The sequence below is a fragment of the Pseudomonas sp. CFBP 13719 genome (assembly GCF_014842095.1).
Lineage (GTDB): Bacteria > Pseudomonadota > Gammaproteobacteria > Pseudomonadales > Pseudomonadaceae > Aquipseudomonas.
The window spans coordinates 1-55,319 of sequence record NZ_JACYVB010000005.1; the positions used below are offsets into that span (position 1 = coordinate 1).

Here is a 55,319-nt window from a genome sequence, read left to right on the forward strand (position 1 = left end):
AGTTGCTCCGCGCAAACCCGTGGGAGCGGTCCGTGGCCGCGAAACAGGCGACGCGGTGTCTGCAAAGACTCACGCCGGGGTAAGACACTCCGGGGCGTTGAGCTTGGGGTCATTGACCAGATTGGCCAGCGGACGCTCGCGCAGGGCGGCCTGCGGTGCGGCGAGCAACGACTGCAGGGCAGCCAAGGGCGTTTCCGGGTCCAGCCAAGCCGCCTGCCCGGCGGCATCGAGGATCAACGGCCGGCGCTGGCTCATGGCCGGCTGGGTCACCACTGCCGTGCTCAACCAGACCTGCTCCTGCACCGGATAGGCTTCCCAGATACCCGCGAAAAACAGCGAAGAACCCTCGCCTGGCGTCAGCCAGAAAGGCCGCTTGCGCACATTGCCCCGCCACTCGTAGAAGCCGTTGGCCGGAATCAGGCAACGCCGCAGGCGCAAGGCTTCGCGAAACATCGGCTGCTCGGCCACCGTCTCTGCCCGCGCATGGGCAGGGGTTCGCGACAGGTCGGTCAACCACGGCGGGGTCAGCCCCCAGCGCGCCTTGGCCAGGGTCGAGCGCTCCCCCTCGCGGCGCTGGATCAGCACCGAGTCACCCGGCGATATGTTCCACTGCGCCTGTTGGCCTTGGGGAAAGCCCTCCTGCGCGGCGAAAGCGGGTGACCAGCGAAACAAGGCAAAACGTCCACACATCAGAAAAAACTCTTGAGGGGTCTAGCACAGCAGAACCCCGGGAAAACTGTCGGGCTCGTCGCCCGACATGGGCAGCGCGGCATTGTACTCACCGATCAACTGCCGTGCGTAATCGGCCTGCTCGTCGGCCACCAGCAAACCCAGCAGGCCCATGGCAGGCAGGTCGCCCATCCCGCCGACCAGATCTCGACCCGCCAGATGCACACCCACCCCTTCGTTTTCCAGCATACCCAGAAGCATCTGCGCCTCCAGCAGACTGGCGGGCTCGTAGATGCGCTGCATCACTCGTTCTCGCTGCGCATGCGCAGCGACCAGTCCTCGCCATCGGTCTGCAGGGCGAACACGATGGGTCGGCAGCACACCGGGCAGTCTTCTATATAGTCCTGATCGCCAGCGGACAGATCGAGCACCGCTTCGGCAGGCTCGCCGCAATAGGGGCAATCGTAATCTTGGGTTTCCAGCATCGCGGCCTCCACGGCTCACTTGTGCGTATAATCGCCACTCTGTTTGCAGGCCGTTGGCTACATGGGCCCCTACCCTTTGCCCACAACCTTGCGCCTGTACCTTTACCTTAGCCGTTTCCAACAAGAGAGCATGATGGGCGAATTCGATGCCATCCGACCGTACGACGACGCCGAAGTACCTGCCGTTCTGGCACGGTTGCTCAGCGACCCGGCATTCCTGGATATCCTCACCCACTTCCGCTTCCCGCGTCAGGCCAAGACCTTTGGCTGGCTGCTCAAGCCGTTGATCGCACGGCGTCTGCGCCGCGAGTTCAAGGATGTCACCAACGTCGCCACCCTGCAGGACAAGGTCGAGTTCTACGTCGACCACACCATCGACCGCGCCACCGACGGTGTGACCTACACCGGTGTCGAGCAGTTCAAGTCCGGCAGTGCGTACCTGTTCCTGGCCAACCACCGCGATATCGTCATGGACCCGGCGTTCGTCAACTACGCCGTGTACCACGCAGGCCTGCCGACGCCGCGCATTGCCATTGGCGACAATCTGCTGCAGAAGCCTTTCGTCAGCGACCTGATGCGCCTGAACAAGAGCTTCATCGTCCATCGCTCGCTGGTCGGGCGTCGTGAAAAGCTGGCGTCCTACCAGCTGCTGTCGGCCTACATCAATCACTCGATCCGCCACGACTGCGCCTCGATCTGGATCGCCCAGGCCGAAGGCCGCGCCAAGGACGGTGACGACCGCACCGACTCGGCGATCCTCAAGATGTTTCACATGAGCCGCAAGGACGAGCCTTTCGGCGAAACCATCAAGGCGCTGAACCTGACGCCGGTGTCGATCAGCTACGAGTACGACCCCTGCGATCAGGCCAAGGCACGCGAGCTGTACATCCGTGCCACCAAGGGCGCCTACAATAAGGCACCCGGCGAAGACGACGTCAGCATTGCCCAGGGCATCACCGGCTACAAGGGCCGCGTGCACATCAACTTTGCCGCGCCCATCACCGAGTCGTTCGAAGACACCAAGCAGTTGGCCATGGAGATCGACCGGCAGATTCTGGGCGGTTATCGCCTGTTTCCCGTGCACTACCTGGCCTACGCGCAGTGGGCGGATGCCGATCCCGAGCTGCAGGTACCTGCAGCAGCCGATGTGTTTCCAGCCGCCGAGCTGGAAAAGGCCCGTGCCGAATGGCTGCGACGGTTGCGCGAGTGTCCGGTGGAACAGCGACCGTTCCTGGTGGTGCAATACGCCACGCCAGTGCGCAACCAGTATCGCGTCAAGGCAGGGCTGCCGCTCTAGGGTCAGCCAGCGTACAGGGTGTCATGCGGCCGTCATGGCACCGTCATACGCCCTTCATGCACCCTTCATGCACCCTTCATACAAAACAGGCATCGTGTTGCACCCTCACCCAACACGCTTCGGATGCCCGCCATGCTGCACGCCCTTAACCAGGATCGTCTCTACCACATTACCGCCAGCGACGAGCAGGAAGCTCTGATCGACGCCCTGGCGTTCAATGTCCAGGACCGACAGTGGCTGGTGTATTGCGCCTTGGGCGGTCATCAGCACGGTGACTGGCCCGATCTGGACCTGGGCACCGGTATCAGCGTGCTCGACTTTCACATGCGCGCGGCCTGAAGCCTGCACGCAGTGAAATCCGGCCCATGAAAAAGCCCGCGAACATCGCGGGCTTTTTCGTAACGGGCAGACGCTGTCAGAAGTTGTTCTGGGACAGGGTCTGGCCAATGGTGGCGTCCTTGAACACGCGCGTCAGCGCATCGCTCAGCACATCGCTGACCAGCTTGGTGTTGGTTTCCTGGTTCGGCGCCATGCCGAAACGCTGGTTCAAGGACGCGCCGTAGCGGCCGCTGTAGTGACGGCCACCGTTGGTGACGTCGGCCTTGAACGTGGCGCCGATGTTGGCCTCGGTGACGTACATCTTGTCCTTGGGCGACTGGTACTTGAGCTCGGCCAGGGTGATGGTCAACGTAGGCGCGCTGCCATTGTTGCCCGTGGGCGTGAAGCCGAGCAGTCTTACGGCCGCTTCGGCCTGGGCCTGCAGCTTGGGCAGTACATCGTTGGCGGCAACGCTCACTGCGCTGGTTTCCGGATAAAGGCCGCCACGGGTGCCCAGGGTCGGCGAAGGTCGACCGTCGACGACGCGCACGGCCACTGCCTGGCCCTGGCCGACAGCGGCGAACTGCGAAGTCAGGCGCGGCTGCGGGCTGAGTTGTTGCGGGCTGTTGGCACAACCGACCAACGTCAGACTGGTCACAGCGATCATAGCGAACAACAGGCGGTGCAACATGCGCATCTCTCCGGCAACGGGCAGTGGATAAGCCGCGAGTATAGCGGGGCCTGCGGGCAATGGACCAGCCATGAAACACGTGCAGGCGACCCAGCGTGATGCATGTCATCAGCCTGTCACCGTCTGCGGGCAGTATCGCGGCTACAGTCCACCGCACGCCATCGCACGGAGAATCGCTCATGGGTTTTCTCAAGTCTCTGTTCAGGGCCAGCCAGCCCTATCGTTGCTACGTCGCTCTCGACCAGCAGGGCCTGTGCCGCGCCTTCAAGCAATGCCAGCAGGCGCCCCTCGGCGAGGGTTGGGTCGAGGTTGGCGATATTCGCCCACAATGGCTGGGCCAGCCATTGCCTGCCCATGCCCGCGTCAGCTCCCGTGCCACGGGGGCTGGCGGGATTCGAGCGGTGCACGCCTGACTGGCCGGTCACCAAAAGCCTGTAAATAACGATCAACTCGCCGCGTTTCATCGCTATAATCTTCCCCCGATTATAAGGACGTCTCCTGATCGGGCCTCGCAGCACTGCCAACACACTCGTCTTGGCCTCCGCACCGCCCACAGAGAGCCGCCCACGCAGGTCACGCGCTGGCGTTTCCATTCGCTCGTGCCACCCTGCCGCTGCCGATCCTCCAAGCAGCCTTCTTGAGGTTCACGACTCCAAAAGAGCGTGAAATAAACGGGTTTCACAACTTCACAAGAGTGTGGCGAGCAAATGAAAAGTCTTGGATCTGTACCAGCACTATCTGCGTCCCGAACAGCCCAACGAGGAAGGATCGAACGCTTCGCATGAAGGCTCTTGCTCGCTGAACGCACGTATCAACCATGGTCCTATGGCGTTGGCGGGCCGAACGTGAGTTCATGGGCAATGCCCGGCAGACTTGTCGGCACAGGCCATTTCAGCGATGCAGTTGCGAAGATTCGGACATGGCGACCCAGGCCTGCACAGACGTACCGGGGTCCCATGCTGTCAATGGGTGCTGAAGATTTTGGAGACGCGTTAAATGGCGCAAAACGAAGCAGTCGACGTGGTATTGGTAGGGGCCGGCATCATGAGTGCCACCTTGGCCGTACTGCTCAAGGAACTCGACCCGGCATTGAAGCTGGAAGTCGTCGAGCTCATGGACTCCGGTGCCGCGGAGAGCTCCAATCCGTGGAACAACGCCGGTACCGGCCATGCCGGCCTGTGTGAGCTCAACTACACGCCGCAGGCCGCCGATGGCTCCATCGACATCAAGAAAGCCGTGCAGATCAACACTCAGTTCGAGGTCTCGAAGCAGTTCTGGGCTTACCTGACCAGGAAGAGCAGCTTCGGTTCGGCACGTTCGTTCATAAGCCCGGTGCCGCACCTGAGCTATGTCGAGGGTGACAAGGGCGTGGCCTTCCTCAGGAAGCGCTATGAAATGCTCAAGGCCCACCATGCCTTCGCCGACATGGAATACACCGAAGACAAGGCAAAGATGGCCGAGTGGATGCCGCTGATGATGCCAGGGCGGCCGGCCGATCAGCACATCAGTGCCACCCGTGTGATGGGCGGTACCGACGTCAACTTCGGCGCCTTGACCAACAAGCTTTTGGCCCATCTGGCCAGCGCACCCGGCGCGCAGGTCAAGTACTGCAAGAAGGTCACTGGCCTTGTGCGCAAGGGCAGTGGCTGGACGGTCAGCATCAAGGACGTCAACACCGGCAATACCCGCGAAATCGACGCCAAATTCGTATTCCTGGGCGCAGGCGGTGCTGCTTTGCCATTGCTGCAGATGTCCGGGATCGAAGAAGGCAAGGGCTTTGGTGGCTTCCCGGTCAGCGGCCAGTGGCTGCGCTGCGACAACCCCGAGGTGGTCAAGCAGCACCAGGCCAAGGTCTACAGCCAGGCTGCGGTGGGCTCACCGCCCATGTCCGTGCCGCACCTGGACACTCGCGTGGTCGATGGCAACAAGTCGCTGCTGTTCGGCCCTTACGCCGGCTTCACCACCAAGTTCCTCAAGCATGGCTCGTTCCTCGACCTGCCGCTGTCGGTGCGCGCGGCGAACATCGGACCGATGCTGGCCGTGGCCCGCGACAACATGGACCTGACCAAGTACCTGATGAGCGAAGTGCGCCAGTCCATGGAGCAGCGTCTGGATTCGTTGCGGCGCTTCTACCCGCAGGCCCGCGCTGAGGATTGGCGTCTGGAGGTGGCTGGCCAGCGCGTGCAGATCATCAAGAAGGACCCGAAAAAAGGTGGCGTGCTGCAATTCGGCACCGAGCTGGTGTCTGCCGCCGACGGCTCGCTGGCGGCCTTGCTCGGTGCGTCACCGGGTGCCTCGGTGACCGTGTCGATCATGCTCGACCTGCTGGAACGCTGCTTTCCCGAGCAGACCCGATCACAGGCGTGGGCGACCAAGCTGGCGGAGATCTTCCCTGCCCGCGAACAGGTACTGGCGAACGATGCCGAAACCTACCGTCGCGTCAGCCATGACAGCGACGTGGCGCTCGAGCTCGCGGAAAAAGCGGACGGCGTGCAGCATTACGCCTGACACACCGCACGTACCGCCGACGCGGCTCGCGCCGCTGCTACAGGGAATTGCATCGCTCCTGTAGCAGCGGCGCCAGCCGCGTCCGGGCCACCGCCCTTGTAGCAGCGGTGCCAGCCGCGTCCAGGCCACCGCCCTTGTAGCAACGGTGCAAGCCGCGTCCAGGCCACCGCCCTTGTAGCAGCGGTGCAAGCCGCGTCCAGGCCACCGCCCTTGTAGCAGCGGTGCCAGCCGCGTCCGGGTCACCGCCCTTGTAGCAGCGGTGCAAGCCGCGTCCAGGCCACCGCCCTTGTAGCAGCGGTGCAAGCCGCGTCCAGGCCACCGCCCTTGTAGCAGCGGTGCAAGCCGCGTCCGGGTCACCGCCCTTGTAGCAGCGGTGCCAGCCGCGTCCGGGCTCACCGCGTTTCCACAGACACACCGCATGTGCCGCCGACGCGGCTTGCGCCGCTGCTACGGGGATCGTGTCAGGCTCGCTGGATCAGGTCGATGTATTCCTGGGCGTTGCGCTGGTCGCGAATCAAGGTGATGAAATCGTTGCCGTGTTCGTCCTTGCCGTCGAGCTCGTAGCCCGCTTCCTTGAAGAACACCAGAAAGCGTGCGAAGTCATCGACGCGCAGGCCACGGTACGCCTTGATCAGCTTGTGCAGCGACGGCGAGGTGGCATCGACCGGCTCGAAATTCAGGAACAGCTTGATCTGCTCATCGCCGATCTCGTCGCCAATCAATTGCTTCTTGTCTTTACGCATTACCGACTCCAACTCGCTATCACGGTCATTCACGGGGCAGGCAGTTTACCCTCGGCTTGGCGATGGGCTCAACGCGCGCGTAGGTTGCCGGTGTGCAGATCGGCCCAGACATGCCCATTGGGGTAGCTGAGGAACTGCACGTAGACGGTGTCGTTGCGCAGCAGGTCGAGCAGGATCCGGTACTGGCTCAGCGGATAGGTCAGGGCCAAGGTGCCAGTGGCCGCGTCGAAAGCTGGCCGCTTCAGGCTTTTGCTTTCGCCATCGAAGGTGATCAGCACTTCGGCCAGTTTCGCGTCCTTGCTCAACGCCTTGCCCTTCAAGCGCAACAGCATGGGCGCGGTCACCGGTATGGGCTGCTGGTTGGAAAGGCGCTGGTTGCCCATGACCACCGAGTAGCTGGTCACCTGCAACAGTTGCTGCTGCGGATCACCTTCGCGCAGGGTCTGCTCATCGGGCGGCAGGAACTGTTCATGAACAACGCCATGCCCAGGCGCTGCAGCCAGCGGCAGACAGGTCAGCAAGGCAATGGCGGCAACGGTCAGGCGCATGGGCGGCTCCTTGTGGAAGAGCCGCGGACTTTAGCATGTTGCAAGGGGGGCGAGTCTGTGGCGAGCCCCGACGCGGCTCGCGCCGCTGCTACAAGAACAACGCAATCAGGTCTGGCACTGAACAGGCCCTGTCACAAAAGCGCAAGCCGCATCGGCGGCACACGCAATCCCTGTAGCAGCGGCGCAAGCCGCGTCGGCGGCGCACGCCATGGATCTGGGGGAATGCGATAAACCCAGGCTCGGTATCCGGAGAGAGGCCTTACATGCCCTTGACGGCGAAGATGCCCGCAGCGTTGCGCCAGTAGCCCTTGTAATCCATGCCGTAGCCGAAGATATAACGGTCGATGCACGGCAGACCCACGAAGTCGGCCTTGAGGTCGGGGCTGGCCTTGCGGTCGTGGTCCTTGTCGATCAGCACGGCGGTGTGCACGGCGCGGGCGCCGGCATGCTTGCAGAAATCGATGATGGCGCTGAGCGTGTGGCCTTCGTCCAGGATGTCGTCGATGATCAGCACGTCGCGGTCGATGAAGGAGATTTCCGGCTTGGCCTTCCAGAACAGATCGCCGCCGCGGGTTTCGTTGCGATAGCGGGTAGCGTGCAGGTACGAAGCCTCCAGCGGGAAATCCAGATGAGTCAGCAGCTTGCCGGAGAAGATCAGCCCGCCGTTCATCACGCAGAACACCACGGGGTTGCGATCGGCCAGTTCAGCGTTGATCTGCGCGCCGACCTTGGCAATGGCGGCCTCGACCTGGGCTTCTGTGTACAGGCAGTCGGCCTCTCGCATGACTTGACGGATGTGCTCGAGATCAGCGGACATGACGCTCTCCAAGGGGGGCGGTGGAAGAAAAGCGGGCAAAGGTACGCACACACCTGACGTGAATCAAGCACAATCCAGGCTTTCATGCACTAACGTGCAGTATGTCTATAGGACAGCCCGATACAATAGATTAATCTACCGCCGTTTTTTTGCCCGTTCGGAGCCTTTCCCCATGCCTATCCGTGAGATCCGCCACCCGCTGATCCGCCACAAGCTCGGCCTCATGCGCCGTGCCGACATCAGCACCAAGAACTTTCGCGAGCTCGCCCAGGAAGTCGGAGCCCTGCTCACCTACGAGGCTACCAAGGATCTGCCCCTGGAAAACTACGAAATTGCAGGCTGGGCTGGCCCGGTGCTGGTCGAAAAGATCGCGGGCAAGAAAATCACCGTGGTGCCCATCCTGCGCGCCGGCATCGGCATGCTCGACGGCGTGCTCAGCCTGATTCCAGGTGCCAAGGTCAGCGCCGTGGGCGTTGCGCGCAACGAGGACACGTTGCAGGCCCACACCTACCTGGAAAAGCTGGTCGATGAAATCGACGAGCGCCTGGCGATGATCATCGACCCGATGCTGGCCACCGGCAGCTCCATGGTTGCCACCATCGACCTGCTGAAGAAGGCCGGCTGCAAGGAAATCCGCGCCATGGTGCTGGTGGCTGCTCCCGAGGGCATTGCCGCCGTGGAAAAGGCGCACCCTGATGTGCAGATCTACACCGCTTCGATCGACGAACGCCTGAACGAGCATGGCTACATCATCCCCGGGCTGGGCGATGCCGGCGACAAGATTTTCGGCACCAAGCAGAAGGACGCCTGACCCATGCAGGACGAGTTCAACGATCCGCTTTGGCGGCAGGTGCTGTCAGGCGCGCAGATGCTCTTCGTGGCGTTCGGCGCGCTGGTACTCATGCCGCTGATCACCGGCCTGGACCCGAACGTGGCGCTGTTCACCGCGGGCCTGGGCACGCTGCTGTTCCAACTGGTGACGGGTCGTCAGGTGCCGGTATTCCTGGCATCGAGCTTTGCTTTCATCACGCCTATCATCCTTGCCAAGGGCCAGTTCGGCCTGGCCGAGACGATGGGCGGGATCATGGCGGCCGGATTCGTCTACACCTTCCTTGGGCTTGCGGTGAAGATCAAGGGCACCGGCTTCATCGACCGCCTGCTGCCGCCCGTGGTAATCGGCCCGGTCGTGATCTCCATCGGCCTGGCGATGGCGCCGATCGCTGCCAACATGGCGATGGGCAAGGCCGGCGACGGCACCGAGCTGATCCCCTACGCCACGGCCATGTGGATCTCCATGCCGGCGCTACTCACCACCATCGTCGTCGCAGTGTTCGGCAAGGGCATCTTTCGCCTGGTGCCGATCATCGCCGGGGTGCTGGTAGGCTTCGCCATGGCATTCGCCTTCGGTGTGGTGGACACGGCCAAGATCGCCGCAGCCTCCTGGCTGGCACTGCCACACTTCACGGCGCCGGCGTTCAACTGGCAGGCCATCCTGTTCATTGTGCCCGTGGCGCTGGCACCGGCCATCGAGCACATCGGTGGCGTGATCGCCGTGGGTAGCGTGACCGGCCGTGACTACCTGAAGAAACCCGGACTGCACCGCACCCTGCTGGGCGACGGCATTGCCACGACTGCCGCCGGCCTGTTCGGCGGACCGCCCAACACCACCTATGCGGAAGTGACCGGCGCGGTCATGCTGACCAAGAACTACAACCCCAAGATCATGACCTGGGCGTCGATCTTCGCGATCAGCCTGGCATTCGTGGGCAAGTTCGGCGCGCTGCTGCAAAGCATTCCAGTGCCAGTGATGGGCGGCATCCTGTGCCTGCTGTTCGGCTCCATCGCAGCGGTGGGCCTGAACACCATGATTCGCCACAAGGTCGACATGGCCGAGGCGCGTAACCTGGTGATCGTCTCGGTAACCCTGGTGTTCGGCATCGGCGGCGTGTTGGTCGGCACCGGAACCGGGCCCGATGACTTCGGCCTAAAGGGCATTGCCCTGTGCGCCGTGGTGGCGATTGCCCTGAACCTACTGCTGCCGGGGCACGGCGACTGGAAAAAGGACTCGCAGGCCTGAAGCCGCCAGGGAGCGCCATGGTGGCGCTCCCTGCTGGCAGATTCAGCGTCACAGCATCAAGGGTGCCCGCTCGCACAGGGTATTCAACGCTTCACCCCATTGCGGGTGATCGTTCAGGCACGGCACCAGCACCAACTCCTCGCCCCCCGCCTCGCAGAACTGCTCGCGCCCGCGGTCGCCGATCTCCTCCAGAGTCTCGATGCAATCGGCGACGAACGCCGGGCACATCACCAGCAACTTCTTCACCCCTTGTTTGGCAAGTTCATCCAGACGCGCCTCGGTGTAGGGCTCGATCCACTTGGCCCGGCCCAGTCGCGACTGGAAGGACACCGACCAGCTGCCCTCGGCAAGGCCCATGCGCTCGGCGAAGGCACTGGCCGTACGCAGACACTGAGCGCGATAGCAGACGGCGAGCACTTCAGGCGGTGCATTCTGGCAGCAGTCGGTCGTACGCAGGCAGTGGCCGCCGGTGGGGTCGATCTTGGTCAGGTGCCGTTCGGGCAGTCCGTGGAAACTCATCAACAGGTGGTCGTGGGGTTGCGCCAGGTAGGGCTTGGCACTGGCCACCAAGGCATCCACGTATTCCGGCTGGTCGTAGAACGGCTGCAGCACGCTGAATTGCATGGCCAGCTTGCGTTCGCGCACCACCTTGCGTGCCTGCTCGATCACCGTGGTTACGGTGCTCTGGGCGAACTGTGGATAAAGTGGCGCCAGGGTGACTTTGTGCACCCCCTGCTCGGCCAGGCGAGAGAGTGCCGTATCGAGCGACGGCTCGCCATAACGCATGGCGACTTCCACCGGACCATGGCGCCACTGCTCGGCCATGACCGCCTGCAGGCGCCGGGTCAGCACCACCAGCGGCGAGCCGTCCTCCCACCAGATCGAGGCATAGGCGTGTGCCGATTGCTCGGGGCGCTTGACCAGAATCAGCGACACGATCAGACGCCGCAGCGGCCACGGCACGTCGATGACATAAGGGTCCATCAGGAACTGGTTGAGATAGCTACGTACATCGGCCACCTGGGTCGATGCGGGCGACCCCAGGTTGACCAGCAGCAGGGCGTGATCGGTCATGCAGCGTCCTATTTCAGGTTCGTCGTTTAGAGCTCAGAGGCGCCGCGACAATTCGGTCAGGGCGGCGGATAGTTCGCTGTAGCGGAAATTGAAACCTGCGGCCTGCAGCGCCACCGGGCGTGCGCGCTGGCCACCGAGCAACAGCCCTGACAGCTCGCCGAGCCCCGCCTTGAGCAACAGCGAGGGCAGCGGCAGGAAAGCCGGGCGATGCAGGGCACGTCCCAGTTGTCGTGCGAATTCACGGTTGCGCACCGGCTCCGGCGCGCAGGCATTATAGGGACCACGGCACTGGGTCTGGCGCAAGAGAAAATCAATCAAGGCGATTTGATCGTCGATGTGAACCCACGGCATCCACTGCCGGCCACTGCCGATCGGGCCTCCCAGCCCCAGCTTGAACGGCAGCGCAAGGCGCTTGAGAAAGCCGCCCTGGCTCGCCAGCACCAGCCCGGTGCGCACCAGCACCACCCGCACGCCCAACGCTTCGGCGCGCAGGGCCGTCTCTTCCCAGGCAATGCACAAGTGACTGGCGAAGTCCTCCTTGACCGGTTGCGAGGTCTCGTTCAATTCACGCTCGCCACCATCGCCATACCAGCCGACCGCCGAGCCGGAAATCAACACTTCAGGCCGCTGCGCACGGCTTTCCAGCCATGCCAGAAGGCGCTCGGTCAGCGTGATTCGGCTGCTCCACAGCAACGCCCGGCGTCGCGCCGTCCACGGGCGATCGGCAATCGGCGCGCCGGCCAGATTGACCACCGCGTCCACTGTTTCGTCGCCAATTTCCTCGAGCTGCGCCACGCCGCGCACGCTGGCCCCGCACAGCTGCTTCACCTGGCCCGGCTGGCGACTGAGCACCGTCAGTCGATGCCCCTGCCCGACCCAGTGCTGGCAAAGCTTGCGGCCGATGAGCCCGGTGCCGCCGGTCAGCAATATGTGCATAAGGTTTCTCCAATGTGGCGTTGCGTCTGCAGCGCTAGTCTATTTTCATGAGACAGGCACTTTCCATCCGCGTGCCTCTCTCATGAACCATAGGACACCTGAGCAAAAAGGATCCCGTTAACTTATACTTATTAAGTCTTTTGTACAGGTTTGTTTTTTCGAACACACGTGTGCATAGCGCTTACGAAGCTGTTACGAGGGCACTATGACTTTACCTACGGCGACTTTACCTACGGCGACTTTACCTACGGCACCTGCGACGACCTCAACTGCGGCGACTGGACCTTCAGCGACCGTACCTATTGCAATCATCGGTACCGGCATGGCGGGGCTTTCCGCCGCCCAGGCGTTGCACAAGGCTGGCCACGCGGTGCAGCTTTTCGACAAGGCACGCGGTGTGGGTGGCCGCATGTCGAGCAAGCGCAGCGAGGTCGGCTCGATCGACGTCGGCGCGCAGTATTTCACTGCCCGCGACCGGCGCTTCGTGGCCCAAGTCCAGCAATGGCAGGCCGAAGGTTGCGTACAGCCGTGGTCGCCTTCGCTGTACAACGCCAAGCAAGGTCGGCTCAGCCCGTCGCCCGACGAGCAGGTACGCTGGGTCGGTGCGCCACGCATGAGTGCCATTGCCAAGGCCATGGCTGTCGACCTGCCTGCCGCCTTTTCCTGCCGCATCGCCGAGGTGTTCAAGGGCGAGGAATTCTGGGAGCTGCTGGATGCCGAGGGCGTCAGCCATGGACCCTTCAGCCACGTCGTGCTCGCTGTTCCGGCGCCCCAGGCCACCGCGCTGCTGGCCAGTGCGCCCAAGCTCGCCACGCAAGTGGCCGGGGTCAAGATGGACCCCACCTGGTCGGTGGCGTTGAGCTTCGACACGCCACTGGACACACCGATGCAGGGCTGCTTCGTGCAGGACAGTCCACTGGACTGGCTGGCGCGAAGCGGCAGCAAGCCCGGTCGCGAAGACAGCTGCGACACCTGGGTGCTGCACGCCACCAGCGCGTGGAGCAAGCAGCACATCGACCTGTCCCGCGAGGCAGTGATCGAACAGCTGCATGGCGCCTTCGCCGAGCTGGTGACTTGCCCGATGCCTGCGCCAAGTTTCAGCATCGCTCATCGCTGGCTCTACGCGCGCCCGGCTCACCCCCATGAGTGGGGTGCGCTGGCCGACCCCGACCTGGGCCTGTACGTGTGCGGCGACTGGTGCCTGTCAGGCCGCGTCGAAGGCGCCTGGCTCAGTGGCCAGGAAGCCGCGCGGCGCTTGCTCGAGCACTTGCAATGAATGCCCGGCATCGGCTCAATCCGCGCAAGCTGTTGCTGTCGAAATGGACCGCCGTGCGCCCCGTGAACCGCGAGAAGCATTTCCTGGTCAGCGAAGTGTTCTGCGATGACGAAGGCGTCGTGCTGGAGGTCGAGTTGCAGGCGGTTCTCACCCACCGTGCCGAACGTCTGCCGTGGCAGGCCCTGCAGGATATGCAGAGCTGGAAGATGGGCTGGCAGTGACACCCTGCCAATGACTGTAATTCTGTACAAAGCATTTGACCTGTACAAATACGGACCTAAGATGAAACTATGCTGTACAGCGTTGTCAGTATGTACAGGTTTCAGAAGAGGTCCGTCATGCAAGAGCCCAGCGTCAGCAAACCCAAGATCGGTATCAGCGCCTGCCTGCTCGGTGCACCCGTGCGCTACAACGCCGGGCACAAGGAATCGCGCTGGTGCAGCCGGATCTTGGTCGAGCATTTTGAGTTCGTCCCGGTCTGCCCCGAAGTCGCCATTGGCCTGGGTACGCCGCGCGAGCCGATTCGTCTGGTCGGCGACAAGGATCACACCCAGGCGGTGGGCACCGTGCATCCCGACATCAACGTTACCGCGCCTCTGGCGGCCTACGGCGAACGAATGGCTGGTGAGCTAACCGATCTCTGCGGCTACATCTTCATGCAGAAGTCGCCGTCCTGTGGCCTGGAGCGGGTGAAGATCTATCGCGACAACGGCGCTCCTCAACGCGAAGGCGGCCGCGGCATCTATGCCCAGGCATTCTGCGCACGCCACCCGGATTTGCCGGTGGAAGAAGAAGGTCGTCTGTGCGATCCGGTACTGCGGGAAAACTTCCTTGTGCGCGTTGGCGCTTATGCCCAATGGCAAGCGCTGCTGGCGGAAGGTTTGACGCGACGTGCCCTGACCGAATTCCACTCGCGCTTCAAATATCAGTTGATGGCCAACAACCCGCTGCAATACAAGGTCCTGGGCAAGCTGCTGGGCAGCATGGGCCGCGGCGATGCCGCGCAGATCGGCCCGCAGTATTTCAGTGAACTGATGCAGGCGCTCAAGCGCTGCGCCACTCGCGGCACCCACAGCAACGTGCTGCAGCACATCAGCGGCTACCTCAAGCGCGACATCGATGCGCAGGACAAGCAAGAGCTGCAACAACTGATCAATCAGTACCGTGAGGGCATCGTGCCGCTGGTGGTACCGATGACGCTGCTCAAACACCTGTTCCGCATCCATCCAGACCCCTACATTGCCCAGCAGACCTACCTGCAGCCACACCCGGAAAACCTGAGCTTGCGCAATGCCATCTGACGCCAACGGCACCGACTGGCTGCCGATCCGCGAAGTCACCCGGCAAACCGGTGTGCACCCGGTTACCCTGCGCGCCTGGGAACGGCGCTATGGCCTGATCGTGCCTCACCGCACCGCCAAGGGCCATCGTTTGTACGACGCCGCACAGATTGCGCGGATCCAGCACGTGCTGACCTGGCTCAACCGAGGCGTGGCAGTCAGCCAGGTGAAGCAACTGCTCGACGCTCCTCGCGATGCCCGGCCGCAAGTCCAGAACGATTGGCAGCAGCTGCGCCAGACATTGATCCAGGCCATCACCGATATGGCCGAGCGTCAGCTGGATGATCTGTTCAATCAAGCGATGGCCCTGTATCCGCCTGCCACTTTGTGCGAGCACTTGCTGCTGCCGCTGCTGACCGATCTGGAGCAGCGCTGGGCCGGCCAGTTCGGGGCGCAGATGCAACGTGTGTTCTTCCATGGCTGGCTGCGCAGCAAACTGGGTGCCCGCCTCTATCACAACAACCGCCAACTGAGCGGCGCACCTGTGGTGCTGGTCAATCAAGCGGACATCACTCCGGACCCGTACCTGTGGCTGGGGGCCTGGCTGATCAGCAGCAGCGATTGCCCGGTGCAGGTGTTCGACGCGCCGCTGCCGGCGGGCGAGCTGGCCCTGGCCTGCGACAAGCTTCAGGCACGCGCGCTGGTGCTGTACGCCGACAAGGCCCTCAACCTCGCGGCGCTGGGGCGGTTGCTGGTCGGTTGCACGTGCCCCAAATGGCTGGTGGGCTCGGCCGTGCTCATTCACCGTGCCGCCGCGGGCGACGGCCCTTCTCCCATTGCCGATCTGCACCTGGCGACCGATCCGTTGCACGCCCAGCAGATGCTGCAGGCGTCTGGCGTATTGGCCGACCGGCAACCCTGAATTCGAATGACGAGGCTTTCATGCAATTGATCTGGCTGCGCAGCGACCTGCGAGTGCACGACAACCCCGCCCTGGCGGCCGCCTGCGAGCAAGGCCCGACCCTGGGCGTGTTCCTGCTGAGCCCCAGGCAATGGCTGGAACACGACGACTCACCGAACAAGGTCGACTTCTGGCTGCGCAATCTCAAGGAACTGAGCGCGAGCCTCAAGGCCCTGCACATCCCCTTGTTGCTGCGTGAAGCGGACACCTGGGACAAGGCACCCAAGGTAATCAGCGCCCTGTGCGCCGAGCACAAGATCGAAGCGGTGCATTGCAACGACGAGTTCGGTGTCAATGAGAACCGCCGCGACGAGGCGGTAGAGGCGGCCCTGGCCAAGGTGGACATTCCCCTGCACCGCTATCTGGATCAAGCGCTGTTCAAACCCGGCAGCGTGTTGACCAAGGGCGGTACTTATTTCCAGGTCTTCAGCCAGTTTCGCAAGGTCTGCTACGAACGCCTGCACCAGTCAGTCCCTGCACTGGTAAAAAAGCCCCGTGCGCAGAAACCGGTGCACATTGCCGCCGACAAAGTGCCTGATCAGGTGAAAGGCTTCGCCGCCCCCGACAAGTCGCTGATCAAGCTCTGGCCGGCCGGAGAAGAAGAAGCGCACAAGCGCCTGGACACCTTTACCGACCAACCGATCGAAGACTACAAGGTCGAGCGCGATCTACCCGCGCACCCTGGGACCAGCCAGATCTCGGCCTACCTGACTTCCGGCGTGGTTTCTCCGCGCCAGTGCCTGCATGCGGCGCTCAACAGCAATCGCGGTGAATTCGAGAGCGGCAACGTCGGCGCCGTAACCTGGATCGGCGAGCTGATCTGGCGCGAGTTCTACCGGCACATCATGGTTGGCTATCCGCGCGTTTCGATGCATCGGCCGTTTCGCGAGGAGTACGCCGCCCTGCCCTGGCGCAAGGCGCCCAGCGAGCTGCAGGCGTGGAAAGAGGGGCGCACCGGCATTCCCATCGTCGATGCGGCCATGCGTCAACTGGTGTCCACCGGTTGGATGCATAACCGCCTGCGCATGATTACCGCGATGTTCCTGAGCAAGAACCTGCTGATCGACTGGCGCGAAGGCGAGCGTTTCTTCATGCAGCACCTGATCGACGGTGACCTGTGCTCCAATAACGGCGGCTGGCAGTGGAGTGCCTCCACAGGTACCGACTCGGTGCCGTATTTCCGGATTTTCAACCCGGTGAGCCAATCGCAGCGGTTCGACGAACAAGGCGTGTTTCTCAAGCAATGGCTGCCCGAGCTGGAAGGCTTGGATCGCAAGCAGGTCCATGCGCCGTCAGGTGATGCACTCAAGCAGAACGACTATCCCCGCCCGATCGTGGATCTGAAGGAAGGACGCGCACGCGCCCTGGCGGCATTCAAGAACCTGCCACGCAAAGCCAAGTAGGAAAGAAGGATTGAAGCAATCGCGGACAGAGGACCCTGCCCGCGCGACGGCCAATGCTGGCCGAGAAAAAACTTACAGCGGCATGCGATAGTTCAGGGTGTAGGCTTCGATACCATCGTTCGGCTCTTTGATGCCGGCGTTCGAGTAATGGATCGCTCTCACACCCAGCTCGTGACCGCCACCGAAGCGCACGCCGAAGCCGATACGGTCTTCGAAGTTGAACGAGGAACCCAGCTTGTTGCCTTCGATCTGCGTGTGCGCGAAGGCGGCGACACCGATGCCGGCTTCGATGTAAGGCTTGATGGACCCGCCGCCGAATTCGTAGACGAATACCGGCGCGAACGACAGGCTGTGGTTGTCCTTGAAGTCCTTGCCATCCCAGTAGGTATAGCCAGCATCCCAGTAGCCGGTCAGGCGACCGACGTCGGTCTGGAACCAGCTCTTGTCCCAATTGGATTGCAAGCCAATGCGATAGACCTGGGACGATTCGCCCGTTTCGCCCGCGGAAAACGATAGGTCGGCCGCGTTCGCGGTCACCGATTGCCCCAACATCAAGGCTGCAAGCGCAGCCAAACTGAACAGTCTCTTCATGAGAAACATCCTACCGAATGCAGTTGTAAGAATTTTTGTCGAAAAAATGGACAAGCTATGGAATCGGAGTTGGAACGTAAGTTCAGTGTTACACCCCGTTTTTTTCACATTTTTTTTACAACGTGAATACTTGCACATTGTCAGAAAATTTCCACAGCTTCGGTAGGACATTTCTAAAAATATCTGCCGACCCACTGGTCCAGAACTGCGCGGGCTGCGCCGGCCCCTCCGCCAGCTGGTTTCCTGCACTCAGCAATCGCTGCAGCTGACGCGCCACGGCGGCGCCGGTATCGACCAGCGCCACGTTGGCCGGGACCATGGTGGCCAACAGGGGCTTGAGGAACGGATAGTGCGTGCAGCCCAGAATCAGGGTGTCGCAACCGGCGTCCAGCAGCGGTTGCACGTACCCCTGCAGCAACAGGCGCAGCGCCGGACTGTCAAGGTCGCCGGTTTCGATCAGCTCGACCAGTCCGGGACACGGCTGGGTGATGACCTGCACTTCATTGGCAAAGCGGTCGAGCAGTGCCACGAATTTGGCGCTGCGCAGGGTGCCGGTGGTAGCCAACACACCGACGACACCACTGCGGGTCGCTGCTGCGGCAGGTTTGACCGCAGGCTCCATGCCAACGATGGGCCAGTCGGGATAGCGTTGACGCAGATCCGCCACTGCAGCGACCGTGGCCGTGTTGCAGGCCAGCACCAACGCTTTGGCACCTTGCCCGTGAAAGAACCGTGCAACCGTGGCACAACGCTCACGGATGAATTCGCTGGATTTCTCGCCATAGGGAATGTGGCCGGTGTCGGCCACGTACAGCAGGGATTCGCGAGGCAGCAGCCGTTCGATTTCGCCAAGCACCGACAAGCCGCCGACGCCGGAATCGAACACGCCGACAGGCGCTTCAGACATGCCGCGTGCTACAGACCGGGCATTTGGGATCGCGCTTGACCCGCATTTCGCGGAAATGAGTGCCCAAGGCGTCGATCAACAGCAGCCGACCCACCAGCACATCACCGAACTGCGCCAACAGCTTCAACGCTTCCAGTGCCTGCAGGCTGCCCACCAGCCCGACCAGCGGGCCTACCACGCCGGCCTCGCTGCAGGTCAGCTCGGCATCGCTGCCTTCGCCGTACAGGCAATGGTAGCAGGGACTTTCCGGACGCCGTGGGTCGAACACCGACAACTGCCCTTCCAGGCGGATCGCGGCACCACTGACCAGCGGCTTGCCGGCGGCAAAGCAGGCGGCGTTCACTGCCTGGCGCGTGGCGAAGTTGTCGGAACAGTCGAGCACCAGGTCGACGGCGGCAACCGCTGCGCTCAGCGAGTCTTCATCCAACGCGGCGCGGTGCGCCACCAGGGCGATTTCGGGGTTGATGGCGCCCAGCCGGGCAATGGCCGAATCGACCTTGCTGCTACCCACCGAGGTGCTGTCGTGCAGCACCTGGCGCTGCAGGTTGGTCACATCGACCGTGTCGAAGTCGGCCAGATGCAGCTCGCCGACGCCCGCTGCAGCCAGGTACAGCGCCACCGGCGAACCCAACCCACCCAAGCCGACGATCAGTACGCGGCTGCCCTTGAGCCTCAGCTGGCCCTGGATGTCGACCTGCGACAGCAGCACCTGCCGGCTGTAGCGCAGCAGCTCCTGATCGGTCAGCACAGCAACCGCCCCAGCGTGATGCGCTCGTGACCGCCGAGATCGATACGGCTTTCGATCTGCTCGAAATCGTGTTGGGCCAGCAGCTCACGCACCGCCGGTGCCTGGTCGTAGCCGTGTTCGAGCAGCAGCCAGCCGCCCGGATGCAGGTGTGCAGGTGCCTGGCCGATGATCAGGCGCAGATCGTCGAGGCCGTCTTCGCCGGCCACCAGCGCACTGGGAGGCTCGAAGCGCACGTCGCCGGCCTGCAGATGCGGGTCGGTGCTGGCAATGTAGGGCGGGTTGCTGACGATCAGGTCGAAACGCTCACCTTGCAAAGCACTGAACCAGTGACTCTCGAGCACCCGGGCGTTGCCCAGGTTGAGGCGCACACGGTTGCGCTCGGCCAGGGCCACTGCTTCGGCAATGCGGTCGACTGCAGTGACTTGCCAGGCACTGCATTCGCCGGCCAGAGCCAGGGCGATCGCGCCCGTACCGGTGCCCAGATCGAGTACCCGCGCCGAGCGGGCCGGCAGCAATTGCAGCGCAGCCTCTACCAGCAGCTCGGTTTCGGGACGCGGGATCAGGGTGTGCGAGGCCACTTCCAGGTCGAGCTTCCAGAACCCCTGCTGCCCCAGGATATAGGCAACCGGCTCGCCCGCCTGGCGACGCTTGATGAAGGCGGCGAAGGCATTGGCGGCATCGCTGGGCACGATGCGCTCGGGCCAGGTGTGCAGGTAGCTGCGCGATTTGCCCAGCGCCGCAGCCAGCAGCAGCTCGATGTCCAGACGCGCGGTCGGGGAATCGGGCAGTTCGACGGCGCGCAACAGGCTGGCAATGATGGTCATGTTCTATTCACCCAACGCGGCCAACTGATCGGCCTGGTATTCAGCCAGAAGCGGCTCTATCACTGCATCGACGCCGCCGGCCAGCACTTCATCCAGACAGTACAAGGTCAGGTTGACACGATGGTCGGTTACCCGGCCCTGCGGAAAATTGTAGGTGCGGATGCGCTCGGAACGGTCGCCCGAACCGACCAGCAGCTTGCGCTCGCTGGCGATGGCATTGGCCGCGGCGCTGCTCTGCATATCGTTGAGCTTGGCCGACAGCCAGCTCATGGCACGAGCGCGGTTCTTGTGCTGCGAGCGTTCTTCCTGGCATTCCACCACGATGCCGGTCGGCAGGTGGGTGATGCGGATCGCCGAATCGGTCTTGTTGACGTGCTGGCCACCGGCGCCGGAGGACCGGTAGGTGTCCACCCGCAGATCGGCCGGGTTGATCTCGATGGCCACCTGCTCGTCCGGTTCCGGCAACACTGCCACCGTGCAGGCCGAGGTGTGGATGCGACCCTGGGATTCGGTTTCCGGCACGCGCTGGACACGGTGCGCGCCGGACTCGAACTTGAGCTTGCCGTAGACGCTGTCGCCTTCGACGCGGGCAATGACCTCCTTGTAGCCGCCATGCTCGCCTTCGTTTTCGGAAAGAATTTCCAGGCGCCAGCCACGGCGTTCCGCATAGCGCGAATACATGCGGAACAGATCGCCGGAAAAGATCGCCGCTTCATCGCCGCCGGTACCGGCGCGGATCTCGAGGAACACGTTGCGACCGTCATTGGGGTCCTTGGGCAGCAGCATGCGCTGCAGCGCACTTTCCAGTTGCGCCAGCTGCTCGCGGGCTTCGCGCACTTCCTCGGCAGCCATCTCGCGCATGTCCGGGTCGTTGTCCTTGAGCAACGCCTGCGCGCCCTCCAGGTCAGCCAGCACCTTGGCCCATTGCTGGTAACCCAGCACCACGGGCTCGACCTCGGCGTATTCCCTGGAATAGGCACGGAAACGGGTTTGCTCGGAAATGACTTCAGCGTCGCCCAGCAAGGCGGTCAGTTCCTCGAATCGGTCCTGGAGCGTGTCCAGCTTGTTGAGCAGTGACGCTTTCATTGCGGCGGCTTATCCGTTGAGCCCTCATGGAGGGCAAAGAGTTCCTGGGCCATGGCCAGCGCATCGACGCGGCCTTCGGCGGAGAGCTTTTTCATGTGCACGCTGGGTGCGTGCAGCAACTTGTTGGTCAGGCCTCGGGCCAGTTGCGCGAGTACCTCTTCGGCGTTGCTGCCGTTGGCCAGCAGACGCATGGCCTTCTGCAACTCCTCGTCGCGCAGACGCTCGCCCTGCTGGCGGTAGGCCTTGAGCACGTCCACGGCCGCCAGCTCGCGCAGGCGCAGCATGAAATCGTCGGCACCCACGCTCACCAGTTCTTCGGCGGCCTGGGCGGCACCCTGGCGGGTTTTCAGGTTCTCGGCAACCACTTCGTGCAGGTCGTCGACGGTATAGAGGTAGACGTCGTCCAGTTCGCCGACTTCGGGTTCGATGTCGCGCGGCACGGCGATATCGACCATGAAGATGGGTTTGTGCTTGCGCAACTTGAGTGCGCTCTCGACCGCACCCTTGCCCAGGATCGGCAACTGGCTGGCGGTAGAGCTGATGACGATGTCGCTGTTGACCAGTTCCTGGGGAATATCGGAAAGCAGCACGGCATGGGCACCGAACTGCGCAGCCAGGGTACTGGCGCGCTCCAGGGTGCGGTTGGCCACCACGATGCGCTTGACCCCCTGCTCGTGCAGGTGGCGTGCGACCAGGGTGATGGTTTCACCGGCGCCGATCAGCAAGGCCTGGCTGCGCGCCAGGTCGCTGAAAATCTGCTTGGCCAGGCTGACGGCGGCAAACGCCACCGAGACCGGGTTTTCACCGATGGCGGTGTCGGTGCGCACCTGCTTGGCAGCGCTGAAGGTGGCCTGGAACAGACGCCCCAGCAGCGGCCCGATGGTGCCGGCCTCGCGGGCCACGGCGTAGGCGGATTTCATCTGCCCGAGAATCTGCGGCTCGCCCAGCACCAGCGAATCGAGCCCGGACGCCACGCGCATCATGTGACGAACAGCCGCATCTTCTTCGTGCACATAAGCGCTCGCGCGCAGCTCTTCGACACTCAAGCGGTGGTAATCGGCCAGCCAGCGCAGCACGGCATCGGCAGCCAGGTGATCCTGTTCGATGTACAGCTCGCTGCGATTGCAGGTCGAGAGGATCGCTGCCTCACGGCTGTCGGTCAGCCGGCAAAGCTGCTGCAGGGCCTCTACCAGCTGCTCCGGAGTAAACGCCACGCGCTCGCGCACGTCTACCGAAGCAGTCTTATGGTTGATACCGAGGGCGAGAAAGGCCATTCAAGGTCGCTGATGATGTCGAGAAGCCGGTAATTGTCCTACTTCGTCCGGCCCAGAACAACCACCGCTATCTATTGTCCTAATAGGCAACCTCGAGTTATGGGTTTGACCTGTGGCTTGTGTCATGATGATCCGACCGCAGGTAAGCCGCCAAAATCCCCTCTATGAATAGAACCTCCACGTTGCTCCTCGCCTTCGCTTTGCTGCAGGGCTGCCAGTCATGGCCAGCCAAAGAGCAGGCGACCCCGGTTCCTGTGGCGCAGCCAGCGCCTGCGCCGGACGAGTCGCCCAAGGTCTACGGCTCGTTCAGCGAGGAAACCGTGTTCAGCCTGCTCAGCGCAGAATTGGCCGGGCAGCGCGATCGTTTCGATCTTGCCCTGGGCAACTACGTGACCCAGGCCCGCAAGACCCAGGATCCGGGCATTGCCGAGCGCGCCTTCCGCATCGCCGAATACCTGGGCGCCGATCAGCCAGCGCTGGAGACCGCGCAGTTGTGGGCGAAAAACGCCCCCGCCGACCTCGACGCGCAGCGTGCCGCCGCCATTCAGCTGGCGCGCAATGGCAAATACGACGAGTCGTTGGTGTACATGGAGAAGGTCCTGCAGGGCCAGGGTGACACCCATTTCGACTTTCTCGCGCTGTCGGCGGCCGACACCGACGAAAGTACCCGGCGCGGCTTGCTGCAAAGTTTCGATCGCCTGCTGGGCAAGTACCCCGGCAACGGCCAACTGATCTTCGGCAAGGCCTTGCTGATGCAACAGGATGGCGATACCGAAGGCGCCCTGGCGTTGCTGGAAGACAACCCACCCCAGGAAGGTGAAATCGCCCCCATCCTGCTGCGCGCCCGCCTGCTCGCCGCGCTGGATCGCGGCAGCGAAGCCATGCCGCTGCTGGAAAAAAACCTCAAGAAAATTCCCGACGACAAGCGCCTGCGCCTTACCTACGCGCGCATGCTGGTCGAACAGAACCGCATGGACGACGCCAAGCTGCAGTTCGCGATGCTCGTTCAGCAATACCCGGACGACGACGAACTGCGCTATTCGCTGGCCCTGGTTTGCCTCGAAGGCAAGGCCTGGGACGAAGCCTACAACTACCTCCAGCAACTGGTGGAGCGCGGCAGCCATGTCGACTCGGCACACTTGAACCTGGGCCGGATCGCCGAAGAGCGCGGCGATCCACAGACAGCGCTCGACGAGTACGCCCAGGTAGATGTCGGTACCGACTATTTGCCCGCGCAGCTGCGTCAAGCCGATATCCTGATCGCCAACGGCCGCGCCGACGAGGCTTCGCGGCGCCTGGCCGCGGCTCGCGATGCCCAGCCCGACTACGCGATCCAGCTGTACCTGATCGAAGCCGAAACTCTGGCCAACAACGACAAGACCCAAGCTGCCTGGCTGGTGCTGCAGAACGCCATCAAACAGAATCCGGACGACCTGAACCTGCTGTACACCCGGTCGATGCTGGCTGAAAAGCGTAACGACCTGGTACAAATGGAAAAGGACCTGCGGGCCATTCTGGCGCGCGAGCCGGACAATGCCATGGCACTCAATGCGCTGGGCTACACGCTGTCCGACCGCACCACTCGCTTCGAGGAGGCCCGCGCCCTGATCGAGCGGGCACACCAGATCAACCCGGAAGATCCCGCGGTGCTGGACAGCCTGGGCTGGGTCAATTACCGCCTGGGTAACCTCGACGCCGCCGAGCGCTATCTGCGCGACGCGCTCGAACGCTTTCCCGACCACGAAGTGGCCGCTCACCTGGGTGAAGTGCTGTGGGCCAGCGGCAAGCAGCGCGAAGCGCGCAAAATCTGGGGCAAGGCCCTGCAAGAACAACCCGACAGCCCTGTCCTGCGCAGCACCATCCTGCGCCTGACCGGTTCAGAGAATCTTTAATCCATGTCTTTGCGTCCTACCTCCTACATGATGCGTCACCTGCTGGTTGCCACTTTCATCGCCGTGCTCACCGGCTGTGCCGGCATGGGCTCCCGCGAAGCCCTGCAGGGCCAAGGCAACCCACAACAGTGGCAGGTGCACAAACAACAACTCACCCAGCTCGACGGCTGGGAGATCAACGGCAAGATCGGCATCCGTGCGCCCAAGGATTCCGGTTCCGGCACCCTGTACTGGCTGCAGCGCCAGGATTACTACGACATCCGTCTGTCCGGCCCACTGGGGCGCGGCGCAGCGCGTCTGACCGGGCGTCCGGGCGATGTCAGCCTGGAGGTGGCCAATCAGGGTCGCTACCAGGCTGCCACACCCGAGGAGTTGCTCGAACAGCAACTGGGCTGGAAACTGCCGGTGTCCCATCTGTCCTGGTGGGTGCGCGGCCTGCCCGCTCCCGACAGCAAGAGCCAGCTGACCCTCGACGGTGACAGTCGCCTGGCGGGACTGGCGCAGGATGGCTGGAAAGTCGAATACCTGAGCTACACCGAACAGAATGGCTACTGGCTGCCCGAGCGGATCAAGCTGCATGGCCAGGACTTGGACGTGACCCTGGTGGTCAAGGATTGGCAGCCGCGCCGGCTGGGGCAGTGACATGAGCGCAGGCACTTCCATGAACCCCGTACTGACCCTGCCGGCGCCGGCCAAGCTCAACCTGATGCTGCACATCCTCGGCCGGCGCGCGGATGGTTATCACGAGCTGCAGACCCTGTTCCAGTTTCTCGACCACGGCGATGAACTGGATTTCGCCCTGCGCGACGACGGCGTGCTGCGGCTGCATACCGAGATAGCCGACGTACCCCACGACAGCAACCTCATCGTCAAGGCCGCGCGACAGCTGCAGGCACTGACCGGAACGTCGCTGGGCGCCGACATCTGGCTGCGCAAGGTGCTGCCCATGGGCGGCGGTATCGGCGGTGGCAGCTCCGATGCCGCCACCACCCTGCTCGCCTTGAACCACCTCTGGCAGACCGGTTGCAGTGAAGATCAGCTCGCGCAGCTGGGGCTTTCCCTGGGCGCCGATGTGCCGGTGTTCGTACGCGGCCACGCGGCCTTCGCCGAAGGCGTGGGCGAGAAACTGACCCCGGTCGAACTGCCACAGCCCTGGTATCTCGTGCTTGTGCCGCAAGTCTCTGTAAGTACAGCGGAAATTTTTTCGGATCCGTTGTTGACACGTGACTCGGCGCCCATTAAAGTGCGCCCCGTTCTTGAGGGAAACAGTCGTAATGACTGCCAGCCCGTAGTGGAGCGTCGTTACCCGGATGTACGTAACGCACTGAATTTGCTTGGCAAATTCACTGAAGCTCGACTAACAGGCACTGGAAGTTGTGTGTTTGGGGCCTTCCCAAGCAAAGCGGAAGCTGATAGAGTTTCGCACCTTCTTGCAGACACCCTTACAGGGTTCGTGGCAAAGGGAAGCAACGTTTCGATGTTGCATCGCAAGCTACAGAGTCTGTAACAGAGAGTCTGTAACAGGAAACGAGTGCTGGGCACTCGGAAGTTTCAAGCTACAGGGGCGTCGCCAAGCGGTAAGGCAGCAGGTTTTGATCCTGCCATGCGTTGGTTCGAATCCAGCCGCCCCTGCCATTTTCCTATACTCATCCAGGTATACCCTCAGCCGGCAGGTACTGCGCGTGTCCAAGATGATGGTCTTTGCGGGGAATTCAAACCCCGATCTGGCTCGACGCGTTGTGCGTCAGCTGCATATCCCTCTCGGTGATGTCTCCGTCAGCAAGTTTTCCGATGGTGAAATCAGCACCGAGATCAATGAAAACGTTCGCGGTAAAGACGTCTTCATTATCCAGCCTACATGTGCGCCGACCAACGATAACCTGATGGAACTGGTGCTGATGGCTGATGCCTTCCGCCGCTCCTCGGCTTCGCGAATCACCGCCGTGATCCCCTACTTCGGTTACGCTCGTCAAGACCGCCGTCCGCGCTCTGCCCGTGTGGCAATCAGCGCCAAGGTCGTCGCCGACATGCTGACCGTAGTGGGCATCGACCGTGTACTCACCGTCGACCTTCACGCCGACCAGATTCAAGGCTTCTTCGATATTCCGGTCGATAACATCTACGGTTCTCCGGTTCTGGTGGACGATATCGAAGACCAGCGCTTCGAGAACCTGATGATCGTTTCCCCCGACATTGGTGGCGTGGTGCGTGCACGCGCCGTGGCCAAGTCGCTGGGCGTCGATCTGGGCATCATCGACAAGCGTCGCGAGAAGGCCAACCACTCCGAAGTGATGCACATCATCGGTGATGTCGAAGGCCGTACCTGCATCCTGGTCGACGACATGGTCGATACCGCCGGCACTCTGTGCCATGCGGCCAAGGCCCTGAAAGAACATGGCGCGGCCAAGGTGTTCGCCTATTGCACCCACCCGGTCCTGTCGGGTCGTGCGATCGAGAACATCGAGAAATCCGTGCTGGACGAGCTGGTGGTGACCAACACCATCCCGCTCTCCGCAGCCGCACAAGCCTGCGGGCGTATCCGTCAACTGGATATCGCCCCGGTTGTTGCCGAAGCGATGCGTCGCATCAGCAACGAAGAATCGATCAGCGCGATGTTCCGCTGAGGGCCCTGCCCTTCGCGAATACCGTTCTGACGAAAAGCGCCCCGGCCCGACACTCTTGTCGGGCCGGGGCTTTTTTGCCCGTATCGCCTTGGCGCTGGTCGCAAACGCTGGGCGAACGTGGTTATTTTGGAGAAACACATGAACGATTTCACTTTGAATGCCGAAGCGCGTTCCGACCTGGGGAAAGGTGCGAGCCGCCGCCTGCGTCGTCTCGCCAGCCTGGTACCAGCTGTTGTCTACGGTGGCGAAAAAGCCCCTGAGTCGATCAGCATGCTGGCCAAGGAAGTTGCCAAGCTGCTCGAAAACGAGGCTGCCTTCAGCCACGTGATCGAACTGAACGTTGGTGGCACCAAGCAGAACGTCCTGATCAAGGCACTGCAGCGTCACCCAGCCAAGGGTCACGTCCTGCACGCTGACTTCGTACGCGTGATCGCCGGCCAGAAACTGACCGCCATCGTGCCTCTGCACTTCATGAACCAGGAACCGGCTGTCAAGAAAGGCGGCGAGATCTCGCACACCGAGACCGAGCTGGAAGTGACCTGCCTGCCGAAAGACCTGCCTGAGTTCATCGAAGTCGACATGGCTGACGCTGAAATCGGCACCATCATCCACCTGTCCGACCTCAAGGCTCCGCAAGGCGTCGAGTTCGTGGCACTGGCTCATGGTACCGACCTGGCAGTTGCCAACGTTCACGCTCCGCGTATCGTTGCCGACGAAGAAACCGAAGAAGGCGCTGCCGAGTAATCTTACTCGCGCGCCGAGCTGTGGATGACACCCTCGGGTGCCGTCCACGACTCGACAAGGAAGAGCCCCTGCCGTGACCGCCATACAACTGATCGTTGGCCTGGGTAACCCCGGCCCCGAATACGAACAGACCCGGCATAACGCAGGGGCTCTTTTCGTTGAGCGCATCGCCCAGGCACATCGTGTGAACCTGGTAGCCGATCGCAAGTATTTCGGCCTGACGGCGCGTTTCAGCCATCAGGGCCATGACGTTCGTCTGTTGATCCCCACCACCTACATGAACCGCAGCGGTCAATCCGTCGCAGCGATGGCGAATTTCTTTCGCATACCGCCGCAAGCGATCCTGGTGGCCCATGACGAACTCGACCTGCCCCCCGGCGTCGCCAAGCTCAAACTGGGCGGCGGGCACGGCGGGCACAACGGCCTGCGCGACATCATCGCGCAGCTCGGCAATGACAATGGCTTTCACCGTCTGCGGCTTGGCATCGGCCACCCGGGTGACAGCAAGTTGGTGTCCAATTTCGTTCTTGGCCGCGCCCCGCGCGCCGAACAGGAAAAGCTGGATGCCAGTATCGATTTTGCCCTCGGTGTGCTGCCGGATATCTTCGCCGGCGAGTGGAATCGCGCGATGAAAAACCTGCACAGCCAAAAGGCCTGACTCTTCGAAGAGGGATTCACCATGGGATTCAACTGCGGCATCGTCGGCCTGCCCAACGTCGGCAAGTCCACCCTGTTCAACGCCTTGACCAAATCCGGGATCGCGGCCGAGAACTTTCCGTTCTGCACCATCGAGCCCAACAGCGGCATCGTGCCGATGCCCGATGCGCGCCTGGAAGCACTGGCTGCCATCGTCAATCCCAAGCGCGTGCTACCCACCACCATGGAGTTCGTCGACATCGCGGGCCTGGTGGCCGGCGCCTCCAAGGGTGAAGGGCTAGGCAACAAGTTTCTCGCCAACATCCGCGAGACAGACGCCATCGCCCACGTGGTGCGCTGCTTCGAAGACGAGAACGTGATCCACGTTTCCAACAGCGTCGACCCCAAGCGCGACATCGAGATCATCGACCTGGAGCTGATTTTCGCCGACCTCGACAGCTGCGAGAAGCAACTGCAGAAGGTTGCGCGCAACGCCAAGGGCGGCGACAAGGACGCGGTGGTGCAAAAGGGCCTGCTGGAGCAGTTGATTGCCCACTTCACCCTGGGCAAGCCGGCCCGCAGCCTGATGCGCACCATGGGCAATGACGAGAAGGCGGTCGTGCGCGGTTTCCATCTGTTGACCACCAAGCCAGTCATGTACATCGCCAACGTTGCCGAAGACGGCTTCGAGAACAACCCGTTGCTGGACGTGGTACGGGTGATTGCCGAAGAAGAAGGCGCGATCGTGGTGCCGGTGTGCAACAAGATCGAAGCCGAGATCGCCGAGCTCGACGACGGTGAAGAGAAGGACATGTTCCTCGAGGCCCTGGGCCTGGAAGAGCCCGGCCTGAACCGGGTGATCCGCGCCGGCTACGAACTGCTCAACCTGCAGACCTACTTCACCGCCGGCGTCGAGGAAGTCCGCGCCTGGACCGTGAAGATCGGCGCCACCGCACCACAGGCCGCCGGCGTGATCCACACCGACTTCGAAAAAGGCTTCATTCGCGCCGAAGTCATCGCCTACAACGACTTCATCCAGTACAACGGCGAAGCCGGGACCAAGGAAGCGGGCAAATGGCGCCTGGAAGGCAAGGAATACATCGTCAAGGACGGTGACGTGATGCACTTCCGCTTCAACGTCTGATCGGCATATTAAGTTTCAGGGTGTTTTTTGAAACACCGAGAAATTGATCGACCCCCAGTAAAACCGCGCCTTTGCGCGGTTTTACTGTTTCAGAACGTCCCATTTTGTTTCTGCCGGTTCCATCCAAAAGGTGAGTAGGTTTCTGAGTACAGGAATTTGCCAAGCACCAAAGCGGTGAGTACAGTGGGTTCTCAGCCCACGGAGACCTGAGTTTGCTAACCGATGCCCACTGCCGCAGCGCCAAGCCGAGGGAAAAGCTATATCGGCTCAATGACCAACGTGGTCTGTACCTTGAGGTCAAACCTACAGGCGTGAAAGCATGGCGGTATCGCTTTGCGCTGAATGGCAAGTCCAGCATGATCGGACTAGGCGATTACCCAACCGTGAGGCTGTCAGAAGCAAGAGAACGAAGTGAAGCGGCACGCAAGCTGGTCAAGGAGGGCGTAAATCCAGCCCGCCAAAGGCAGCTCGACCGGGTTAGGCAAGCAAACGAAGCGACCAATACGTTTGATGTCATAGCCAAAGAGTGGTTGCAGACCAAAGACTGGGAGGACATCACCAAAAATCGACGCCTCGATATGTTGGAGCGAGTGGTGTTTCCCAACATTGGAAAACTTCCTGTCCGCGAGGTTACCTCAGCTCAGATACTTAACATCCTCCAGTCAACATTCAAGCGCGGCGCTCCGAGCGTAGCAGCAGAGGCTCGTCGCACCATGTCTGCGGTATTTGAATATGCCGTCGCCACGCTCCGAGCCGATAGCGATCCAGTCTGGCCGGTTCGTAAAGCACTACCCACCAACAAAACACAGCATAAGACTGCCCTAACCACGGATCAGATCGGCAAGCTATTACGTGATTTTGACAACCACCGTTGCAGCTTCCAGCTCAATTACTGCATCCGACTGATGTGGTGGACGCTAGGGCGGCCCAGCGAGGTAGCCGAAGCCGAATGGGAGGAGTTTGATCTTGAAGCAGCGATTTGGCGAGTACCTTCACGGAGAATGAAAGCACGAAAGGAACACATTGTTCCCCTGCCCCACCAAGCAATCCAAATGCTCAACGTACTTAACGGCATCACTGGCAACCGGACGCATTTATTCCCCGGCCGAGATAATCGGCAAATGCCAATGGCCGTCGCATCGATGCGTCAGGCTTTGAAGGTGTTAGGGTGGAGCGGCAAATACAGCCCCCATGGTACGCGGACGACTGGCAGTACTCGGCTAAATGAGCTCGGATACAGACCCGATGCCATCGAAGCTCAACTTGCTCACGCTGACCAGAACAACGTTCGTCGAGCCTATAACCATGCGACATACTTCGACGAACGACGCTCGATGATGCAGGATTGGGCAGATCACCTTGACGCCTGGAGTAAGGAATGAACGAGCCGCGATATCTACCCGAGGGTTTTGCCAGCAGCTTGAGCAAGCAAGAGGCTAAGTTGATCAATATCGTGGCCGGGATCGCCTACAAACGTCGTGAAGCCGGATTGCCCACCATTGGCCAACTCCAGCCATTCTGCATGCAAATATTACAACTTGCGGCCGACTACACCCGACTAAAAGAACATGAGAAGTTGAAGCAAGCTAGAGGTCCTGCGCTTCAAAATATTGCACGTGCATGCTCAGACCTTCAGATCGCACTACAAACGCTGGATCCAGATGGAATTGAGGCGTTAATACATATCACTAATCGCCAAAGCGGTGAGACTGAGGAGACCCTTCGGCAGCATTGCTTAACCCCTTCACCGCACTTATCGATCATGGAGCGGCTCCAAATCCAAGAGTTGGAAGCCATCCAAAAAGCTGCCAATGGCGCTTCCAGTGCGCGAAGTCGTGGCCGTCGGTCTCAGGCTGCTGAACGGTGGACATCGCTGGAGTTCGTCCGCCTATGCCACTCGATGGGCTGGTCCAACGTACAGGTAGCAAATGGTGGATCGGAAAGCAAAAACAGGCGGCTTCCGGTGCCATCTGACGCTGTGATCTGTTTGGCAGCCATTTTTGAGTTTTCGGGAACACCTTCGGCACGCTCGTTCACACATGCGAACACTGCACTTCGATCATTACGCAAAATTACCCAACATGCTGTTGTCCATACCTATGGCACCGCGGATGACGCTTATGAGGAGTGCGAACACTATGAAATTTCGCTCAAGACAAGCGTAAGTGACTCGTTAAAGCTGCTTGCGGAGCTACCCAATTTCATTCCAAAGGAGACTCTACCTCCACCCTGCGAGTGAAGGGCCTTCGTCCGGTCTGAGACCCACTTGCAGATCTTGGCAGCTCACCTATTTGAACCAACCATAGCTCATGCGTGAGCGATAGCGTTCAGGCGCAGATCCGAACTCATGGCTCGCGCAACCTGAGGGCCCGCTCAAAAGGGCAATTTGTGTATCACCAAAACCAGTTCTCAAAGCGGAGATTACCCGCATGAGATTGAAATCTTTAAACATCGCATAGGTCATTCGGCCCCAGATTTCACGTAACAGCAAGCAAAACTGGGTCCTTCACTTATCAGATTCTTGAAATTGAGAAAGCCGACTTTTTAACAAAAGCGGCCAGAAGCAGCTCTTTCAGATACCGGTAACCACTACCTTAGCGAACCTGTACTGCTCTAGATAACTGCCGATAAAATGGGTTATCACCAATTATTGCCGTTTATCGGTTTCGAAGGCGGCTTCCATACTTGACGTTGCTTTCGTGACCAAAGACGTGGCCAACGATCGCCGGTGAGCCAATGATGAGAAATATATGCAGGAACTGACCAGTGCCCATCAGAATGATCAGCGTCGGCTCACGTCGGTCGAATTTCAGACGCTGGCCCAAGTTCCGGCCGCGGTCGAGTGGTTTGCCAACCTGGACAATCCTCGGACACGACGTGCCTACCAAAATGACCTGGAAGACTTCTGCGGTTTTGTCGGATTGGCTTCGGCCGATGAATTTCGCGTCGTCACCCGATCACATGTTTTGGCTTGGCGCGCTCAGCTCGAGCATCGCGGTCTGGCGGGCGCCACAATCCGGCGCAAATTGGCGGCGCTGGCCAGCCTCTTTGATCACCTCCTGGAGAGCAATGCGATCGCCGGGGGCAATCCCGTGCACGGCGTGAAACGCCCGAAGATCGAAAGCAACGAAGGCAAGACTCCGGCATTGGGCGATCACCAGGCCAAAGCGCTGCTCGAAGCCCCGGATGAAACGACCCTCAAAGGGCAACGCGACCGGGCGCTATTGGCTGTTCTTCTTTATCACGGGCTGCGCCGCGAAGAAGCGGCGCTGCTGCAGGTGAGCGACATTCAGGATCGCCGCGGAATTCAGCATTTGAAGGTGCATGGCAAGGGCGGCAAGGTGCGCTACCTGCCGTTGCACCCGGTGGCGGCTGGACGCATTCACCAGTACCTGGAGAGCTCAGGGCATCATTTGGCGGACAGGAAGGTGCCGGTCTTCATCCCACTGCGCGGCAAGTTGACCGGTGCCGGCATTACGGCCAACGGCATCTACACCGTGGTGGCGGCCTACGCGAAGATGGCTGGGATTGAGGTCGAAGGCCTTGGGGTTCATGGACTCCGAGCAACGGCAGCCACCAACGCCTTGGAGCATGAAGCCGATATCGCCAAGGTCCAGGCCTGGCTGGGTCATGCCAACATCAGCACGACCAAGATCTACGATCGGCGGGAGAACCGGCCGGAGGATTCACCCACCTATAAAGTGAAGTATTAATTGAAGTGATCGAGGCCTAAGCGGCAGCTCACCCACGCGCACTGCCGAGGATGTGGTGCAACGCTGCCCCTTGGATGATGACCTTCCACATCGCTGGCTGGACAGGTGTCGGCATGTAGAAAGGGGCTTTCGCAGTCTTCCAGCGCTTGGCTTTCCATGCAGCCAGTGCATACAGCACGTCCGGCAACGATCGACCATCGACCGTTCCATTCCTCAACACCTCGTTCAGTCTCCACTGTTTCGACTCCTCAGCGTACGTTTGTTAGATGCTGAAAGTAGCGCTGTGCGGGCCGGTTTGATACGCCCAAAACCATACCCTTGTTTGAGTTGTAAGCTATGCGCACCAACCAATAAAGCGACGCCTGTTGGTCGGCTTATTAACGGCAGCTTTCGGCCATAAGCAGACCTTCGCCCGCATATCTACGATGCCCTACCGTTCTAATTGGCGTTGCCTCAGAATATCGGTCCACTAGCGGCTGGATGGAACCACCATGCGCATCGTCACAGACTCCCGGCCAAACGAAATCCTCAGGCTGGCGTTACGGGAATACGTCCAAGGTGTACCGTACCTCGGCCCCATTTTTCGTTGAAATGATCCATCAAAGATTTATGAGGCGCGGCGGCTACATGTTGGCGAAAATATCAGGTGTGTATTCTTCTGGTTTGCGCCACTGACGAAGCCAGTGGCGTAAGCCAGCCTATTAATTATTTGACGTTACGGCTTGGCAACGTGCCAGACCTGGTTGACGCCGTCACCGGTTGTATCCCCTGGCTTGGTATCTTTGACCCAGCTGTAAAGTGGCATGCCTTTGTATGCCCATTGTTTTGTGCCATCGTCTCGAGTGACGACAGAGTAATCATGACCCGCTTTCGCGTCTGCGGATACCGGTAAAGGTGGCCAGTTTGAAGCGCATGGCCCATTGCAGACCGACTTGCCCGAGGTGTCCTTACCGAAGGTATAAAGAGTCATTCCTTTCACGTCTACGAGTACTTTTCCCTTGTCCGTTTCAGCAAGCTTGACTGGCGCATCGGCGAGCGCCAAACCCGACATGCAGCTGGCGGCAACAGCGACGGTGAGAATCATCTTTTTGAACATATGTATTTCCTTTGGTCATTTTTAATTTTTAAAAGACCCACCTGCTTTTGAAACGGCAAGCGATCAGACAGTAGACGAGCCACAAACAGGTTAATTCGATTCCGTAGAAAAAACGTCCCGATATCATTTTTTGCTGGAATGCTGGGCTCCCCCCCCCCCCGGACCCTATGCCTTCCTCAATTGAGCAAAGCGACGCTCACGGTCACGCATCACTGGCTCATCTCAATGAGCGACGGCGATCCATCATCCAGGACTCATCATTTTCACTCATTATTATTCACTTGGTCGTGGAGTATCAGCAGGCCCCCATGAAGGCCTGCGCTGTTCAATCAGTCGGCCTTGAGCGTCGACACCACCTTGTTGCTGGCGAGATCGACTGTGGAGATACTCAAGTCCTCATTGAGGACATACGCCTTCGACTTGTCTTTGGTGAAGACAATGGCCTGGCGGGGTGCCTTCAAACCGGTCACAGTGGTGGTCACTTTCAGCGTTTTGGTGTCGATCACTGAAAGGCTGTTGTCACCGAGGTTACCCGAGTAGACGTGCAGCCCGTCTGGAGTGAGGGCTGCGCCGTAGGGGTCTTTGCCAACCATGACGGTGGTTGTGATGGCGCGTTTTTGAGTGTCGACAACTGCGATGCTGTTACTGCCGCTGTTAGCCGCGTACAGCGTATTGCCGTCCGCCGATATGGAGATGGCGCGCAACTTGTTGAAGCCAGTGATCTCACCTTCAATCGTATTGGTCTTGCTGTCGACCAAGGTAATTTTGTCCCCAAGAAAGTTGGTGACATAGACGGTTTTGCCGTCAGGACTTACTCGGATGCCCTGGCGCGGTTGGGAGAAGCCAGGTACCACAGCTACTGGCCGCTGGTGATCAAGGTCAATGACCGACAGCGTGCTGGCCGCTTCATTGTTGACGTAGAGCAGGCTTCCGTCCTTGCTGAGTGTGGTACCAAAAGCACCTGCGCCCAACGGAATATTTGCGATCACTTTTAAAGTCTTGGTGTCAATCTTGCGCACGACCCCCAAACTGCTGTCGGAGAGGTAGAACACATCGCCAGTTGGCGAAAACACAATATTTCGCGGCGTGACGTAGCCGGTGAGAACCTGGCGAACCTTACCGGTTTTCAAATCATAAACCACTACATCTGGACGCTGACTGTAAGAGACCACCGCCGTCGTTTCATCAGGGCTGACGGCCAGCGAGTTGTTGTGAATATCGCCGTCAAACGTCCAGCGATCTTGCGCGGCCCACGCGCTCATCGATGCGGCCAACGCAACACCCAACGTCAGGGCTGTGACGGTTTTCTTTATCACATTCATCAGAATTTCCTCATAGGGTAAGCAAGGCACCCAGTCGCGCCTTGGCATATACAACTCGTTCATCGCTGCAGGGCAATGAGTTGACTTTATGCGTCGTTGATAAATTCCGGAAACAACTTGTTTTGGTAGCTCTTACCTGTTTTATAAATAGGTCCAGCTATTCCTGGCTCACGAATTGACTGCATTTTTCCCAGAATCGCTCAAGCCCAGGCGAGATGTATTTGTCCCGGTGGCGGATCAGAAAAAAACGTCGGGTCAGTGCAGGCAACGCGTGCGGCAGTTCAACCAAGACTTCAGAGGCCAGTAGATCCCGAACGACCCAGCGGGACAGGCAACTGATGCCGATGCCTTGTGCGAGGGTATGCTTGATGGCCTCTGAACTGCCGATCTGGCGCGTTTCGGCGAGATCGTGCAAATGACGCAGCAGCAATTGTTCGACTTCTTCACGGGTACCAGAACCTGGCTCGCGCAGTAGCCATTCAGCGGTACGAAGATCATCAAGTGTGACCTGCTGCTTTAGTGCCAAGGGGTGCCGTTGGCCTGCGACAATAAGCAACTCATCAATTAGCCAAGGCTCGGCACTGAGTTCGGGCAGGTGGCAAGGCCCCTCGATCAGGCCCATATCAATCTCGAAATCAGCGACTCTTCTTGCGATAGCCATGCTGTTGGCCATGTCGACATCGACCCTCAAATGTGGTGTTGATTGACGTAGCTCACCGAGAATCAATGGCAGAACATAATTGCCTATCGTGGTACTGCATCCTACCCGCAAGCGTGTCTTCAGCCCGGCATGGCCGGGTAAGAAACTGGCCTCTATCTGTTGTGCATTCTCAAGCATCCTTCTGGCTTGAGGCAGTAAGGCATGGCCGTTATCGTTCAGCACTAAACGCTTGCCTACACGGTCGAACAGCCTGGTATCCAAGGCGCTTTCCAACTCGTTCAGTGCGGCGCTGGTTGCAGATTGGGACAGTGACACCGAAATGGCGGCGCTGGTGGTGCTACCGTGCTGCGCGACGGCGCAGAAAATTTGTAGCTGGCGTAGGCTTAGCTTCAAGTAATCTACCTTCTTAATAGGTCATATAAACCTATACTATCCGTTTTTACCGCTATTCCCATCAAGCTATACTTCAACCATGTCATATCGAAGGCACACTGAAGCGGGAGCGCGAAAATGAGTGAGACACGACTCGCAGCTATAATGGGCGGCAGCCATCCACTGGCGGCTTTGTCCAATCCACGAGAAGCGATCCGGCAGTTCACACCCAACTGGTTCGCCGCCACGATGGGCACCGGGATTCTGGCGCTGGCTCTGGGCCAACTGCCCTTTGTTGCGCAGTGGCCCAAAGCGTTAGGGGAAGCCTTGTGGTTTTTTAATATCGTGCTGTTTTGCCTGTTTACGCTGATGTACGCGAGCCGTTGGGTATTGTTCTTCGATGAGGCCAAACAGATCTTCGGCCACTCCACTGTATCGATGTTTTTTGGAACTATCCCCATGGGATTGGCGACCATCATCAACGGTTTTCTCCTTTATGGTTTGCCACGCTGGGGGGGTGGGGTAGTCGCTTTAGCCGAAGTGTTGTGGTGGATCGATGTCACCATGGCATTGGCCTGCGGGGTGCTGATCCCGTATATGATGTTTACTCGCCAGCAGCACAGCATTGATCAGATGACAGCGGTATGGCTGCTGCCAGTAGTTGCGGCTGAGGTGGCTGCCGCCAGTGGCGGTCTATTGGCTCCGCACCTCGCTGATGCGAGCGCACAGTTCACCATGCTCATCACCAGCTACGTGCTGTGGGCCTACTCGGTGCCCGTCGCCTTGAGCATACTGGTGATCCTGTTACTGCGCATGGCGCTGCACAAACTACCTCATGAAAGCATGGCAGCATCGAGCTGGCTGTCTTTAGGGCCGATCGGTACCGGGGCTTTGGGGATGTTGCTGCTGGGCAACGATGCTCCAGCAATCTTTGCTGCTCATGGAATGGCAAGCATCGGCGGCGTAGCCGAGGGCATTGGCTTGATCGGTGGTGTGCTGTTCTGGGGGCTGGGATTGTGGTGGATGGTATTGGCGCTGCTAATTACCGGGCGCTACTTCAGGGAGGGCATTCCCTTCAACCTCGGCTGGTGGGGCTTCACCTTTCCGCTGGGAGTGTACGCCGTAACAACCCTCAAATTGGGCTCTATGCTGCACCTCACGTTCTTTAGCTTCTTTGGCGTGGTGCTGGTGTTGATGCTGACTGTCATGTGGATGATCGTCGCGGCTAAAACCCTGGCTGGTGCCTATCGCGGCAACTTGTTCGTCTCGCCGTGTATCCACTCGCTGAGCAAGGCGAGCAAAACCTGAGCCTTTGGCTACTTGATCGACTGTTTGGCGTGACGCAGTGTGGACAAAATGCGCTGCCTAACATTCGGGTGAGTGCAAACAGAAAGGGGACTTGGGTGTGGCATTTCCAGCAATGAAAAATTAGGGAAGGCGAGCCGAACACGCGGTATGGCTTTCTGGGCAACACGTCCGGCAAACACGATAGTGACGAGATCAGGGAAAAGCGTCAGTAGCGTGATCAGCATCTCGATACCTTCCTCAATTTGCGCTCTGCGGAGCGGACCCTTGGGCTTATCGAGATCTGGTAACCAAGGGTACAAATTCCAAAGGACGGTTTTGTGACGTGCCAGTCCAACCTGCTCAATGAAACCTTTCAGGTTGCGTTGTGCAGGCCCCGGATTGTCTCTTGAGACATACCGTGGAAGACTGACCGTTCGAGCGGGCGATTCCAACAAGATCAATACCCTTGCGAAGACGCCGCCATCCAGTGGATCGAAATACGGTAATGTTCTTTCGCCCGTGGACTGGGCCATTACCCAGCGCGTCAATTCAGCAGTTTTCGGCAGCAGCAAAAAGTCTTCTCTTGCCTTCAGAGAAATTTCCTGCTCTGCGCTCTTCTGATTGAGTAACACTACTTGGAAGCCTCCTTCTTCAGGTTATAGGCCGCTACCGATTTACGAATATCTTCCCGCGCTTCGTCTGCGCTCCCCCAGCGGCCCATTTTCACCCACTTACCCGGCTCTAACGCTTTGTAGTTTTCGAAGAAGTGCTGAATCTGTGCGAGGAGTAACGCAGGGAGGTCAGAGCATTCCTTTACATTGCTGTACATAGAGCTGAGTTTTTCATGAGGCACTGCGATTACCTTGGCATCCGCACCAGCTTCGTCCGTCATGTACATCACACCTACTGGGCGACTGCGGATGACAACGCCAGGTGATACCGGGTAAGGGCAAATCACGAGGACGTCCAAAGGATCGCCGTCATCGCTCAAGGTATTTGGAATGAACCCGTAGTTAGCCGGGTAGAACATCGGCGTGCTGAGGAAGCGATCAACGAAGATCTGTCCACTTGGCTTGTCCACCTCGTACTTGATCGGCGAGTGGTTTGCAGGAATCTCGATAACGGTGAAGAAGTCATCGGGGATCGCGTTACCAGCTGGAATATCCGTGTAGCTCATGCTCATATCTCCAAGCGTCTAGGAAAGGCCAATGCCACTGACGTTTTTGCCAACAGCTATACGTGGTTCGTTTTTTTACGGTCACCAGTCCAACAGGTTTACCGGCGATAGGCCGTCAGCGCACGAATGCATCATGTCCTGCATAAAACGCACGGCTGCCAAGATACTCTTCTATTCGCAGAAACTGATTGTATTTCTCGACCCGCTCCCCCCGGCATGGAGCTCCTGTCTTGAGATGGCCAGTCCCCATCGCGACAGTCAGATCAGCGATGGAGCTGTCCACCGTCTCCCCGCTACGATGAGAAACCATCGCCCCCCAATTTGCCCCATAGGCCATTTCGATGGCGGCTTTGGTCTCAGTCAGCGTTCCGATTTGATTAGGTTTGATCAATACGGCATTGGCGACGTTTTCTGTGATGCCTCGCTGAATCCGTTCGACATTGGTGACAAATAGGTCATCTCCAACCAACTCGATCCGGTCACCCAGAGCAGCATTCAATAGCTTCCAACCTGACCAATCGTCTTCCGCGAGGCCATCTTCCAGTACCGCAATCGGATACTTGTCGACCCAGGAGGAATAGAGACTAATCAGCTCTTGAGCATCGACCTTACGACCCTCAGAGCGCAGATGGTAAAGCCTGTTTTCATAGAAGCCGCTGGATGCTGGATCGATAGCGATCTCGATCTGAGATCCAGGCGCGTAACCAGCCCTTTCGATTGCCTTGATGATCAGCTCAATGGCGTCTGAGTTTTTCTTGAGTGCCGGCGCAAAGCCGCCCTCATCTCCGACCGCAGTTGAATAGCCGACGTCCTTAAGCACCGCTTTCAGCTCGTGGTACACCTCGGCGCCCCATCGCAAGGCTTCCTTGAAACTGCCAGCCCCTGTAGGTGCAATCATGAATTCCTGAAAGTCAGGGCCTTGCCAGTTGGCGTGGACACCTCCATTGAGAATATTGAACATCGGGACGGGCATTCTTGCTGCTTGCTCGCCGCCCAGATATTGGAACAAGGGCAAGTTCAGCGCAGAAGCCGCCGCTCTGGCAACGGCGAGGCTCACGCCCAAGATCGCGTTTCCTCCAAGCCTGGATTTATCAGAGGTTCCATCCAGCTTAATCATAAAATGATCAATTTGTTCCTGGTCAATCGCATTCATGCCCCTCAGAGACTCAAGTATTTCGGTATTCACATTGCTAACGGCCTTTAACACTCCCTTGCCGGAGTACCGCTGTGTATCTTTGTCACGCAACTCAACTGCTTCGTGAGCGCCTGTAGAGGCACCGGACGGTACTGAAGCCCGGCCCATGGCGCCGCACTCCAAGGTGACGTCGACTTCAACGGTAGGGTTACCGCGTGAATCGAGAATTTCACGTGCATGAATGGCCTGGATTTGCGTTTTCATTGATCTTCTCCAAGTAACGATTCGGGAGCGTCATTAACCATTTGAATCCGTTGAGAGGCCTCTATGTCGGACGTCAGCTCTCCATGAGTATCCTGAACAGCTGCACTGCCGACACCGCAATTGCGGGAACCAAGAAGCCTCCAATAATTAGTTCAGGAATCTCTCCCACCAAGGGCATGAACTGCCCTCTTTTTGCCATCTGGAAAAGCTCCATCATTTGGTTTGAAGCAACCATTACAGAGCAGCAATACGCCGTCTGGGCTTGTAGCCTGACGCGCCTTTGATTTAGCAGATGAAAGGTCAGCAAGGACACTCCAACGCTTACGATGAAAAGCGCGGCGAACTCATAGACGGATCCTGTGAAAAACCTGCCCATCACAAGCCCGAATACGATGCTCAGCGTCACTGCGCTCATGTGGTCTCCCAATTCTCTAAAATGATTTTGATGAGCCGACGTCGGTGAGCTCCATTTCGCGATCTCATCTTTGGATTGCCAACCGCCATCGCGCTCAATGTTGCTGTGCTCTCAGCTCGTAGCCCGGTACGCAGGTCTGGGCTACGTCGGCCTTGCAGGACTTTTCACTGGGCATACGCATCGTGACTAATGCGCCTTCGAGCGGGGTGACGACGTACCACCCCTCGCTCGAAATCTTTTGATTGTCTGCGATGCCCGCCAGAAAAAGCGACCAAAAAACCAGTCCTACGAGGAGCTGCCTGTTGTCATGAGCCCAGTTAGCGGGGGCTGGCTGTGGACGTAGGTTATAAACTCGGTACATGGCGTTTATCCTTTTTATTGGTTGTCCAACAAGGTGCGTTTTTTAGTTTTTCGCCTGGCCCACTCGACCGTATTCGATGGGCAATTTGATATAGCTCAGTGAAAACGACTCCTTGGCCAATGCCTCCAGCAACCTGTCGCACCCAATTTCATCAGTGGATATAGTCACCGTGACGGGATGGTCGGCACCGCCGAGGAAATGCGCCGTATGCAAATGCCCCAAATGATCTAGCCCCTCTGTACCGCTCACCAACGTCGCACCCAACGCGCCCTCTCGCTTGGCGAACTCGACCAACCACTCTCCCAGTGGAAGGTGCTGGTAGTTGGTACTCTGTTCGGTGAAAAACGTCAGTTGAAAGCCGTTCATAGCTACATCCTCTAATGTCGCGAGTGACCGACGCTTCGGTCGGCCTTACCTCTTCATTTCCGAGCTGTTTTCAAACTGAATTACGACGCGTCAGTGAGCGGTAACTCACATAAGAGAAGAACTGCTCGCACTTTGCGTAACTCGTCAGCGTGGTCGCGCAGGAATGCGCGCAGCTTGTCCTCTGTATCTAGCAATTCCAGACACTGGGGATGACGCATATCGCCAAGCTCCGGGTGATGATGGGAGATGCGATAGCCTGGCAAATAACCTGCAGAAATCGTCTTGAGCATGATCTGCTCAATTTTTGCTTTTTGAGCAACTTTAAGGAGGTGCTGGGCTAGTGCAAGTGCGCTTAGGTGGTGCCAGAAGCTGGTCACGCGAGCCCGGCTAGCGCCAGGAAAATAGAGTTGCAAAGCTGTCAGGCGATCTTGGTGATGTTCAATCATTTCTCTTCCCCCGCAAGAGTCACTTTCCGCTCGCTGGCGGATTCACTTTGAGCATGAAATTGCTTGATATCAGAGAGCCGGATTTCCTCCGGAAGAGGACGGTGATGCTTGCTGTGGCCGACGCGCTGGGCGTGATAGATCCCGGTGTGTCCGGATACGAGGTAACTTGCGATACAGGCAATGGCTGCAAGCGGAGCAATTTCGGGCCCGAAGAGCTCCATGGCCATAACGATGGTTGCCAGTGGCGTATTAGCTGCACCGGCAAAGACGGCGACAAAGCCGATACCAGCCAGCATGCCGAAGGGAAGGTGCAAGACGGGAGCCAGCGCATTCCCCAAGGTGGCACCGATGTAAAACAGCGGTGTCACTTCACCGCCTTTGAATCCAGTGCCCAAGGAGACAACGGTGAACACCATCTTTCCAAGCCAATCCCAAGGGGCCATTGGCATTTGAAAGGATTGGACGATGCTCGGAATGCCTAGCCCGATGTACTTATCAACGTCGATGTAATGGTTACTACTGAGCGCCCACACTGAGACTGCGATCAGCAGGCCGCCGGCGAAGGGTCTTAATGGTGAATAGGTGATAAGCCGCTTAACGAAGGCTCCGAGCTTGTGGGTTGCAGTCGCGAATAGCAGGCCGGTAAGGCCAAAGATAATCCCAGCTGCCACCACAGCCATGACGCTCCACAGCTGCACCGGAACCACTTCGCCAATGACGTAATGCGTGTGAACCACGCCCCAGGCTTGCCCCACCTGGTCAGCAACGATTGCCGCAACCACGCAAGGGAAAAGCGCGTCGTAACGCATACGTCCAATGGCCAATACTTCAAGTCCGAATAAAGCCCCGGCAAGAGGGGTGCCGAAGACGGACGCAAAGCCAGCACTGATACCGGCCATGAGAATCACCCGACGGTCTTCGCGGCGCAGACGGAAGACATGCGTCAGTTGATCGGCAAGGGCACCGCCCATTTGCACCGCCGTCCCCTCACGTCCCACAGATGCACCAAAAAGGTGGGAAACCACGGTTCCAATCAGCACCATCGGCACCATGCGCAAAGGCACGATCTTCTTAGGATCATGGATTTCATCGATGATCAGGTTGTTTCCGGCATCAACGGGTTTGCCTATCAAGTGATATGCAAGTCCCACAGCAAAGCCAGCCACTGGCAGGAGCCAGATCACCAAAGGATGGGTTTCTCGCCACTGGGTGGCATGATCCAAGGAAAGGAGGAATAACGCAGAAGCAGAGCCTGCCAAAAGAGCTACAAGACCTGCAAGCGCAAGCCATTTCGCTATATAGGGCAGTAAGTCGAGTTGTTCAGGTCGTCGAAATTTAGACATTTGGCCAGCCACAAAAAAGTAAGTGGGCCTGACCAAAAAGGGAATCTGAGCGCGAACGCCTACAGACCTGATTGATCAGGTTTCTGTAGGCATCATCAGCTGCTACGGGCGCAGCGGTTGGTTAATGGAGGAATGCCATCTCCAATGCGCCGAGCTTAGCTAGGTCTGTCCAAAATGTAAAATCGTGTTTCGGATTACGAGGCAAGCGAAGGCGTCTTCGAGTCACCGCTTATGAAAGAGGGCCAAACTAGGTGACCTCTGTTCCGACGAAGCCCAGCTCGACTGGGGTTTTTATGCAAAACAACGAGATATGTTCAAGCTCCAATCGCTTGAATAACTGTTCAGATTCGTCCTCGGTAATGGCCATACGAATTTCGGTAGGCTGATCCGCCAGTTCAAAAAAATGCGAGGAATGCAGCCGGCCGGTATGCCCAAAGCCTTCGATACCTGTGGACAGGGTCGCACCCCGCAGTCCCATTTCTTTCGCCAAATCAACGACCCAGTCGCCGAGCATCTTTCCCTGATAGCGACGATTCTGTTGAGTAAAGAAAGTCACCAGAAAACCTTTCATATTCCTCTCCTCAGCGCGTGCTGATTATTTGATAGGACAGAAGCCCGGCAGCCGTCATTACCAGCGAGCCCACGACGTGTATTGCTGACCGGGTGGAGCGACTGGCTCATACCTATGGCAAGACGTGGCACACCTGGCACACCGATCAAGACAAAACACTTCCCCTAGGTGTTCCACAACTGATGATGGGGATCACAGCTGACGGCCAGGCTGATCCCGCAATGCAGCAACAACGCAACCAACGCTTGGGAATCGTCAAGTCGGCAATCAAAGCTCAACGAGCCGATATTCAGATCCCCAAAGCAGATCCAGGTGCGGATGGATGGCAGCATGGGAAGACAATTCAGATCAATGATCCTACGGGACATCTTCACGGGCCCGCAACGTCACCCACCCCACAAAACACAAACAGCCGATCAACCCAATAGCCAATAGACTGTGCAATCCCTGCAGGCTCAGGCTCAGGCTCAGGCTCAGGGAGGACGGTATATCGCCAGACAGTCTAGGTCCGATATCCAAGGACATCGGACGAGTCCGCTGACGTACGTGAATACCTTAAACCTTGAAACGATTGACCAGCTGATTCAGATTAACCGCAAGCTTCGACATCTCGTTGCAAGCGCTTGCAGTCTGGCTTGCACCTGCAGAACTTTGGGAGGCCAGCTCGCGAATGCTAACCAGATTGCGATCGACTTCCCGGGCGACGTGCGCCTGTTCTTCCGAAGCGGTGGCGATGAGAATGTTACGCTCGTTGATGCCCGTAATAGCTGTCGCGATCTGGTCAAGCGAACTGCTGGCATCGCCTGCGACGCTTAGGGATTCTGCAGCCAGTTCTCTGCTGGTGGCCATCGCCTTCACGGCCTGGTCAGAATCGTTCTGAATGGCCTGAATCATCTGCTCAATTTCTTGCGTAGACACTTGCGTGCGGTGAGCGAGGGCTCGAACTTCGTCGGCAACGACTGCGAAGCCTCGGCCTTGTTCACCCGCCCTAGCGGCCTCGATCGCGGCATTGAGCGCAAGCAGATTGGTCTGCTCAGCAATGGCTCTGATCACCTCAACCACTTTGGAAATGTTCTGTGCACGATTGGACAAGCCAGTGATCTGCTCGCTGGTGTCGCGCACGTTGCTCGACAGCTTTTCGATGGACTTAAGCGTCTGCGATACACGCTCCAAACCAACCTCCGTATAGCCCTGACCTTTCCTGGACTCTTCGGAAGCTGATTCGGCATTGCGTGCTACCTCGTCCACTGCAGCGCTCATCTCGGTGACAGCAGTTGCAGCCTGATTTACTTCATCATTCTGCGACACTAGGCCAAGGCTGGATTGCTCAGTCACCGCGGTCATTTCTTCCGAGGCGGCAGCCAGTTGGGATGAGGAGTCAGCGATCTGCATGATCGTGCTTCGAAGGTTCTGCTGCATCGTGGCCAACGCGCTCAAAAGCCTGCCTGCCTCGTCGGTACCGCTTACCTCAACCTCCTTCGTCAGGTCGCTTGAGGCAATGCGTTCGGCGACGCTAAGGGCGCTCCCGATGGGCGACGTAATCGTTTTGGTTAGAAGAGTTGCCAAACAAAGAGTCAGGAGCGCGACGAAGATAATCAGGCCGATGACGATGTAAAGACCTGAATCATAAACTTGCGTCGCTTGAACACCGGCAAGCGCAGCGCCTTTGTTATTGAATTGTGTTAATTCCTCGACCTGAGTTTCCATTTGGTTCGTGAGGGGACGTATACCGGTAGCGACGAGTTTGACAATCGAAGCGGTGTCGCCTGCCTTCAACAAAGGTTCCAGCAGATCCAGTTGGCTTGCGTAATCGTCGTAGGACTTTTTCACGGCCAAGAACAACTGTCGCTCCTGGTCACTCGCAATGAGGGTCTCATAGTTATAGACCGCATCCTTCATGGCTTTCCGGTAGGCAGGAAATTTGACGATGGTCTGCTGAACGGTTTGAGGATCGGCAACGGCCCGCTGGGTCTCCAACCGGACGCGAAGGACGGTGGAGTTCATCATCGCGGTTTGCCGAATACTGGGTAGCCAATTCAGTTCGACATCCTTTTCCGTATCGCGAAGCTTGCCCATCTGCAGTATGGCGATGACGCCCAAGACCACGACCAGCAAAATGATGGCCGAAAAAAACAAGGTGGCGCGTGGAGCGAGGTTTATATTTCTGAGCCGCATAGGACTTCCCACTGCAAGATGGCCAGAGGCCTGGTCTTGAAGCTATCGGCTAGAAATCGTGAAGGATTATGGCTGTTCGTCAGCTCGTTGACACCACGTCCCCCGGCGGCGCATGCGTACCATTGTCGGTTATGGCCGTTACTTACCAATGTAAGAAATACGTTATCACCAATTATGTCCTCACTGAGTCACTACTTTCCTGAATAACCTAGCGTCGCCGAGCATCTTCCAGCACACGGCGCTGCGCTTTTAAAAAGGCCTTGAGCGCGCGCGGCTGCTTCGACCCAAAGCTGCTGTTCGTGTACCCAACTGCTTCCCGTTGCTCGAAGCCATATTCCCTCTGATTTAAGAATATTAGAGGAGCCTGGCCCGCCAAGGTCGGCAGCATAAACGTGCGAACGGCGTTCTACAGCGACCTACCCGAATATTAAGTGCTATCGGGACGGTGCGTCGCCGGCACAGTAGCCATCGCAACAGTCCTGAGATAGCGAACCGTAGGCATGCCATATACCGGGTGAGGGTTCGCCAAATTCTCAGTGCACGGACAAAAAATCATCGAAAAAGGAACAAATGATGTCCGTGCTCCAGACGGCAGATCAAATGACCATGGCCACGATTCCACAACGTTTCGGGGTGTGCCGTGAGAGTTCTTCGTATCCAAGATACCTGCTCAAAAATTGCTGTCAGCCGGACATCTTTGTGGAGGCTGTGCAAACAAGATGACTTTCCGCAACCGATCAGCATCGGAGGCGGACGTGTAATCGGTTTTCTTGAGCACGAGATTGATCATTGGCTGGAGGCCCGTGCAGCAGCCCGCAATACCACGCAAGGGAGAAGCTGAGATGGGCCGACAGCGCACGATCAATGATCAAAATTTTTGGCACTCACCGAAGCCTTGCAATTGCACGACAGAAGATAAGGTGGCACTTCAGCACCTTCTGGCTGGTCCGGTGAGCAATATCACTGGAATCTACTCAATACGTCCTCTTATTACTGGAGCAGAAATCGGCTGGAGAGCGGACCAATCGCTTCAAGTAATAGTACGCCTCCAGGAAGCAGACCTCGCTAGGTTTGACCGTCAGAAAATGGTCGTCTGGGTGTATGTCTGGTGGGATCACCACAACCCGTCTCAGGTATTGAGACCCAAGCTACGAGCGCGGACAAGGCAGGAAATCTTCAAGCCGTCAAAAGTGAAGTCTTCAGTTCGCCGCTGAACGGTGGACTTATGGAAAAAATTCTCCAGCGGCTGTGCGTCCTTGATGACAGCACCCTGCCCCGCCAGTTGACCCCTTGTGTCACACCCTTTCACGCCGTTGGCCAACCTGCTGGCCAAGGCGGTGAAGCATGATCCACGACAATGCGATCAGTCTTGCCCACTCGACCTCACCCTCGGCCAAGGTCGATCCGCTGGCCACCAGCACCCACATGCCTCCGGCGCGTGTTTTCGAAGACGGCACTGCGCTCAACCGATTATTGCTGGAAGCGCCGTACATGGCGCGGTGCAGTGACGACAAAACCGCGACCCGCGTTCGTCCCCGTGAATACGCGCTGCGTTATCCCTATATGCAGGTCAATCGCCTCGGCATGGTGTCCTGGCTGGTGTTCGACCTGGACCATGCCAACGCCTTGGCCTGGGACGATGCCGGGTTGCCCGCGCCGAACCTGATGGTGCGTAACCGCAAAAGCGGCCATTCCCAGTTGTTCTATGCCGTGCCGTCCGTGTGCACCACAGAGAACGCACGGGCCAAGCCGATTCAGTACATGAAAGCGATCTATACCGCGTTTGCGGCTCGCCTCGACGCGGACATGGACTACCACGGTGGCCCGGTGGCCAAAACACCCGGTCACCCCTGGTGGGAGACGACCGAATTTCACAGCCACGTGTATGAACTGGGCGAACTGGCGAACGCGGTGGAGCTGACAGTCAAACCCTGGGCCACAGGTCCGAAGCTTGATCAGGTCAGCCATTCGCGGCACTGCATCCTGTTCGAGCAACTGCGCTATTTTGCGTACAGCATCGTCAATCGCGAGCGTGAGCTGGGGTCGTTCGAGTCGTTCATGCGCTCGCTCGATGCGTATGCGTACAACCACAACAGCTTTCTCAAACAGGGTTTTTCGGAAAACCTGCCGCTGTCGTCGATACGCTCCACGGTCAAATCCGTAGGTCGCTGGACGTGGGATCGGTACACCGGTGATCGTCGTTGCCATCGAGGCGCAATGCAGCTCGATGGCAGCCTGTCGCTCACAGAGCGGCAGAGCCTGGCTGCGCAGCGCACTAATGAGCTGCGGCACAAAGCCACAGAATCCAAAATACGCGCTGCTTGCAGGCAGCTTCAAGACCAGGGCAAGGCACTGGTCCGTTCTGCGATAGCGACTCTCGCCGGCGTTTCGGTGAGAACGGTGGCCAGCTACAAGCGCATTCTCAGGGAAATATCACAACCGGCCACTGTGAGAGTTCTCAGGCCTGCCGAGGCTGCGCCTGGGACACGTGGCCAAGTCGATTCAGCTTCCCCACAACCCACTCCGAGCCAGGCTGCAAATAGTCGCGCTCTGGGGGTGCAATCCGGTGTACATCAGATATCTGCGGTCCCGCAGGGGCCGCAAGCCGGAGAGTCTTTAAAGAGAGAACATGAGGATGGTTCATCCATAGGCATTTTGAAATTCCTATACATGAACGTTCCGCCCGAGTGGAAAGAGGATTTCGTCACTAATTCGAACTCTCGATTAACTAACAGAGAGAAGCAAGCTTGGATAGACAAGGCTATGCCGCGCTCGGACGATGATACCTCTGCGATACCTGATGAATATGGGATGGATACCGTATCGGGAAGCGTTGTAGATAACACCAACTACCAACCTAAACAGAAAGTAGTAAAAGAAAACACGACACTAGGGGGCAACGCCGTTCGATTTGTCGGAGACCCCGCCTAGCAAACGGATCGACGTCCACAACGCGCTCGTCCAGGCCATTGCGCAAAAAACACTGATTCATGATGCGCGGATGGTAGTCGACCTGATAGTCAAACAGTTCACATCCACTGCCAATTCTCCAAAATCTGCTTTTGCACTCACTCACAAATCGGCTACTCGGAGAGAGTTAAATACCTAACAAATAATTCAGAGAGCGCTTTTCACTTGGGTCCTACCTTAGATAGGCGCTCTCGAAAACTCCACAGAAAACCTTCAAAAAATGCACCATCCAGATACCCAAAACACAAACTAATTGTTATTAGCCAAATTAGATCAACCAAAGTGAGCCAAGTCATACATCGTAAGTTTTCGGACACTACGAGCATAGATCACATCAGCACGCCACACTCACCCCACCAAGTCGGCTCGTTCAAGCAAAGCTCTAACAAACCTTCTCTTAGTCAAATCTGAGCATTTGCCTCTGTAGGTTTCACTAACCAGCTCGAAAACACCTATAGACATCGTCAACAACAACCTAACAATCAAAACTAGAGTTAGTGAAATAAGAAAAAGGGTGAGCGAATATTTCGCAGCAGTTATCATGAAAACCGAGAGGTTAATATTCGACACTTTGAATTCCACGCCAGGTATTTTAAATGCGAAATTTATCATAGCCAATATAACTGGAATTGAAAGCAAGGTCTGAAACGGCTTAAGGCTGAAAAAGCTACTCAAAAAACGATCGCCCAGCTGCTTATTCTTTCTAGACTCGGAGAGCATACCCTGAACCTCATACAAATTCTTGGCCAACTCAAAATACTTATCAGGCGGGACAGATAAATTCTTTTTACGCCAAATGCCTTTGATAATTTCTCTATCTTGTTTTTTACAAAGCACATCGGAAATATTTAAGCCTGACCTTTTTAGCTTGTCATATCTGTAAGCAGGCTCATAAAAAGCAATCCAAACTGCCAAACCGACGATTTCAAAAAGAACAGCTATCATTGCTAGGCCTGTGTTCGCATCCCGCCCTAACGCTAACTCAACCAAACTGTAGAACATAAAAAATATTGTTAGCACAAAGAAAAAAACTGATATCCAATACGCGATATTTTTCGGACCATCCTTGAGAGATCTTGAATAGAACAAAGTTGAATATCTAACGGCCACTTTTTCAAAATCTGAAACTGTCAAAATCTGCACCGCAACCCCCTCTTAATTTTATACTGACTTTTTCATTACGCGTCGCTCATCATATCTTGAAAATGTCTGAAGTCTAATGGTCGAGTCAAGGGGTTGGTGCGGCCCGCAGCACCGAAGGGGCGAGGACTCGGCCCCTTGACGCGTTCGAGGCCAATAGCCTTCGCTAGGGTGACTGGGAGCGCTTCTATCCCAGGCTCCCGACGCCACGCGGGCGAGTGTGGGGAGTCCAGAGGGGCAAAGCCCCTATGCGGCGGATCGGAAACCACGGCCCGTTCTGAAGGCTGATCAACCTTCCCCTTCAAAAAGCCCTTTGCTTTTTTGTATAGCGCCTCAACGCGCCAAGTCATTTTATGAAAAAACCGAAAAATTTCGACCCATATATCGTGCCAAAAAATAGTGGTACTAGTATGGTAAGACTGTGCTAACAAGCTGGTAACTCTGTGGCTATAGCCTGTAACCATTGTGGTAGCAATGTGGTAGCAATGTGGTAACTGCATGGTAAGATTGTGTACATATTGCGGCAACTCTGTGGCAACTCTGTGGCAACTCTGTGGCATCATGGTGCGAACATTGTGTAAGTACGTACTTTCTCTAGGCGCCGAGCCGTATTTGACCATATAAAAACTCCAAGCTACCTTCTCCGTGGAAGTCATGATGATCGAGGACAGGGTGTGGTTTGAGCTACCGCGCACTTCGTGCTGGTATCTCACCGGAGCTCTTCCTCGCTTCGCTCGTCATCCCCCCTAACCTGCCCTGCTCAGGGCTCCGCCCCGAGGCCCCTGCCGCCGTGCGGCCATTAGAGTCGGAGTTTGTTATGGTCAATGGTCGTTCTGGTTCGGATACAAGGAAACGAACTGTGGTCGTTCACACTCGCTGTTTGCCCGAAGAGGCAGATGCATTGAAAGCTAAAGCTGAGGATGCAGGCATATCGTTGTCGATGTTTATTCGTTGTGCTGGATTGAGTCGCCGCATAAGGAACCAATCAGATCGCATCATCTGTGCAGACATAAAGACGTTTGCAGCTCAGCTTCGTAGTTTAGGTGGACTGCAAAAAGATTTATTTAATAGCAGCCGTGGTGCGCATTCACAGCAAACATCTGAGTTATTGATTGCGTTTAAGAATGCCGTTGACGAGGCAACAAGGGCACTCAAACGTATAGCGCCTGACGTCGAGGAAGTGGATAGCGATGATCGCTAAGATCGTTGCCCGACGAAGCGATGGAAAGACAAGCTTCCGTAGTCTATCCAAGTACATAAATAGTTTTCGGCATGGTATTGATCCTGAGACCGGTGAGGTCACTGAAGGAGCTGTGGCAGTGCAAACAAACTGCCTTTCTGAGGACACCGCATGGATTGAAATGTGGGGTACTTCGGTTCGAAGTAAGCGCACGAAAGATCCGGTAATGCACCTCGTTCTGAGCTGGTCAGAAGGAGACTGCCCAACCGATGATCAAGCTTTTGATGCGGGTAAATTTGCGCTCGCTGCTATTGGACTTAACGGTCATGAGTATCTGTCGGCCATACACCGTGATACCGACAATGCGCACTTGCATATCATGGTGAATAAGGTTCATCCAGATAGACACCGAGTACCGAAAATGTCGTATTCGAAATTCACATTGGATAAGGCAATGCGGCAGATCGAAATTGACCAAGGGTGGAAACACGACAATGGGCCTTTTTCTGTCAAAGAGGTTGACGGTAAGAAGTCTATAGATTGGACTTATACGAGTGCGGCACACCGGCTCAAGGCACGGGAAGGGAGTCGCGCTGATTTGCCAGAGAAGGCCCGGCAGCTTGAAGTTCACAGTGGTAATGAGTCGTTAGCGAGCTATGCCAAAGGACCGCCCAAAGATGATGCCAAGGCGCTAATGGAATCCGCGAAAGCTTCGTGGCAGGAGCTGCATACGATACTTGCCACTCATGGACTTGAGTTGAGACCAGCAAATGACCGAAACAACGCTTTCTACGTGGCGTCGGTAAGTGATCTCGCCCAGGCTCCGATCAAGGCATCTGAGATGGGGTTGGGTGGGGGAAAACTCATAAAGCAGCTTGGCCCATACGAGCCACTTAAAACCAGGTATTTTGACCGGGAAGCGTTAGAGAATCAGACCTACAGCAAACATCGCCCATTGCGCGATCCAACCAAGCGTGCCGACAACCGCGAGAAGCGCGCCAAAGAACGCGCAGAGTTGCGCGCCAAATATGAAGGTTCTGTCGTTGAGTGGAAGGCGATGAAAGCTCCGGCTAAGGTTGAGCTAGCCCGCACCCAGAAGTTGCGGCGTAAGGCCCTCACCGATCTACTTAGGGCAGAACGCGAAGGCATCCGTCGAAGTGGGCTAGACGGCAACCATCGCAGAGCACTTCTGTCGGTCGCAGCGTTTACCGCTGCGGCCAAACGAGACGAATTAAAAGTCATATTTAAAGCTGAAAATGCCAGTTTACGAAAAGAGCAACATCCTTCTTATCGGGAATGGGTTGCAGATTGTGCTGAGGCTGGCGATTCAGCAGCTATAGCGCAACTTCGAGGCTTTTCCTACGCAGAAAAACGCACAGGCAAACATCCGCAAGAGCCAGATGTCGCGGACGTACGGCGACCCTACTTCACGACTACTTCGGATAGCGATCTTGACCCGGCTAGGCCTGCAAGGCTTTCGGCGCGCGTTACGTGGGCTGTTGATCGTTCGACTGGTGCGGTGAACTATTCGGTAAATGACCGGCTGGCGTTCCGTGATGAAGGACGGCGCATCACCTTCAACAAGGACAGTCGAAACGATGCAGATAGTATCGAGATGGGGTTGCTGCTGGCGAAAGAAAAGTTCGGCGCTGTAGCGGTACACGGTGGCCAGGAATTCATGGATCGAGTGCTTGCGACGGCGGTGAAGCGACGGCTGGATGTGCGGTTTGCCAATCCTGAGTTAGAGCAGCAACGCAAAGAAGCAATAGAGGCAGACATTGATCAAAAGCGTCAGCGCTTCGTGGAGGATCAAAAGCAGCTCGATGCTATCCGTCAGCACGATGCCAACAAAGCGCCCTGGCAGGCCGCTATGGCGCGAGATGAGGCCCACCAGGCTCTATCAGCGCCAGCACCGGTTCGGCCAGTCCGTGATTATGTTGAGATGGATGCTGTCGAGGCTGATGTGGCTCAGTATCGGTCCAGGCTGGATTGCACATACCGGGAGTCATGGGGTGAGCGGCCAGACCTGGAGAAGGCGGTCGGCTTCATTGGCCAACACATGGCGAAGGGCAAGGCCATGCAGTGGGACAATGATTTTGGCAAGAACGTAGAGCGACCATCCGAGGCTCGGCGCGATCACTTGAACAGCGATCATCCCGACGCTATTAAGTTAAGAGACGATGCTTGGAGTCAGGCTTTAAAAACGCATGGTTCATCAGTAAATGCTTGGACAGAAAAGTGCGATTATGCGAGGCAAACGTTGATGAATACGCACGTGGATAGTGAGCCAACAGCACCGAATCAGGACGATCAGCGAGCAGCACGGCAGACCCAAGCTCAGCGGTTGCAGCAGCGTAAGGAAGAGCAAGAGCGTGAGCGTCAGAACTCATTGAACAGGGACTCGCCGGATTTGGATATGTGAGGGTGGCACCATGCTCGATAGAATGAAGTACGTGTGGCGGTTCAACCCGGAAACGCAAGATTTCGACGATGTCTTGCCGCTCGTGGTTCGTAACGACCCCGGCGCGTATTACGTCGTTCGGGACGGTTTTGGTGACTTGTGGGTGCATGATCCTTGGGGGCGTGAGTGCCATGCGAATTTTGAATATGTAGAGGTATGCGGTATGACATTCGATAGAGAGCAGTTCGACCCGGACGGGGTCGATGGGCAGCGCACAACTGAAGAACCACCCACGAGGTCGCTGTATTATTCGCTCACCCCAGAGGAGCTGGACGACCTGCGTGCAGAAATGCGGCGTGACGGCCAATTGATGAAAGAGCGGCTTGCTGTCTTAGGTAAAAGATTCTAAGGCATCTAATCAGTATCTGATTTTTCGGCGACGCAGCGTGCCTGTAACGCTTTGTAGCGTTCCACTATCCCCCGATAGGCACACTCAAGCGGGGAGCCAAGTTGTTCTAGGTTCGGCATTATGGGCATTCCTATTTCTGGGGAAGCCAATTTTGTCGAAGATGGCCGACCGCGCCCCCTTGTAGGACGATCTATTCCAGCTTTCACCATGGCACGATTGAATGCGTCCAGGGCCAACCAAATAGCGGTTTTCTGTGCCTCATCGACGGTACACGCTTCCTCAGTCAAGGCGGTAGCTGCATAGCTCAACGTAAGAGGTAAGGCATCCAGTGATGCTTCGAGCTGCTTACGTCTGAACGCAGCATCATGGGCTGCCTTCCATGCCTTCCACTCCTCGACTTCAACCTTTGTCAGCAACTGGACTGCGTGTTCTGGCAGCTTGGTATCCCATCGGCTGATCGTGCAGACATAGCTTTGCTTTTGGTTGCCGCTCTCGGTCGTTTCATCGAGAAGGCGTACGCAAGCTACGGGGTTGCCAATGTACTGGATACCTAATGTTTTATTGTCTTGATACTTGAGCTTGAATCTCACTTTTCACCGTATCTGCTGGCAAATTTCGGGATGCTGGAGTCTACGTGACAGACCTTGTTAAATAAACATTATTATTTATCGCCTATTAGAAATATTTTCAGTACTAAAAAATATATTTTCTATTTTAAAAACAATGAGTTGATAGGGCGTTGTCCATAATAGATGGACTATAGTCCATGTCCCATTTTTGCCTGCCTTTTAAAGGATGCAGTGGGCCTATAGACTCTCTCGTGAATTCCCCCGCGAGATTTTCCAGATGGCAGGAATGCCCTTTTCACCGTGTGACACAACGGACGGCGCGAGCAGTTGCTCAGACGCAAGTGTTGGAGTGCTTAAAGCAGTCTTTGGGCCGGTCATTGACGCTTTGGCACA

58 protein-coding genes, 1 tRNA gene, 3 pseudogenes and 1 riboswitch (1 of these 63 running past the window's edge) are annotated in these 55,319 nt (G+C 58.1%); of the genes and pseudogenes, 30 read left to right on the forward strand and 32 right to left on the reverse strand.

Annotated features, from left to right (window positions below):
- Positions 1-69: 69 nt before the first annotated feature.
- The 3 genes from IFT57_RS16375 to IFT57_RS16385 are packed head-to-tail and all read right to left on the reverse strand — an operon-like array spanning position 70 to position 1,154.
- Entirely contained in the window at positions 70-690 is a 621-nt protein-coding gene (locus IFT57_RS16375) for an SOS response-associated peptidase (RefSeq protein WP_192152076.1), read from the reverse strand.
- A gap of 21 nt (positions 691-711) precedes the next feature.
- Positions 712-972: a putative signal transducing protein gene (locus IFT57_RS16380; protein WP_122475195.1), complete on the reverse strand. Its 261-nt coding sequence runs from the start codon at positions 970-972 to the stop codon at positions 712-714.
- Entirely contained in the window at positions 972-1,154 is a 183-nt protein-coding gene (locus IFT57_RS16385; RefSeq protein WP_192152077.1) for a CPXCG motif-containing cysteine-rich protein, read from the reverse strand. The genes IFT57_RS16380 and IFT57_RS16385 overlap by 1 nt, the downstream gene beginning before the upstream one ends.
- Positions 1,155-1,284: 130 nt before the next feature.
- Here IFT57_RS16385 and IFT57_RS16390 point away from each other — a divergent pair, with 130 nt between their 5' ends.
- Both IFT57_RS16390 and IFT57_RS16395 read left to right on the forward strand, forming a co-directional pair.
- Entirely contained in the window at positions 1,285-2,451 is a 1,167-nt protein-coding gene (locus tag IFT57_RS16390; RefSeq protein ID WP_122715182.1) for a 1-acyl-sn-glycerol-3-phosphate acyltransferase, read from the forward strand.
- Between the two features lie 132 nt (positions 2,452-2,583).
- Positions 2,584-2,790 carry a hypothetical protein gene (locus tag IFT57_RS16395; RefSeq protein WP_122715212.1) on the forward strand — a complete coding sequence of 69 codons (207 nt, stop codon included), beginning with the start codon at positions 2,584-2,586 and terminating at the stop codon, positions 2,788-2,790.
- 76 nt (positions 2,791-2,866) lie between these two features.
- Here the strand turns inward: IFT57_RS16395 and IFT57_RS16400 are convergent, their stop codons facing one another.
- The gene (locus IFT57_RS16400) at positions 2,867-3,460 is read right to left on the reverse strand and encodes a YajG family lipoprotein (protein WP_192152078.1); all 594 of its coding nucleotides are present in this window, start codon (positions 3,458-3,460) and stop codon (positions 2,867-2,869) included.
- A 179-nt stretch (positions 3,461-3,639) separates the two neighbouring features.
- Here IFT57_RS16400 and IFT57_RS16405 point away from each other — a divergent pair, with 179 nt between their 5' ends.
- Positions 3,640-3,873 carry a hypothetical protein gene (locus tag IFT57_RS16405; RefSeq protein ID WP_122795326.1) on the forward strand — a complete coding sequence of 78 codons (234 nt, stop codon included), beginning with the start codon at positions 3,640-3,642 and terminating at the stop codon, positions 3,871-3,873.
- 583 nt (positions 3,874-4,456) lie between these two features.
- Entirely contained in the window at positions 4,457-5,968 is a 1,512-nt protein-coding gene (gene mqo / locus IFT57_RS16410; RefSeq protein WP_192152079.1) for a malate dehydrogenase (quinone), read from the forward strand.
- Between the two features lie 461 nt (positions 5,969-6,429).
- Here mqo and IFT57_RS16415 read toward each other — a convergent pair whose 3' ends face one another.
- The 3 genes from IFT57_RS16415 to IFT57_RS16425 form a co-directional block, all read right to left on the reverse strand.
- The gene (locus IFT57_RS16415) at positions 6,430-6,711 is read right to left on the reverse strand and encodes a PA4642 family protein (RefSeq protein ID WP_122715179.1); all 282 of its coding nucleotides are present in this window, start codon (positions 6,709-6,711) and stop codon (positions 6,430-6,432) included.
- A 68-nt stretch (positions 6,712-6,779) separates the two neighbouring features.
- Complete coding sequence (locus tag IFT57_RS16420; RefSeq protein ID WP_192048523.1) at positions 6,780-7,259, reverse strand: hypothetical protein; 480 nt, start codon at positions 7,257-7,259, stop codon at positions 6,780-6,782.
- A 259-nt stretch (positions 7,260-7,518) separates the two neighbouring features.
- A complete protein-coding gene (locus IFT57_RS16425; RefSeq protein WP_122475207.1) occupies positions 7,519-8,076 on the reverse strand; it encodes a hypoxanthine-guanine phosphoribosyltransferase in 558 nt (185 codons plus the stop codon).
- A 172-nt stretch (positions 8,077-8,248) separates the two neighbouring features.
- Between IFT57_RS16425 and upp the strand changes: the two genes are divergently transcribed.
- On the forward strand, positions 8,249-8,887 hold the full coding sequence (gene upp / locus IFT57_RS16430) for a uracil phosphoribosyltransferase (protein WP_122715177.1): 639 nt from the start codon (positions 8,249-8,251) through the stop codon (positions 8,885-8,887).
- Positions 8,888-8,890: 3 nt separating this feature from the next.
- The gene (locus IFT57_RS16435) at positions 8,891-10,153 is read left to right on the forward strand and encodes a uracil-xanthine permease family protein (RefSeq protein ID WP_192152080.1); all 1,263 of its coding nucleotides are present in this window, start codon (positions 8,891-8,893) and stop codon (positions 10,151-10,153) included.
- A gap of 48 nt (positions 10,154-10,201) precedes the next feature.
- Here the strand turns inward: IFT57_RS16435 and hemH are convergent, their stop codons facing one another.
- Entirely contained in the window at positions 10,202-11,227 is a 1,026-nt protein-coding gene (gene hemH, locus IFT57_RS16440; RefSeq protein ID WP_192152081.1) for a ferrochelatase, read from the reverse strand.
- A 33-nt stretch (positions 11,228-11,260) separates the two neighbouring features.
- Complete coding sequence (locus IFT57_RS16445; RefSeq protein ID WP_192152082.1) at positions 11,261-12,163, reverse strand: TIGR01777 family oxidoreductase; 903 nt, start codon at positions 12,161-12,163, stop codon at positions 11,261-11,263.
- A gap of 301 nt (positions 12,164-12,464) precedes the next feature.
- On the opposite strand from IFT57_RS16445, the gene IFT57_RS16450 reads away from it, so the two are divergent.
- The 5 genes from IFT57_RS16450 (at position 12,465) to phrB (ending at position 17,083) form a co-directional block, all read left to right on the forward strand.
- Positions 12,465-13,439, forward strand: a complete 975-nt coding sequence (locus IFT57_RS16450) for an NAD(P)/FAD-dependent oxidoreductase (protein WP_342030367.1) — start codon at positions 12,465-12,467, stop codon at positions 13,437-13,439.
- Positions 13,436-13,660 (forward strand): TIGR02450 family Trp-rich protein, encoded by a 225-nt coding sequence (locus IFT57_RS16455; protein WP_192152084.1) that lies wholly within the window; start codon positions 13,436-13,438, stop codon positions 13,658-13,660. The genes IFT57_RS16450 and IFT57_RS16455 overlap by 4 nt, the downstream gene beginning before the upstream one ends.
- Before the next feature lie 117 nt (positions 13,661-13,777).
- Complete coding sequence (locus tag IFT57_RS16460; RefSeq protein WP_192152085.1) at positions 13,778-14,740, forward strand: YbgA family protein; 963 nt, start codon at positions 13,778-13,780, stop codon at positions 14,738-14,740.
- The gene (locus IFT57_RS16465; protein WP_122795336.1) at positions 14,730-15,641 is read left to right on the forward strand and encodes a MerR family transcriptional regulator; all 912 of its coding nucleotides are present in this window, start codon (positions 14,730-14,732) and stop codon (positions 15,639-15,641) included. The genes IFT57_RS16460 and IFT57_RS16465 overlap by 11 nt, the downstream gene beginning before the upstream one ends.
- A 20-nt stretch (positions 15,642-15,661) precedes the next feature.
- Positions 15,662-17,083 carry a deoxyribodipyrimidine photo-lyase gene (phrB, locus tag IFT57_RS16470; RefSeq protein WP_192152086.1) on the forward strand — a complete coding sequence of 474 codons (1,422 nt, stop codon included), beginning with the start codon at positions 15,662-15,664 and terminating at the stop codon, positions 17,081-17,083.
- Between the two features lie 72 nt (positions 17,084-17,155).
- Here the strand turns inward: phrB and IFT57_RS16475 are convergent, their stop codons facing one another.
- From IFT57_RS16475 to hemA, 6 genes are all read right to left on the reverse strand, one after another.
- Positions 17,156-17,674 carry an acyloxyacyl hydrolase gene (locus tag IFT57_RS16475; RefSeq protein ID WP_049861191.1) on the reverse strand — a complete coding sequence of 173 codons (519 nt, stop codon included), beginning with the start codon at positions 17,672-17,674 and terminating at the stop codon, positions 17,156-17,158.
- Positions 17,675-17,789: 115 nt separating this feature from the next.
- Positions 17,790-18,581 carry a glutamate racemase gene (gene murI / locus IFT57_RS16480; RefSeq protein WP_122795338.1) on the reverse strand — a complete coding sequence of 264 codons (792 nt, stop codon included), beginning with the start codon at positions 18,579-18,581 and terminating at the stop codon, positions 17,790-17,792.
- Entirely contained in the window at positions 18,574-19,329 is a 756-nt protein-coding gene (locus IFT57_RS16485; protein WP_122795339.1) for a molybdopterin-synthase adenylyltransferase MoeB, read from the reverse strand. Before IFT57_RS16485 ends, murI begins: the two co-directional genes overlap by 8 nt.
- Positions 19,323-20,153 carry a peptide chain release factor N(5)-glutamine methyltransferase gene (prmC, locus tag IFT57_RS16490; protein ID WP_192152087.1) on the reverse strand — a complete coding sequence of 277 codons (831 nt, stop codon included), beginning with the start codon at positions 20,151-20,153 and terminating at the stop codon, positions 19,323-19,325. The genes IFT57_RS16485 and prmC overlap by 7 nt, the downstream gene beginning before the upstream one ends.
- Positions 20,154-20,156: 3 nt before the next feature.
- Positions 20,157-21,239: a peptide chain release factor 1 gene (prfA, locus tag IFT57_RS16495; protein WP_122715162.1), complete on the reverse strand. Its 1,083-nt coding sequence runs from the start codon at positions 21,237-21,239 to the stop codon at positions 20,157-20,159.
- A complete protein-coding gene (gene hemA / locus IFT57_RS16500) occupies positions 21,236-22,513 on the reverse strand; it encodes a glutamyl-tRNA reductase (RefSeq protein ID WP_122795342.1) in 1,278 nt (425 codons plus the stop codon). The genes prfA and hemA overlap by 4 nt, the downstream gene beginning before the upstream one ends.
- 164 nt (positions 22,514-22,677) lie before the next feature.
- Here hemA and IFT57_RS16505 point away from each other — a divergent pair, with 164 nt between their 5' ends.
- From IFT57_RS16505 to IFT57_RS16555, 11 genes are all read left to right on the forward strand, one after another.
- Entirely contained in the window at positions 22,678-24,405 is a 1,728-nt protein-coding gene (locus IFT57_RS16505; protein ID WP_192152088.1) for a tetratricopeptide repeat protein, read from the forward strand.
- A gap of 27 nt (positions 24,406-24,432) precedes the next feature.
- Positions 24,433-25,047 (forward strand): lipoprotein insertase outer membrane protein LolB, encoded by a 615-nt coding sequence (lolB, locus tag IFT57_RS16510; protein ID WP_192152226.1) that lies wholly within the window; start codon positions 24,433-24,435, stop codon positions 25,045-25,047.
- Between the two features lie 19 nt (positions 25,048-25,066).
- Positions 25,067-25,912, forward strand: a complete 846-nt coding sequence (gene ispE, locus IFT57_RS16515) for a 4-(cytidine 5'-diphospho)-2-C-methyl-D-erythritol kinase (protein ID WP_192152227.1) — start codon at positions 25,067-25,069, stop codon at positions 25,910-25,912.
- 53 nt (positions 25,913-25,965) lie between these two features.
- Positions 25,966-26,040 (forward strand) — tRNA-Gln (locus IFT57_RS16520).
- Between the two features lie 47 nt (positions 26,041-26,087).
- On the forward strand, positions 26,088-27,029 hold the full coding sequence (locus tag IFT57_RS16525) for a ribose-phosphate pyrophosphokinase (RefSeq protein WP_043192909.1): 942 nt from the start codon (positions 26,088-26,090) through the stop codon (positions 27,027-27,029).
- 138 nt (positions 27,030-27,167) lie between these two features.
- On the forward strand, positions 27,168-27,773 hold the full coding sequence (locus IFT57_RS16530; RefSeq protein ID WP_122475235.1) for a 50S ribosomal protein L25/general stress protein Ctc: 606 nt from the start codon (positions 27,168-27,170) through the stop codon (positions 27,771-27,773).
- 73 nt (positions 27,774-27,846) lie between these two features.
- Positions 27,847-28,431: an aminoacyl-tRNA hydrolase gene (gene pth / locus IFT57_RS16535; protein ID WP_043192904.1), complete on the forward strand. Its 585-nt coding sequence runs from the start codon at positions 27,847-27,849 to the stop codon at positions 28,429-28,431.
- 21 nt (positions 28,432-28,452) lie between these two features.
- Positions 28,453-29,553, forward strand: coding sequence for a redox-regulated ATPase YchF (ychF, locus tag IFT57_RS16540; RefSeq protein WP_122475237.1), 1,101 nt, complete (start codon positions 28,453-28,455; stop codon positions 29,551-29,553).
- 212 nt (positions 29,554-29,765) lie between these two features.
- On the forward strand, positions 29,766-30,935 hold the full coding sequence (locus IFT57_RS16545; protein WP_192152089.1) for a tyrosine-type recombinase/integrase: 1,170 nt from the start codon (positions 29,766-29,768) through the stop codon (positions 30,933-30,935).
- Positions 30,932-31,792: a hypothetical protein gene (locus IFT57_RS16550; RefSeq protein ID WP_192152090.1), complete on the forward strand. Its 861-nt coding sequence runs from the start codon at positions 30,932-30,934 to the stop codon at positions 31,790-31,792. Before IFT57_RS16545 ends, IFT57_RS16550 begins: the two co-directional genes overlap by 4 nt.
- 511 nt (positions 31,793-32,303) lie before the next feature.
- Entirely contained in the window at positions 32,304-33,266 is a 963-nt protein-coding gene (locus IFT57_RS16555) for a tyrosine-type recombinase/integrase (protein ID WP_056843729.1), read from the forward strand.
- Between the two features lie 28 nt (positions 33,267-33,294).
- Here IFT57_RS16555 and IFT57_RS16560 read toward each other — a convergent pair whose 3' ends face one another.
- From IFT57_RS16560 to IFT57_RS16575, 4 genes are all read right to left on the reverse strand, one after another.
- Positions 33,295-33,486 (reverse strand): hypothetical protein, encoded by a 192-nt coding sequence (locus IFT57_RS16560; RefSeq protein WP_199868956.1) that lies wholly within the window; start codon positions 33,484-33,486, stop codon positions 33,295-33,297.
- A 495-nt stretch (positions 33,487-33,981) separates the two neighbouring features.
- Positions 33,982-34,362: a COG4315 family predicted lipoprotein gene (locus tag IFT57_RS16565; RefSeq protein WP_010924793.1), complete on the reverse strand. Its 381-nt coding sequence runs from the start codon at positions 34,360-34,362 to the stop codon at positions 33,982-33,984.
- Positions 34,363-34,691: 329 nt separating this feature from the next.
- Entirely contained in the window at positions 34,692-35,684 is a 993-nt protein-coding gene (locus IFT57_RS16570) for a beta-propeller fold lactonase family protein (protein ID WP_056843728.1), read from the reverse strand.
- 157 nt (positions 35,685-35,841) lie between these two features.
- Complete coding sequence (locus IFT57_RS16575) at positions 35,842-36,738, reverse strand: LysR family transcriptional regulator (protein WP_056843727.1); 897 nt, start codon at positions 36,736-36,738, stop codon at positions 35,842-35,844.
- A gap of 117 nt (positions 36,739-36,855) precedes the next feature.
- Between IFT57_RS16575 and IFT57_RS16580 the strand changes: the two genes are divergently transcribed.
- A complete protein-coding gene (locus tag IFT57_RS16580) occupies positions 36,856-38,025 on the forward strand; it encodes a TDT family transporter (RefSeq protein WP_010428856.1) in 1,170 nt (389 codons plus the stop codon).
- A gap of 8 nt (positions 38,026-38,033) precedes the next feature.
- On the opposite strand, the gene IFT57_RS16585 is transcribed toward IFT57_RS16580, so the two are convergent.
- The 9 genes from IFT57_RS16585 to IFT57_RS16625 form a co-directional block, all read right to left on the reverse strand.
- Positions 38,034-38,636, reverse strand: a complete 603-nt coding sequence (locus IFT57_RS16585; RefSeq protein WP_056843726.1) for a uracil-DNA glycosylase — start codon at positions 38,634-38,636, stop codon at positions 38,034-38,036.
- Positions 38,636-39,181 (reverse strand): inorganic diphosphatase, encoded by a 546-nt coding sequence (ppa, locus tag IFT57_RS16590; RefSeq protein WP_003317533.1) that lies wholly within the window; start codon positions 39,179-39,181, stop codon positions 38,636-38,638. The genes IFT57_RS16585 and ppa overlap by 1 nt, the downstream gene beginning before the upstream one ends.
- Before the next feature lie 115 nt (positions 39,182-39,296).
- Positions 39,297-40,580, reverse strand: coding sequence for a phosphopyruvate hydratase (gene eno, locus IFT57_RS16595; protein WP_056843725.1), 1,284 nt, complete (start codon positions 40,578-40,580; stop codon positions 39,297-39,299).
- A gap of 73 nt (positions 40,581-40,653) precedes the next feature.
- Positions 40,654-40,995 carry a hypothetical protein gene (locus IFT57_RS16600; RefSeq protein WP_003317535.1) on the reverse strand — a complete coding sequence of 114 codons (342 nt, stop codon included), beginning with the start codon at positions 40,993-40,995 and terminating at the stop codon, positions 40,654-40,656.
- A gap of 94 nt (positions 40,996-41,089) precedes the next feature.
- Entirely contained in the window at positions 41,090-41,356 is a 267-nt protein-coding gene (locus tag IFT57_RS16605) for a hypothetical protein (protein ID WP_003317536.1), read from the reverse strand.
- 42 nt (positions 41,357-41,398) lie between these two features.
- A complete protein-coding gene (locus tag IFT57_RS16610; RefSeq protein ID WP_003425060.1) occupies positions 41,399-41,722 on the reverse strand; it encodes a DUF190 domain-containing protein in 324 nt (107 codons plus the stop codon).
- An 80-nt stretch (positions 41,723-41,802) separates the two neighbouring features.
- Positions 41,803-42,168: a hypothetical protein gene (locus tag IFT57_RS16615; protein WP_192152091.1), complete on the reverse strand. Its 366-nt coding sequence runs from the start codon at positions 42,166-42,168 to the stop codon at positions 41,803-41,805.
- On the reverse strand, positions 42,165-43,511 hold the full coding sequence (locus tag IFT57_RS16620; RefSeq protein ID WP_192000393.1) for a voltage-gated chloride channel family protein: 1,347 nt from the start codon (positions 43,509-43,511) through the stop codon (positions 42,165-42,167). The genes IFT57_RS16615 and IFT57_RS16620 overlap by 4 nt, the downstream gene beginning before the upstream one ends.
- Positions 43,512-43,590: 79 nt before the next feature.
- A riboswitch (Fluoride riboswitch) is annotated at positions 43,591-43,663 on the reverse strand.
- Between the two features lie 95 nt (positions 43,664-43,758).
- Entirely contained in the window at positions 43,759-44,082 is a 324-nt protein-coding gene (locus IFT57_RS16625; protein ID WP_192152092.1) for a DUF190 domain-containing protein, read from the reverse strand.
- Positions 44,083-44,174: 92 nt separating this feature from the next.
- Here IFT57_RS16625 and IFT57_RS16630 point away from each other — a divergent pair.
- Positions 44,175-44,510, forward strand: a pseudogene (locus IFT57_RS16630) (DUF1264 domain-containing protein); the annotation flags it as partial.
- Positions 44,511-44,637: 127 nt separating this feature from the next.
- On the opposite strand, the gene IFT57_RS27295 reads toward IFT57_RS16630, so the two are convergent.
- Positions 44,638-45,501, reverse strand: a complete 864-nt coding sequence (locus IFT57_RS27295) for a methyl-accepting chemotaxis protein (protein ID WP_446731210.1) — start codon at positions 45,499-45,501, stop codon at positions 44,638-44,640.
- Positions 45,496-46,257: pseudogene (locus IFT57_RS27300) on the reverse strand (MCP four helix bundle domain-containing protein); the annotation flags it as partial. The pseudogene IFT57_RS27300 and the gene IFT57_RS27295, both read right to left, overlap by 6 nt.
- A 640-nt stretch (positions 46,258-46,897) precedes the next feature.
- Here IFT57_RS27300 and IFT57_RS16640 point away from each other — a divergent pair.
- The gene (locus tag IFT57_RS16640; protein ID WP_192152093.1) at positions 46,898-47,098 is read left to right on the forward strand and encodes a helix-turn-helix transcriptional regulator; all 201 of its coding nucleotides are present in this window, start codon (positions 46,898-46,900) and stop codon (positions 47,096-47,098) included.
- A gap of 503 nt (positions 47,099-47,601) precedes the next feature.
- Positions 47,602-48,900 (forward strand): annotated as a pseudogene (locus IFT57_RS16645) (replication initiation protein); the annotation flags it as partial.
- A 675-nt stretch (positions 48,901-49,575) separates the two neighbouring features.
- Here the strand turns inward: IFT57_RS16645 and IFT57_RS16650 are convergent.
- Complete coding sequence (locus IFT57_RS16650) at positions 49,576-50,370, reverse strand: hypothetical protein (protein WP_192152094.1); 795 nt, start codon at positions 50,368-50,370, stop codon at positions 49,576-49,578.
- Between the two features lie 814 nt (positions 50,371-51,184).
- Between IFT57_RS16650 and mobA the strand changes: the two genes are divergently transcribed.
- Genes mobA through IFT57_RS16665 form a run of 3 tightly spaced genes read left to right on the forward strand, consistent with a single transcriptional unit; the run spans position 51,185 to position 54,357 of the window.
- Entirely contained in the window at positions 51,185-51,568 is a 384-nt protein-coding gene (gene mobA, locus IFT57_RS16655; RefSeq protein ID WP_199868957.1) for a plasmid mobilization protein MobA, read from the forward strand.
- Complete coding sequence (gene traI / locus IFT57_RS16660; protein WP_192152095.1) at positions 51,558-53,969, forward strand: TraI/MobA(P) family conjugative relaxase; 2,412 nt, start codon at positions 51,558-51,560, stop codon at positions 53,967-53,969. The genes mobA and traI overlap by 11 nt, the downstream gene beginning before the upstream one ends.
- Positions 53,970-53,979: 10 nt before the next feature.
- Entirely contained in the window at positions 53,980-54,357 is a 378-nt protein-coding gene (locus IFT57_RS16665) for a hypothetical protein (RefSeq protein WP_192152096.1), read from the forward strand.
- Positions 54,358-54,362: 5 nt separating this feature from the next.
- Here IFT57_RS16665 and IFT57_RS16670 read toward each other — a convergent pair whose 3' ends face one another.
- Entirely contained in the window at positions 54,363-54,947 is a 585-nt protein-coding gene (locus IFT57_RS16670) for a hypothetical protein (RefSeq protein WP_054996228.1), read from the reverse strand.
- 328 nt (positions 54,948-55,275) lie between these two features.
- Between IFT57_RS16670 and IFT57_RS16675 the strand changes: the two genes are divergently transcribed.
- On the forward strand, positions 55,276-55,319 hold the 5' end (the start) of the coding sequence (locus IFT57_RS16675) for a DotA/TraY family protein (protein ID WP_342030365.1). Its footprint extends 2,407 nt past the window's final position; the window shows 44 of its 2,451 coding nt (coding positions 1-44); the start codon lies at positions 55,276-55,278; its stop codon lies off the right edge, out of view.

Excerpts from the sequence above, each read along its gene's own strand:
- IFT57_RS16375 (WP_192152076.1), bottom strand. The coding sequence starts at position 690 with ATGTGTGGACGTTTTGCCTTGTTTCGCTGGTCACCCGCTTTCGCCGCG.
- IFT57_RS16380 (WP_122475195.1), bottom strand. The coding sequence starts at position 972 with ATGCAGCGCATCTACGAGCCCGCCAGTCTGCTGGAGGCGCAGATGCTT.
- IFT57_RS16385 (WP_192152077.1), bottom strand. The coding sequence starts at position 1,154 with ATGCTGGAAACCCAAGATTACGATTGCCCCTATTGCGGCGAGCCTGCC.
- IFT57_RS16390 (WP_122715182.1), top strand. The coding sequence starts at position 1,285 with ATGATGGGCGAATTCGATGCCATCCGACCGTACGACGACGCCGAAGTA.
- IFT57_RS16395 (WP_122715212.1), top strand. The coding sequence starts at position 2,584 with ATGCTGCACGCCCTTAACCAGGATCGTCTCTACCACATTACCGCCAGC.
- IFT57_RS16400 (WP_192152078.1), bottom strand. The coding sequence starts at position 3,460 with ATGTTGCACCGCCTGTTGTTCGCTATGATCGCTGTGACCAGTCTGACG.
- IFT57_RS16405 (WP_122795326.1), top strand. The coding sequence starts at position 3,640 with ATGGGTTTTCTCAAGTCTCTGTTCAGGGCCAGCCAGCCCTATCGTTGC.
- mqo (WP_192152079.1), top strand. The coding sequence starts at position 4,457 with ATGGCGCAAAACGAAGCAGTCGACGTGGTATTGGTAGGGGCCGGCATC.
- IFT57_RS16415 (WP_122715179.1), bottom strand. The coding sequence starts at position 6,711 with ATGCGTAAAGACAAGAAGCAATTGATTGGCGACGAGATCGGCGATGAG.
- IFT57_RS16420 (WP_192048523.1), bottom strand. The coding sequence starts at position 7,259 with ATGCGCCTGACCGTTGCCGCCATTGCCTTGCTGACCTGTCTGCCGCTG.
- IFT57_RS16425 (WP_122475207.1), bottom strand. The coding sequence starts at position 8,076 with ATGTCCGCTGATCTCGAGCACATCCGTCAAGTCATGCGAGAGGCCGAC.
- upp (WP_122715177.1), top strand. The coding sequence starts at position 8,249 with ATGCCTATCCGTGAGATCCGCCACCCGCTGATCCGCCACAAGCTCGGC.
- IFT57_RS16435 (WP_192152080.1), top strand. The coding sequence starts at position 8,891 with ATGCAGGACGAGTTCAACGATCCGCTTTGGCGGCAGGTGCTGTCAGGC.
- hemH (WP_192152081.1), bottom strand. The coding sequence starts at position 11,227 with ATGACCGATCACGCCCTGCTGCTGGTCAACCTGGGGTCGCCCGCATCG.
- IFT57_RS16445 (WP_192152082.1), bottom strand. The coding sequence starts at position 12,163 with ATGCACATATTGCTGACCGGCGGCACCGGGCTCATCGGCCGCAAGCTT.
- IFT57_RS16455 (WP_192152084.1), top strand. The coding sequence starts at position 13,436 with ATGAATGCCCGGCATCGGCTCAATCCGCGCAAGCTGTTGCTGTCGAAA.
- IFT57_RS16460 (WP_192152085.1), top strand. The coding sequence starts at position 13,778 with ATGCAAGAGCCCAGCGTCAGCAAACCCAAGATCGGTATCAGCGCCTGC.
- IFT57_RS16465 (WP_122795336.1), top strand. The coding sequence starts at position 14,730 with ATGCCATCTGACGCCAACGGCACCGACTGGCTGCCGATCCGCGAAGTC.
- phrB (WP_192152086.1), top strand. The coding sequence starts at position 15,662 with ATGCAATTGATCTGGCTGCGCAGCGACCTGCGAGTGCACGACAACCCC.
- IFT57_RS16475 (WP_049861191.1), bottom strand. The coding sequence starts at position 17,674 with ATGAAGAGACTGTTCAGTTTGGCTGCGCTTGCAGCCTTGATGTTGGGG.
- murI (WP_122795338.1), bottom strand. The coding sequence starts at position 18,581 with ATGTCTGAAGCGCCTGTCGGCGTGTTCGATTCCGGCGTCGGCGGCTTG.
- prmC (WP_192152087.1), bottom strand. The coding sequence starts at position 20,153 with ATGACCATCATTGCCAGCCTGTTGCGCGCCGTCGAACTGCCCGATTCC.
- prfA (WP_122715162.1), bottom strand. The coding sequence starts at position 21,239 with ATGAAAGCGTCACTGCTCAACAAGCTGGACACGCTCCAGGACCGATTC.
- hemA (WP_122795342.1), bottom strand. The coding sequence starts at position 22,513 with ATGGCCTTTCTCGCCCTCGGTATCAACCATAAGACTGCTTCGGTAGAC.
- IFT57_RS16505 (WP_192152088.1), top strand. The coding sequence starts at position 22,678 with ATGAATAGAACCTCCACGTTGCTCCTCGCCTTCGCTTTGCTGCAGGGC.
- lolB (WP_192152226.1), top strand. The coding sequence starts at position 24,433 with ATGATGCGTCACCTGCTGGTTGCCACTTTCATCGCCGTGCTCACCGGC.
- ispE (WP_192152227.1), top strand. The coding sequence starts at position 25,067 with ATGAACCCCGTACTGACCCTGCCGGCGCCGGCCAAGCTCAACCTGATG.
- IFT57_RS16530 (WP_122475235.1), top strand. The coding sequence starts at position 27,168 with ATGAACGATTTCACTTTGAATGCCGAAGCGCGTTCCGACCTGGGGAAA.
- ychF (WP_122475237.1), top strand. The coding sequence starts at position 28,453 with ATGGGATTCAACTGCGGCATCGTCGGCCTGCCCAACGTCGGCAAGTCC.
- IFT57_RS16550 (WP_192152090.1), top strand. The coding sequence starts at position 30,932 with ATGAACGAGCCGCGATATCTACCCGAGGGTTTTGCCAGCAGCTTGAGC.
- IFT57_RS16555 (WP_056843729.1), top strand. The coding sequence starts at position 32,304 with ATGCAGGAACTGACCAGTGCCCATCAGAATGATCAGCGTCGGCTCACG.
- IFT57_RS16565 (WP_010924793.1), bottom strand. The coding sequence starts at position 34,362 with ATGTTCAAAAAGATGATTCTCACCGTCGCTGTTGCCGCCAGCTGCATG.
- IFT57_RS16570 (WP_056843728.1), bottom strand. The coding sequence starts at position 35,684 with ATGAATGTGATAAAGAAAACCGTCACAGCCCTGACGTTGGGTGTTGCG.
- IFT57_RS16580 (WP_010428856.1), top strand. The coding sequence starts at position 36,856 with ATGAGTGAGACACGACTCGCAGCTATAATGGGCGGCAGCCATCCACTG.
- ppa (WP_003317533.1), bottom strand. The coding sequence starts at position 39,181 with ATGAGCTACACGGATATTCCAGCTGGTAACGCGATCCCCGATGACTTC.
- eno (WP_056843725.1), bottom strand. The coding sequence starts at position 40,580 with ATGAAAACGCAAATCCAGGCCATTCATGCACGTGAAATTCTCGATTCA.
- IFT57_RS16600 (WP_003317535.1), bottom strand. The coding sequence starts at position 40,995 with ATGAGCGCAGTGACGCTGAGCATCGTATTCGGGCTTGTGATGGGCAGG.
- IFT57_RS16605 (WP_003317536.1), bottom strand. The coding sequence starts at position 41,356 with ATGTACCGAGTTTATAACCTACGTCCACAGCCAGCCCCCGCTAACTGG.
- IFT57_RS16610 (WP_003425060.1), bottom strand. The coding sequence starts at position 41,722 with ATGAACGGCTTTCAACTGACGTTTTTCACCGAACAGAGTACCAACTAC.
- IFT57_RS16615 (WP_192152091.1), bottom strand. The coding sequence starts at position 42,168 with ATGATTGAACATCACCAAGATCGCCTGACAGCTTTGCAACTCTATTTT.
- IFT57_RS16620 (WP_192000393.1), bottom strand. The coding sequence starts at position 43,511 with ATGTCTAAATTTCGACGACCTGAACAACTCGACTTACTGCCCTATATA.
- IFT57_RS16625 (WP_192152092.1), bottom strand. The coding sequence starts at position 44,082 with ATGAAAGGTTTTCTGGTGACTTTCTTTACTCAACAGAATCGTCGCTAT.
- IFT57_RS27295 (WP_446731210.1), bottom strand. The coding sequence starts at position 45,501 with ATGCAGCAGAACCTTCGAAGCACGATCATGCAGATCGCTGACTCCTCA.
- mobA (WP_199868957.1), top strand. The coding sequence starts at position 51,185 with ATGGTCAATGGTCGTTCTGGTTCGGATACAAGGAAACGAACTGTGGTC.
- traI (WP_192152095.1), top strand. The coding sequence starts at position 51,558 with ATGATCGCTAAGATCGTTGCCCGACGAAGCGATGGAAAGACAAGCTTC.
- IFT57_RS16665 (WP_192152096.1), top strand. The coding sequence starts at position 53,980 with ATGCTCGATAGAATGAAGTACGTGTGGCGGTTCAACCCGGAAACGCAA.